Source organism: Mesorhizobium sp. P160187, assembly GCF_057766425.1.
Window position 1 is genome coordinate 284,086 of record NZ_JBYMDX010000005.1, and the last position, 57,166, is coordinate 341,251.

Sequence of the window (57,166 nt, forward strand, 5' to 3'; positions counted from 1 at the left end):
TGCTGGACAATGGCTATCTCACAGATGTCCGCACCGCTGCTGCCGGCGCCGTCGCGGCGAAGCATCTGTCGCGGCCGGATTCGTCCGTCGCCGCAATCTTCGGCGCCGGCGTGCAAGCCGGGCTGCAACTCGAAGCGCTCATGTTGGTGCGGCCGATCGCCGAGGCACGTATCTGGGCGCGCGATGCGGTCAAGGCGGAGACGGCCGCAGGCGCGCTGCGCGAAAAGCTCGGCATTCTCGTGCGCGCCGAGCCGGATGCAGCCAAAGCAACCATCGGCGCCGACATCATCGTCACCACCACGCCGTCGACCGAGCCGCTGATCAAGGCCGGCCTTGTCGTTGCCGGGCAGCACATCACCGCCATGGGCTCGGATGCCGAACACAAGAACGAGATCGCGCCGGCGATCCTGCGCATGGCCGATCTCTATGTCGCCGACAGCGCCAAGCAGACACGGCGTCTGGGAGAACTGCATCACGCCATCGCATCGGGCGTGATGGGAGCCGATGCCGCGGTCACCGAACTCGGCCAGATCATCGCCGGCGAACGGCACGGAAGGCGCTCACCCAGCGACATCACCATCGCCGACCTCACCGGCACCGGCGTGCAGGATACGGCGATCGCCACGCTCGCTCGCAACCGGGCGCGGGCGGCCAATGCCGGAACCATTTTTGAAAGCTGATGCTGGCCGCAAGGCCCAACAAACGAGGACCAAGAACAATGCAACCGAACCTGAAATTCTCGCGCGCCGAATTTGCGGATCGCCTCGCCAAGACGCGGAAAGCCATGGAGGGGAAAGGCGTCGATCTGCTTGTCATCAGCGACCCCTCCAACATGGCCTGGCTGACCGGCTATGATGGCTGGTCGTTCTATGTGCACCAAGCAGTGATTGTGCCCCCATCGGGCGAGCCGGTCTGGTACGGCCGCGGCCAGGATGCCAATGGCGCCAAGCGCACCGCCTATCTCGCGCATGACAACATCGTCGGCTATGCCGACCACTACGTGCAGTCGACCGAGCGCCACCCGATGGATTTTTTGGCCAGCGTGCTTAGTGATCGCGGCTGGGGCAAGCTGACCATCGGCGTCGAGATGGACAATTACTGGTTCTCGGCTGCCGCCTTCGCCGCGTTGCAGAAGCACCTGCCCAACGCCCGCTTCGTCGACGCGACAGCGCTGGTCAATTGGCAGCGCGCGGTGAAGAGCCCGACTGAAATCGACTATATGCGCAAGGCGGCTCGTATCGTCGAAGCCATGCACCAGCGCATCGTCGACAAGATCCAGGTCGGCATGCGCAAATGCGATCTGGTCGCCGAGATCTACGATGCCGGCACGCGCGGCGTCGACGGCATCGGCGGCGACTATCCGGCGATCGTGCCGCTGCTGCCGTCGGGCGCCGACGCCTCGGCGCCGCATCTCACCTGGGACGACCAGCCGATGAAGTCGGGCGAGGGCACCTTCTTCGAGATCGCCGGCTGCTACAACCGCTACCATTGCCCGCTGTCGCGCACCGTCTTTCTCGGCAAGCCGACACAGGAATTCCTGGATGCCGAGAAGGCGACACTGGAAGGCATGGAGGCGGGGCTGGCGGCGGCAAAGCCCGGCAATGCCTGTGAGGACATCGCCAACGCCTTTTTCGCCGTGTTGAAGAAATATGGCATCGTCAAGGACAACCGCACCGGCTATTCCATCGGTCTCTCCTATCCGCCGGATTGGGGCGAACGCACCATGAGCCTGCGCCCCGGCGACCGCACCGAACTCAAGCCTGGCATGACCTTCCATTTCATGACCGGTCTCTGGCTGGAGACCATGGGACTGGAAATCACCGAATCCATCCTGATCACCGAAACCGGTGTAGAGTGCCTCGCCAATGTACCGCGCAAACTGGTGGTGAAGAATTGAGCCCGATGCCTAGCCTTCGCCCATCCCCGATCGCCCCGACCGTCGATTTCGACAAGGACGGCGTGCAACATGGTTTCCTGCGCCTGCCCTACAGCCGCAACGACTCGGCGTGGGGCTCGGTGATGATCCCGATCTGCGTCATCCGCAACGGCAAGGGGCCGACTGCCCTGCTCACCGGCGGCAATCATGGCGACGAGTATGAGGGGCCGCTGGCGCTCTACGATCTTGCCCGCACGCTCGATCCCAAACAGGTCAGCGGCACGGTGATCATTGTGCCGGCGATGAACTATCCGGCCTTCCGCGCCGGCACGCGGACGTCGCCGATCGACAAGGGCAATATGAACCGCAGCTTTCCCGGCCGTCCCGACGGCACGGTGACCGAGAAGATCGCCGACTACTTTCAACGCGAACTGCTGCCGCGCGCCGACCTCGTCTTCGATTTCCACTCCGGCGGCAGGACGCTGGATTTCGTGCCCTTCTGTGCCGCGCACACGGTGCCCGACAAGGCACTGGAGCAGAAAGCCTTCGACGCGGTCGCCGCATTCGCGGCTCCGTTCTCCATGCGCATGATCGAGATCGACTCCGTCGGCATGTACGACACGGCGGCGGAGGAAATGGGCAAGGTCTTCGTCAGCACCGAGCTTGGCGGCGGCGGCACCTCGCGCGCACAGACGGTGCGGATTGCGCGGCGCGGCATCAGCAATGTGCTGCGTCATGCCGGCATTGTCGCCGGTGCAGTAGAGAAGAGCCCGACGCAGTGGCTCGACATGCCGTCGGGCGATTGCTTCTCCTTCGCCGAGGACGACGGCATGATCGAAACCATGGTCGATCTCGGCGAGCCTGTGAAAGAAGGCTCGGTGCTGGCGCGCATCCATTCCACCGGCCGCACCGGCATCGCTCCGCAGGAGATCAAGGCAAAAATGTCCGGCATTCTGGCGGCGCGGCATTTCCCCGGCCTGGTCAAAGCCGGTGACTGCGCCGCCGTCCTGGCCCTTGTGGTTTCATCGTGATTTCGCAGAGTACGCCGCGCGAATATCAGTCGGTCTGGATCCAGACCGACTTGGTCTCCAGATACTCGTGCAGATGCTCGATGCCGCCCTCGCGGCCATAACCCGACATCTTCATGCCGCCGAACGGCACCGCCGGGTCGATGGCATGGTACATGTTGACCCAGACCGAGCCGGCCTTGACCCGGCGCGCAAGCTTGTGCGCGGTGCCCAGATGCGTGGTGAAGATGCCGGCGGCCAGGCCATAGGGCGTCGCATTGGCACGCGCCACCGCTTCGTCGAGCGTGTCGAAGGGCATCGCCGACATGACCGGGCCGAAAATCTCCTCGCGCGCGATGGTCATCTGGTCCGACACGGCGCCGAAGACCGTCGGCGCAATGAAGTTGCCGCCATCGTAGAGCTCGCCGGTCAGCCGCGAGCCACCGGCGACCAGTTCGGCGCCTTCGTCGCTGCCGGCCCTGATATAGCCCTCCACCTTGGCTGCCTGCCTGGCATTGATGAGCGGTCCGATTTCCGTCTCTGCCTCGATGCCATGGCCGATTCGCAGTCTGCCGGCGAAATCGGCGAGCCGTCGGAGGAACTCGTCATGGATTTCGCGCGCCACGAACAGCCGCGAGCCGGCAATGCAGATCTGGCCCGAATGCACGAACACCGCCATCGCCGCGATCGGAACAGCCTTGTCGATGTCGGCGTCGCGGCAGACGATGATCGGCGACTTGCCGCCGAGCTCCAGCGAAACGCGCTTGAGGTTGGCCACGGCTGCCCGCGCGATGGCCTGGCCGGTCAGCGTCGATCCGGTGAAAACGATCTTGTTGACGTCTGGATGTTCGGCGAGCCGCGCACCGGCTTCGACCCCGGTGCCGGTGACGACGTTGACGACGCCGTCGGGCACGCCGGCTTCCTGCATCAGTTGCGCGATCAGCAGCGGCGTCAGCGACGCATCCTCGGACGGTTTCAGCACGATGGTGCAGCCTGTCGCCAGCGCCGGCGCGATCTTCCAGATCGAGGCGGCGGTCGGCGCATTCCAGGGAATGATCGCACCAACGACGCCCACCGGCTCGCGCCGGGTGAGGGTGACGATCTCGCCGGGAATCGAATTGTCGATCGCCTCGCCATGCAGCGCGGTGGCCATGCCGGCATAGAAGCGCAGCATGCCGATGACGCGGCGCCGGTTGGCGAGCGTGCGCGTGATCGGCAGCCCCATGTCGAGCGTGTCGGAAACGCTGAGCTCTTCCCAATGCGTCTCGAAGAGATCGGCGATCCTGAGCAGCACGCACTGCCGCTCGTAGGGTGAGAATTTGGACCATGGGCCTTCGAAGGCCGCGCGCGCGGCGGCCACCGCCGAGTCGATATCGGCAGCCCCGCCGCGCGGCACTGTCGCCAGCACCTCGCCTGTTGCCGGATTGAGTGCCTGCATGCCCTGGCCGGACCGCGCCGCGACCCACTTGCCGCCAATGAACATCGGTCGGAATTCGCCATGGTACAACGCCGTGGCCTTCGCCTTCGGGTCGAAGTTCAGCGTCATCTCTTCCTCCTCGCAATTCCTTGGCGACTATTACTCCCGCCGCCGACCTCAAACAAGGAAAGCTAAAGGGCGCTCGGACAATCAGATTGCGCGGACTTCCCGATCACGCCAGCCGCTAGAGCGTGATCCAGAAAAGTGGGAAACGGTTTTCGGAAAAGATCATGCTTCGACAAACGGCATCTAGAAAATCACCGGCATCTAGAAAAATCATCGCGAGTTGTCGGAGCGCGTCGCTGAAAGCTCAAGGAGGCAAGCCGATCATTGCCCACGGCGACCGCGATGCCGGCATTGCAGACGAGAGCGCAACAGGTAGTCGCCAGCCGCCACCCAGCGCTCACCCGTGGCCGGATCGATCGTGGCCGTTCCAGCCGGCTTCACCGTGACAGAGGTTTCGCGCGCCGCTTCGCTGCAATCGCTGTTGGATGACTGCACGCGGAAGCAAGATCGGTCGAGCGGCCTCGCGACTTGCAAACATTGACAGATTGAGCCGCAACCGACGGTGCCTGGCATTCGATCGAGCACGCCGGTCCGTCACTCCGGAAGGCCGGCCTTTCGGAAGCCATCGACGAAATGGTCGAGCGTGGCCGTGTCGCGGAACGGCTCCGTCTCGACCCAGTGGCTGGTGGTGAAATGTGGGTTCGCGACAAGGAACAGGTCGACCTCGGCGCGCGCCTCATCGATCCGGCCGAGTTGCGCAAGGCTTGCCGCAAGGAAACGGCGCGAGCTTGTCCGATACGTCTCGTCCCGGCGCGTCGTCTCGACGGCGGCTTCATAGTCGCGCGCCGCATATTGCGCCTGGCCGAGCGTCAGGTAGTACCAGCTTGCCGGAAACGGGTTCAGCCGGAACGCCTTGCCGATATAGTCGAGGCCGTCCTCGACGCGCCCGGCCAGGACCGCGATGTCGGACAATGTCGCCCAGGCATCGGCCTCGTTCGGGTCGAGTTCGAACGCCTTGGCAAATCCCACATCCGCTTCGTCGAATCTGCGCTCATAGGCAAGCAGGTTGGCAAGCACCCAGTGGCAGCCGGCATCGTTGGGATCGATCGCCACAGCCTTGCGCGCCAGTTCCAGGGCAAGGCCGCGGGCAGGCTCAATGGGCTCTCCCCAATGCACCCATCCCATCCAGTGGTTCATGGCAAGCCAGCGATAGGCTTCGGCATAGTCCGGATCGAGCGCAAGCGCGCGCGTCAGCAACAGATGCGCTTCGCGCGCCGTCTCCGGCGAGACGTCGATCAGGTTGCGGGCCCGCACGCACAGATCGTAGGCCTCGACATTTCGGGGCCGATTGCGCGGCAGCGGCGCGCGCAGCCGGCCAAGCAGCGCCTCGACGATCTTGGCCGTCACCTCGTCCTGAACGGCAAAGATATCTTCCAGGCCGCGATCGAAGCGGTCTGCCCATAATTGCTCGCCGCTCAGCGCGTCGACCAGCTGGGCGTTGATGCGCACGCGCCCGGCGGCGCGTCTGGCGCTGCCCTCCAAGAGATAGCGCACGCCAAGTTCCCTGGCGACCTCGCGCACATCCACCGCCTTGCCCTTGTAGGCAAAGGTCGAGTTGCGCGCGATGACGAACAGGCCGCCGATCCTCGACAGGTCGGTGATCAGGTCTTCGCTCAACCCGTCGGCAAAGGCTTCCTGCTCGGGGTCGTTGCTGAAATTGGCAAAGGGCAGCACGGCTATCGACGGTTTGGCGGGCAGCGGCAAAGCCTGTCGCTTCTCGTCGCCGAGCTGTTCGATGGCGCCGGCGAAGCGATAGCCGACGCGCGGAACGGTCGATATCCATTCTCCGCCGTTCGTGGCCGGACCCAGCAGCTTGCGCAATTGCGCAATCTGGACGGTGAGGTTGCCTTCCTCAACGGCGGTGCCTGGCCATGCCGCATCCATCAACTCGGCCTTGGCCACGATCTCGCCGGGCCGGGCGACGAGCGCCGCCAGCAGCTGCAGTCCGCGGTGGCCGGCGGCGACGGGAACTTGGTCCCGAAGGAGCGTTCCCGCACCCGGATCGAGCACGAACGGACCAAAGGCAAAGCGCGATCCCTGCATAACGCGCATCTATAGAGCAATTCCAGGAAAGGTGTGAAGGCGGTTTTCCCACGGGAAAGCGCGGAGCGCTTCACGGACGTATGGCGTCAAAACAAAGAGTTGAGCACCTCGTCGTTTCCATGAAACGGCGAGGTGCTCTAGCCAGTTTGGAACTTTTGAGAACTATTTGGCTGCGCTTAATTACGGCGCCGTCCGCATGCGGCAGAATTCAACCTCTTTCAAGCCGAGGGCTGTCGCTCCTCAAACCGAATGGAGGTTGCCATGAACGATACCCTTGCTTCTGCTCGTGCAGCCTTGCCGGAAAAGGCGGTGTCATCGGGCCGGCGTCCGACAGGCCCGCGGGGCATGATCGCGGCCTGGCGCGAGCGGATACGCTTTCGCTGGGACCTCAAGCAGATGGCGGAGGCCAATCCGCACCTGATCGACGATATCGGTCTGACCAGACACCAGGTCGAGGCCGAAATCGTCAAACGCTTCTGGCAAGTGTGAGCTGATGTCGCGGATAATACCCGCCCGCCTGTTTGGGCGTACCGCGGCGTTTTGCCGGCATTTGCACTTGCCGGAACGGTGCCGATCCTGGTTCGAAGCCGGCATGAGCGCCGAAGACGCGACGTCACCGCCAGAGAACCGCATCCCATGGGTCGCGATGGCCGGCATCATCGCGACCGTTACGGTGTTCGCCGTAGCACAGGGGCTGACCTATCCGCTGCTCAGCTTTATCCTGGAACGGCAAGGGACGACACCGGGCCTTATCGGCCTCTCGGCCGCGATGACGCCTCTGGGTTTCATTGTATCATCGCTCTTCACGCCGGCGCTGGTCCGGCGGGTGGGTGCGGCCCGCCTTGCGGTTGTGTGTTCGATCCTGGCAGCAACCGTCCTGATCGCGATTGCCTGGACGCAGGATGTATGGGCCTGGATGCCGTTGCGCTTCCTGCTCGGCTTCTTTGCCAATCCGCTTTACGTGATCAGTGAAACCTGGCTGGTCTCGATCACGCCCGCGGCACGCCGAGGCCGCATCATGGGCCTATACTCCTCCATCGTTTCCGCCGGCTTTGGCCTCGGCCCGCTGTCGCTAGGCTTGGTCGGCACGCAAGGATGGCCACCCTTCATCATCGGCAGCGCGGCCTTCCTTGTCTGCGGCCTGATCGTGCTTGCCGTCGCGCCACGCCTGCCCGACATGCCGCGTGAGGGCGAAGCGGTGTCGGTCGGCGGCTTCTTCGCGCTGGCGCCGCTGCTCTTGTTCGCAGTCTTCACGGCTGCCGCCTTCGAGCAAGTCCTGCTTTCGCTGTTCGCGGTCTATGGTGCCGCGCTCGGCAGCACTGAGCAGCGCATCGCTTCGCTCATCACCTGTTTTATCGCCGGCAATGCCGTGCTGCAGGTCGTGCTTGGGCGCGCCGCCGAACGGTTTGGCTCGAAGCCGATGATGCTGTTCTGTGTCCTGGCTTGCCTGGCCGGTTGCCTGCTGTTGCCATTGCTCTTCGCTACATGGCTTATCTGGCCGCTCTTCTTCGTTTGGGGCGGTGTCTCGTTCGGGATCTACACGCTGTCACTGATCCAGCTCGGCGAGCGTTTCACCGGTCAAGCCTTGATCGCCGGCAATGCCGCCTTTGCGTTCGTATGGGGCGTAGGCGGCATCGTCGGCTCCCCGGTGGCCGGGCTGGCGATGCAACTGACCGGACATCAGGGACTGCCATCGTCGCTTGGCATCCTGTGCTGCGTGCTGGTGGTGTTTCTGCTGGCGGAACTACGGCGGGTTGACCGCGTTCAGGCGTAAGGCGTGCCTGCCATTGCTGCCTTCGGGCCGATGCTGCCCTTGTCGACAAGAGCGAGAAAGGCCGAACCCGCCTCGTCGCCGTCCTGGGTTTCTGGAAGCGTCCGATCCGCCTCGATGAACGCCACGGCCGCCAGGCGGGTGTCGGGGTCTGCAGCATTACGCCCGGCGCCTTCGGATAGTGCCACCATTAGGACATCCCAGCTCGTCGCGTTTGCTCTCGCTCGCGCCGACGCCGGCCCAGTGTTTCCGGACCAGCAATGTCTTCAGCTGCCATATCTTCAAACCTCAATGTCAGGCGAAAACGCGGCCGCCGTAGAACTCGGCGGCCGCCAGTGGCGACGCTATATTCGCCCGAGAACAACCAGAATGATCACGATGATCAGCACCAGCCCGAGGCCACCGCCGCCATAGTAACCAGTGCCGTAAAACGGGCCGCCGCCGAGGCCGCTGAAGCCGCCGAGCAACGCGATGATCAGGATGATAATAAGAATGGTACCCAGGCCCATATGCCGTCTCCTTCGCTGCCGCGCCGTTCACGGCGCGGCTCGAAGAACTAAACTCCCAGCAAGCCTTCCTGTTCCCCGGCGATTTTCATCCGACGGCTAAGGAACGAAAGCCATCATCACGGCGTTTGCTGAGGTTCAGGCGCAAGCTGAGCGTGCCATCGCGCGCGCTGGGCGGCGCGTAGAATTCAGAATTTACGCGGGATCGCCCTTAAGGCGGCCGGCGGCTCGTCCACCTGAACGCGCGGCAGGCGTGAGGCCGGGCTTACGCTGGAAGGCGAGCTGAAACGTGTCGACATCTGAAAGCCGAATTGGTCGACGACGAGTTTTGGCCCCTCACCATTTCCAGTCGAGCCGAACCGGCAGCAGCTCACGTCGCCTTGCCGGCCAGCGCGCCTATGTCTTCCTCGGCAATATCGTCGAACGATGCGTAGTTCATGTTGTAGAGCCTGGCATAGAGGCCCTTGGCCGCCATCAGCTGCTCGTGGTTGCCGCTTTCGACGATCTCGCCGTTCTGCAGCACGATGATGCGGTCGGCGCCGCGTATGGTCGCCAGCCGATGGGCGATGACCAGGCCGGTGCGCCCCTCCAGCAGCGTGACCAGCGCCTTCTGGATCAGCATCTCGGTGTAGGAGTCGATGCTGGCCGTGGCTTCGTCGAGCACCAGGATCTTGGCATCCGCCACCAGGGCGCGTGCAAAGCTGATCAGCTGGCGCTGGCCGAGGGACAGATTGCCGCCGCGCTGTTCGAGCTCGGTGTCGTAGCCGTCAGGCAAATGCTCGATGAAGTCGTGCGCGCCAACGGCTTGCGCGGCGCGCACAACCTCTTCGCGGGTAGCCGATGTCTTGTGGTAGCGGATGTTCTCCAGCACCGTGCCGGAAAACAGGAACGGCTCCTGCAGCACCATCGCCACCTGATCGCCGAGCGAATCCTGCGTCACGTCGCGCACATCGTGGCCGCCGACCCGCACCTCGCCCGACCAGACATCATAGAAGCGGTGCACCAGCGCCATGCAGCTCGACTTGCCCGAACCGGTGGGGCCGACAAGCGCAACCGTCTCGCCCGGATTGACGCGGAAGGAGATGTTTTTCAGCACCGGCTGGTCCTGCCGGTAGCCGAAGGTGACGTTCCTGAACTCGACCGAACCGTCCATGTCGCGCGTCAGCGTCACCGCGCCCTGTCTGTCGCTGACATCGACCGGTACGTCCAGCACTTCGGAGATGCGTTGGCCCGACGCCATGGCGCGCTGCATGACCGAGTACTGCATGGTGAGCGAGCGGATCGGGTCGAAGAAGCGCTGGATATAGAACAGGAACGCCACCATGACGCCGATGTCGAGGCTGTGCGACAGCACCATCGAGCCGCCGACGACGATCACGGTTGCCATCGCAATGCCGGTCAGCGTGTCGACGATCGGCACCATCACCTGCGCATATTTGGCCGAGGTCAGGTGAGCCCTGAGATTGGCCAGCACCTTCTCGTCATAAAGGTCGAAATTGACGTGCTGGCGCTCCAGGCTCTGCACCGTGCGAACGCCATGGATGCCTTCGGCCAGCGCGCCATTGGCGATCGAGTTGGTCTCATGCGCGGCCATGAAGGCGACCTTGGCGCGCCCAGCCAGAACAGGCGCACGATGAACAACGCCGGCATGGTCGACAGCGTCAGCAGACCGAGCCGGAAATCGAGCCACAAAAGCACGCTGACGATGCCGAACAGCAGCACGATGTCGCCCACGGACATCACCGAGGTCTCGAGGAATTCCTGCATGGAATTGACGTCGCCCTGCAGGCGCGACATCAACCGTCCCACTTCGGTCTTGTCCATGAAGCTCAGCGACACACGCTGCAGATGGCTGAACATGGCGCGGCGCAAATCCGACAGCACATTCTCGGCCACCTTGCCGACGACACTTTCCTGGACATAGCTGGCGCCATAGTTGATCAGGATGATCAGAGCGAAGGCGCCGATCGCCCAGTTCATCACCGAGCGGTCGGCCTTGCCCGCGGCCATGCCGTGGTCGATGGCGTAACGGATGACCAGCGGGATCGCCAATTGCGTCAGCGTGAACACCAGCACGGCGGCAACCGAGATGAAGATCCGGCCCTGATACGGTTTCACGAAGCTCCAGATGCGGCGCACGATACGCGGATCGTAGACCTTGCCGAAGACCTCTTCCTCGTCGCGGTGCGAACCGACAACGGCCCTGGTGGGCCGCCGGCTGGTGTCTTCCTTCTGGTCGTCGTTCTGTGTCGACATCATGCGGCTCCCACCGCCACCGGCAAATCGTCGTCCGACCGCAGCTGCAGGTCGTAAAGCGCGCGGTAGCGTCCGCCGAGCGCCAGCAATTCCTGGTGCGTGCCGCGCTCGGCGATGCGGCCATTCTCGACGAACAGGATCTGGTCGGCATGCATCAGCGAGCTCAGCCGGTGCGAGATGATCAGCGTCACGCGGTCCTTGGCGAAACGCTTCATCGCGGTGCGGATTCGCTGCTCGGTGCCGGCGTCGACAGCCGCGGTGGAATCGTCGAAGACCAGCACCGAAGGCCGCAGCATCAGGGTGCGGGCGATGGTCAGGCGCTGCCGCTGGCCGCCGGAAAGCGATGACCCGCGCTCGCCCACGACCGTGGTGTAGCCGGCCGGAAGCCCGATGATGTAATTGTGCAGCTGGGCGTATTCAGCCGCCTGCCCGATGCGGGTCTCGCGCGCCCACGGATTGCCATAGGCGATGTTGTTTTCGATCGAGGTGGTGAACAGGAAGGCGTCCTGCTGCACGACGCCGACCGCCTTGCGCAGCGATTGCAGCGTGACCTCGCGTATATCCTGCCCGTCGATGGTGATCGCGCCTGACCTCACATCGTAGAAGCGCGGGATCAGATGCGCGATGGTCGACTTGCCGCTGCCCGGCGGGCCGACAATGCCGACGGTCTCGCCGGACCTGGCCTCGAAGGAAATGCCCGACAGCGCCGGCCGGCCGCCGGCGCCCGCGTAGCGGAAGCCGACATTGTCGAAGCGCAGCACGCCTTCGCTGACCACGAGATCCTTGGCATCGGGCGCATCCTCGATGTCAAGTTCGGCGTCGAGCAGCTCGAACAGCCTTGTGCCGCAGGTCGAGGCGCGGGCGAACGAGTTGACCATCAGCCCGAGCTGGCGCACCGGCATCTGCAGGATGGTCATGAAGGTGAGGAACTGCGCCAGCGTGCCGACGCTGATCTGGCCCGCGATCACCTTCTGGCCACCGAACCACAGCACCAGGCCCATGGCCGCCAGGAAGGAAAAATTCATGGCGCTGGTGTTGGAGACGCGGATGTCGACGCGCTGGTCGGCAAGCTCCAGCGCCGACTTCTTGGCGCGGTCGAATTTTTCCAGCTCATGCCGCTGCGCCGCAAAGGCGCGCACGACGCGGATTCCGCCGAGGTTCTCGTCCATCACCCGGCTCAGCACCGACAGCCGCTCCTGCAGCGTCAGCCAGGTGCTGCGCAGCCTGAGCTGTGTGACCGAGGAGCGCCAGGCGACGAACGGCACGAAACTCAGACTGAGCAGCCCGAGCTCGAGATCGGTGCTGATCAGGAGATAGGAGCCGACGCCGATCAGCACGCCGAGCAGCACCACGCGCAATATGCCGGTGGAAAAGAACATGCGCACGCCGTCGAGGTCGAGCAGGCCAAGCGTGATCAGGTCGCCGGTATGCACCCGGTCATGGAAGGAAAAGCTCAGCCGCTGGATCTTTTCGTAGAAAGCCAGGCGCAGCTCATAGCCGGTGCGGTGGCCGACGGCCTCGCCGTAATAATTCTGCGCCATCGTGAAGAGGCCGCGCAGGATGCTGACGACGAGCAAGGTGATCGCCGTCGTCCACAGCGCCTGCTCAGCCGCCGCGCCGCCGCCTCCAGCCATCACGCCTTGCGCCTGGTCGATGGCGTGGCCCAGCAGGCGCGGGATGAACAGCTGCAGCGTCGCGGCGATGAAAGTCGAGGCGATGGTGATCGCAACTTGCCAAGGATGGCGCAGCGTCATGCGCACGATGCGCAGCAGCGTGCTGAGGCCCTTGCCCCAGGACGCCTCCGCCACATGGGCAAACGATTTGCCGCGCTTCGCCGCGCCGCTGGTTGCGTCCCTTGCCAAGGAAATATCCAATCCGGTCCGGACATTAGCCCAGACGAATGAAAACAGACTCAGTTTCAGATACCGCGATGGTACGCCTCGATTTTGACCGTTCAAGGGCCAATGGCGGTATCGCACTGTGCCTGAAAGGGGCTGATCGTCCGCGACCGCTTAAGCCCGTGTCGGCGTTAGAGGCGGCAGGCTCGTCACTTTAGGCCGATTGAAAAGATGCGAGCATGTGGGTTGCGCCAACCGCCATCATGCGTGACCTCGGCCAATGTGATCGGCTGCGGGACCGAGCGCAGTGAGCAGCGCCTTGCCGCTTTCCAGCGTCGCATTCTCATGCGGCGCGCGCAGGTTGAGCCAGCGTTTGTCGCCGGAGCGCACCGCCAGCACGGCCTTCATTGCCGGGATCAGGCCTGCATCCTGGATCACCTTGCGGAACGCCCTGATCGCGGCGTCCGCTTCCGTGACGTCTTGGCCAGCGATCGTCGCGTCGTAGAGGGCGCGGATGGCCGCAGCGTTGAGATTGACGGTCGCGGAGATACAGCCCGCAGCACCACTGGCGAGCCCCTTGGTCAGTTGCGCCTCCGAGCTGGGGAACACCGCGACGTCGGGTGCGGCGGCAATCACCGCCGCCGTGTTGTTCCAGTCGCCGGCGCTATCCTTGTAGGCGACGACCGTCTCTGGAAACGCCGCGCTCAACCGGGCGGTCAGGGCAGGGCTTACCGGCACGCCGGAGTTCTGCGGGATGTGGTAGAGAATCATCTTCAGCGCCGGGTTGGCCACCCGTTCGATCAGCTCGCTGTAGTAGCGCGCCTGGCCTTCATCCCCGGCGGCCGTGTAGAAGAATGATGGCAGCACCATCACGCCGGCGCAGCCGAGGCCGACCGCGTGCTTCGAAAGTTCGACGGTTTCGGGGAGTGCGGTGACGCCGGTGCCGGGCATCATGCGCGCCGGCGAAATGCCGGCCTCGATCAGCCATTCCAGCGCCTGCATGCGCTCATTGAGCGAGAGCGACAGTGCCTCGCCCGTGGTGCCGAACGGCGACAGGAAATGCGCGCCCTGGCCCAGCACCCATTTGGCGTGTGAGATCCACAAGTCACGAGCAATCCGGCCGTCATTTTCGAACGGTGTCAGGATCGGGGCGATGGTTCCTTGCGGGCGGGTCATGTCGGTCCTTCCATCGGTGCTGGAAATCAGCTTGGCATAGAGCATACGTACGATGCGATCTGCCAGAGGCGATCTCTTGGGCCACCGCGCCGGCCGTGGGAAAACTTGCGGGTCATTGCCGCGAAATTCTGGCCCTTCGGTCTGCCGCAACCTGATGACGCCGGCGTCAATGGGTTGCAAATGGACCGGGGTTGCAAATGGACCAGGGTTGCAAGTGGACCAGCCAAGCCCGAAATGTCGAACAGAGACAGATCCGGAAACGGCATGCACCCACGATTGCTCAAGACCTTCCTCGCCGTGGCGCGGCACCGTAATATCACCCGTGCAGCGCGGGAGGTTCATCTGGCGCAGTCGAGCGTCAGCGACCAGATCCAGTCGCTGGAAAGCGAACTTGGCGTCGTCCTCTTCATCCGCTCGCGCCACGGCCTCGACCTGACGACGGCCGGCGACGCGCTGAAACCTTATGCGGAAGAGATTCTGCAACTGGCGGAGGAGGCGCGTATTGCGGTCGAGGCAACGACGGGAATGACCGCCGGAACGGTTACGGTCGGCGCGCTGGAGACGATTGCCACTGTCAAACTTCCGCAATGGCTGGCGGCCTTTCAAGGCGACCACCCGGAGATCGGTCTGCGGCTCAAAATCGCCGGCAGCGATGCCCTGCTGCGGCAGCTCGAAGAAGGCGAGATCGACGTCGCCTTCTGTTTCGACAAGGGCGGTCTGGATGAACGCCTGGCCAGGCGCACGATATCGGCCGAGCCGCTGGTCCTTGTCGCATCAGCTGAGCATGCGGCCGCATCGCGACAGAACGACCTAGCCGCGCTCGCCGCGATGCGTTTCGTGGTGACGGAAACCGGATGCGTCTACCGGCATCTGTTCGACACTGCCTTTGCCGAGATTGCAGCGCCAGAACTTGCCGCCGAAGTCGGCAGCATCGGCGCCATTGCGGGCCTGGTGGCGACTGGTGTCGGCATGGGCCTGGTGCCGCGGCTGGCCGTTGCCGACGCGCTCGATCGCGGCGAGATCGTCGAATTGCCGTGGCCGGGGTCGGCCCGCACGGCGTCGCTGGTCATGGTCTGGCGCCGCCGGCGGGTTCAGCCGCCGGCGCTGAAACTGCTGCTGGCGGCCGCGGCCAGGAATTTCGCTGCGCTCAGATCAGCCGATGACCGCCCTCGACATGCAGAACCGTCCCTGTCGTAAAACCGTTGCCCATCAGAAAGGCGATGGCATCGGCAATGTCGTCCGGCTGTCCGACGCGGCCGACTGGCAGGCGCCTGGCCATTGCATCGAGCGTCTCGTCCTTCTTGTCGCCGGCCACAAAACTCCAGATCGGCGTGTCGACCCAGCCCGGCGAGACGGCGTTGACACGGACCGGCGCCAGCTCGACCGCCAGCGCCCGCACCAACCCTTCCAGCGCAGCGTTGACAGCGGCAACGACCGAGCCGCGCGCCGCCGGCCGGTAGGCGGCGATGCCTGAGGTGAAGGTGATGGAGCCGTTGGCCGAAAGCTGCGGCGCGCCATGCTTGGCGAGCAGCAGCGGCCCGTAGAATTTGCTTTCGACGACCCGCTGCGCCGCCTTCAGGTCGACTGAAGGCAATAGCTCATAGGCGCCTTCGATATCGGCGGCGGTGCTGACGATATGGTCGAGCCGGCCAATTCGCTTGAACAGGTCAGCGACCTGATCCTCCCTGGCGATATCGGCCGCGACGGCGCTCAAAGCGGAAGGGTTCTGCAGCGCCTCGCCGGCACGCTTGAGCCTGGCTTCACTGCGGCTGACTATGATGACTTCGGCGCCTGAGTCCAGGCACCGCCTTGCCAACGCCAGCCCCATTCCGGAGCTGCCGCCAATGATAGCGATTTTCGATTTTGCGATGTCTGCCATGTTTCCGTTCCTGTCCTGAACCGCTCCGGCGAGAGTCGCAGACCGGCGGCAGGAGTGGAAACGGAAGAAAGCGATAGTGCCATCGGAGACTCCGATGGCACTATCGTCGATAGGAACCGACGCGGGCCACTCCGTCGAGTGGCCCACCTGTCAATAGAAGTGCGCTCAATAGCCGACCGTAAAGCGCTGCTTGATATGCGCCGGCTTTTCGATCTCGTCGGCCATGACGATGGCGTAGTCCTCGAAGGAAATGCTGCTGCCCTTGTCGGACGTCAGCAGCGTGTCCTTGCCGATGCGGTATTTGCCGGTCCGCTCGCCGGCGACGAACAGCGCCGAAGGCGACAGCAAGGTCCAGTCGAGATCGTCGACCGTCCGTAGCGTGTCGAGGAAGTCGGCGCCCTTCTGCGCCTCGGCCTTGTAGATATCAGGGAAGGTCGGCGTGTCGACCAGGCGCTTGCCGGGCGCAACCTCAAGGCTGCCGGCGCCGCCGACGACGAGGTAGCGTTTGACGCCGGAAGCACGCACGGCTGCGATAAGCGTATCGGGATCGCTGTCGAGGAAATGAACCGAGGAGATCACCGCGTCATGCCCCTTGATCAGGGCGGCAAGGCCATCCTTGTCGAAGACGTCGCCCTTCTTGGCAGTCACGCCCGGAAGTGCCGCGATCTTGTCTGGATGCCGGGCAATGGCGGTGACGCTGTGACCGCGATCGGAGAGTTCCTTAAGCAGGCGCGAGCCGACCTGGCCGGACGCGCCGATAAGTGCGATTTTCATGGGGATTTTCCTTTCGTCTGGGGAGAATTTCGTCTGGGGAGAATTTCTGGGCCTACGCCGCCTCGATGTGAGCGACGAGATTGTCGTAGCTGCCGAACAGCGCGTTGGCGCCGATCAGGCGCGGCGCCGTTTGGCCGATCACCGCGAGCGCGGGAACGCCATTGACATGCAGCCGCTGGAACAACATCCGCCCGCGGCTGACCAGGTCGTCATGCTTCGCCAGAAACGGCTGCGTCGGCGCTTTCAAAAGCTTTGCCGCGTCGCTCATGCCGGCGTCGGTCAGTACCGCGGCGACGCCGTCAACCGTCACAATATCGCGGCCGTCGACATAGCGGGCATGCTGGATCGCCTTCAGTGCCGCAAGTTCCTGGCGCCAGTCGTCCAGCCCGGCGGCGTTGATGCCCATGGTGGCAGCGGAAGAATCGAGCAAGGTGCCGCTGACATTGAGCACATTGTCGAGATAGGCCTGGCTGAAGCGCTGTCCGCTCAGCCGCGCGATGCGCTGGTCATTGTCCCAGGCGTGGGCGGCAAAACCAGCATCCAGCGGCCGCGCGCCGGCACCGGAGAAAAGCCCCACCGGCAGCAGTTGGAGCGCGGTCCCGCCGGCGGCCAGTCGATCCAGCATCGGCGTGGCGCCATAGCACCAACCGCAGAGCGGGTCGAAAAGACAGGTTAGGGTTGCATTGGTCATGGCGGCCTCATTCTGTTGCCCGATAGATGACAGCTGGACCGGTTGCGAAAAATAGCGATCAATCATACAATCTGTCTGATCAAATCATACAATGAGCTGCCTGTGACCGAACTCCTCAATCTCAACCGGCTCGTCTACTTCGCCACCGTGGTGGAGACCGGCTCGTTCACGGCCGCTGCCGACCGTCTCGATGTTGCCAAGGCTGTGGTCAGCCATCAGGTCGGCAAGCTCGAAGAAGAGCTCGGTGCAACGCTGCTGCGGCGCACGACGCGGCGCGTGACGGCGACCGAAGAGGGTCGTCTGTTCTATGACCGGACCGCGATCATCCTGCGCGAGGCGGAGGCAGCCTATGGCGACATTTCGCAGCGCGCGGCGCAACCGACGGGGACGCTGCGGCTGACGGCGCCGCTCGACTATGGCGAGAAGGTCGTGGCGCCGACCATCGCCGCCTATCTCAGAAAATACCCGAAAATGCGGGTCGAGACGATCTTCGACGATGCGGTCAGCAACCTGGTCGACGAGCAGATCGATCTTGGCATCCGCGTCGGCTGGCTTGCCGATTCCAGCAATCTGGCGCGGCGGCTGGGCAGCCTGCAGCAATTCGTCGTCGCCAGCCCGGAACTGGCCGCCAGGCTGCCTGGGGAAGCCAGCCCCAGGCGGGCGAAGTCGCTGCCCTGGGTCGGCAACGCCCAGTTGCGCGGGGTGGGCCAATGGCTGTTCTCGAGGGGCACGGAAACGGTGCTGGCCGAACTCAACCCTGTCGTCAGTTGCGACAAGACACCGGGCGTTCTGTCCTGCGTGCTGGCCGGCATCGGCCTCGGCATCTTTCCGGACTACAGTGTCGCCGACGACATTGCGCGGGGACGGCTGGTGCGGGTGTTCGCGGATTGGACCTTGCCGTCCGGGGGCATCCACGCCGTCTTCCCGCCGGCGCGCTTCAGGCCGGCCAAGGTGCGCGCCTTCGTCGACTTGCTGGTTGCGGCGGAAAGGCGGCGGGCGCGCAGTGCCGTTACAGGCTGATTTCGGCGCTGGCTATGGTAATCAGGGAACCTTTGTTCGGCCCACGCTTTTGGATATGCTGCGATTCCGAACCGTCAGAAGGGTATTGCCGATGACCATCAAGATCCTCGCGACCTCCGCCCTTGTTCTCGCGCTTGGCTGCAGCCTGTCTACCGCAGCGCTCGCCAAGGAGAAGAAGCACCGCCATCGCCAGCCGGAACCGGAGCAACGCTACGTTCCCGCCCATCGCGACCTCTTCTATGCCCTGTTCGGCGGCCCGCGCTACTATGATAAGATGCTGGTCACCACGGCTGCCGGCCCCTGCTCCTACGACAGGGTCGGGCCGGACGCGAATGCGCTGAACAAGGTCAACGATCACCATTGCGGGAAGTAGAACGGCCCCAAAAGCGGGGCTGTCCTGCGCCTGTCGCGGGTTCTACCGGATGCCGGCCACCGCGAACTCGATAGAGATAGCCGATGACCGTCGAAAAATGGTCTCCGTCCGAAAGGAAGGCCGCTCGCAGAGCCTATGACGCAGCGCTGAAGGTGGCGCTCGACAAGACGCTGGCTGAACTCAAGAGCAGGGCCCACGTTGCGGCAACGCCTTCCGAAATGTGGGACGTCGAAGACTTTCTGCGGCAGCAGCGACGGAAGATCGACCAGATGTTCGACTATCGCTATTCACAGCTAATACAGGTCTTCGCCAATCTCATCCGGCAAGGCTATCTCGAGGAGAATCTCTTTGTTGGCTTGTCGGAAGACAAGCGGCAAACGATCCGAAAATACGCCAGCTGGAATCGCGAAGGGTAGGGGTCCTCTTCGGGGACCCTGGCGCTGCGCGCCGCGCAGTTTGAGCTCAGCCGTGGCTTGCCTCTCTGGCATCGGCGGTCGCGCCTCTGTCCTTGTCGTCCTGCGCCATCGCCAGCGGCGCACCCGGTTCGCCTTCCCACAGGATCAGGCTGGCGGCGCCGATCAGCCCGGCGCGGTCGCCGAGTTCAGCCTGCACGATCGGCACGTCGCGATAGGCCGGCATCGCCCGCTGCTGGATGACCGCTCTGATCGACGGTGCCAGAAGGTCGAACCCGTTGGAAAGGCCGCCACCCATGACAATCAGATCGGGCGAATAGAGATGCAAGACATTGGTGAAGCCGATGCCCAGCCATTGTGCTTCCGCCTCGATCAGGTCGAGAGCGTTGGCGTCGCCGGCCTTGGCAGCCTCTACGACATGCCTGGCCGAGACGTCGCCGTCATTTGACAGCCGTCGTAAGAGCGAGCCGTCGCCCGGCGCGGTCAGTCGCGTGGCGCGGCGGCCGAGCGCGGTTCCGGAGGCAACGGCCTCGAAGCAGCCGATGGCGCCGCAAAAGCAGCGGTCGCCTTCACCGGTGATGGTCATGTGGCCGATCTCGGCCGCCAGTCCGCGCCTGCCGTGATAGATGTGGCCATCGGCGACGACGCCGCCGCCAATGCCGGTGGACACAGTCACGAACACCAGCGATCCGCTGCCACGTCCGGCGCCAAAACGCCATTCGCCGAGCGCCGCCGCATTGGCGTCGTTTTCCAGCCGCACCGGCAGCCCGAAATGCCGCCCCAGAATGTCGATCAGCGGCACGTCGTGCCAGCCGGCCAGCGTTGGCGGCGCAATGACGATCCCCGCCTTGGGGTCGAGTGGCCCCGGCGCACCGACGCCGATGCCGGCGACGTTTGCCTGCGGGTGTTCCTTAAGCAGCGTGCCTGCCAGAGCGACGATCTGGCCGATCACCGCCTCCGATCCCGCACCGGCAAGCGTCGGCGCTGAAGCATGAGCGACGATGCGGCCATCGCTTTCGACCAGCGCACCGCGCAGCGCCGTGCCGCCGAGATCGAAGGCCAGCGCAAGCTTGGTCATCAGGCGGCGACCTCCAGCCCGTGCAGCCAGGCCATGCGCCGGGCAAGGTCGGGATCGCCGAAGGCCAGCGAGCCCAGCACCACGGTCTGCGCACCTGCGGCGCGCAGTAAGGGCACGGTCTCGTGGCGGATGCCGCCATCGGCGGCGAGCACGATGTCGGCCTCGCGGCCGGCTTTGCGCATCAGCGCGCGCGCCTCGATCAGGCGCGGACACGCCTGCTCCGACAGGCTCTGGCCCTTGACGCCGATGGAAGTGCCGAGCAGCGTCACGAACGCCACTTCCGGCAGGAAGGGCGTGACGGCCGCGACCGGTGTTTCCAGCCGCAGCACCACGCCGGCCTCGGCCCCGAGTTCACGCGCCAGTTTCACGGCGCGCAGACCGGTCTCGCCGTTTTCGGCGTGCACGCTGATCAGGTCGGCGCCGGCCTCGATGAACTGGCGCGTCTGTTCCTCGACGATCTCGGCTTCGACCATCAAGTGGACATGGATAGGCTTTGCGGTGAGCTTGGCGATGTGCGCCACCAGGTCCGGGAAGAACAGGAAGCCAGGGGTGAAGCGGGCATCGGCGACGTCGATATGATGGACATCGGCATGGGTCTCGATGCGCTTCAAATCGTGCTCCATATTGGCGAGGTCGGCCGACCACAGCGAAAACTCGCCGATAACCCGGTTGCGCGGCAGAGCGGCAATTGCGGCGGGGCCGGACAGGGGCTTGTTCGTCGTCATCGTCTCAGGCTCCGTAGCCGCGCATTGTCTGGCGGTTGGTTTTGACGGCGCCGGCAGGGTCGGCGGCGGCCGTTTCGGACTCTTCCTCCAGCACCAGCCAGCCGTTGAAATTGGGTGCAGCACCAGCGATCTCGATCACTTTGGCCGTGTCGCAGACACCCTTGCCGAGCATCGCCCATGTGCCGCTGTTGTCGACATCCTTCAGATGCACATAGCGGATGCGATCGCGATAAGTGGTGAGCGTATCCGCCATGTCCTGGCCACCGCGCAAGATGTGGCCGGTGTCGGGCACCCAGCCCACCAGCGAGGCGTCGAGCAGCCCGAAGATGCGGTCGTAGTCGGCGCGGTCGAACAGCAGCGTGTTGTGATGCGAGCTTGGATGCACCGCGACCTGGACGCCGGCCTCGCGCCCGAGCTCGCCGGCTTTGTTGTAGACCTCGGCGGCGATGGCAAACTTGCCGTCGCGCGGCCCGTCGGAAACGATCGTGGCCGAGCCCATCGACACCAGCGCGCCGGGAAAGGCGGCGGCGAAGTCGATCCAGCGTTTGGCGGTCTCGAGGTCGGCGCCGATCTCATCCCTGAGCGTGAAACCGCTCTTCGAGCCGAAGGCGAAGGAGACGAGCGTCAGTCCGGATGATTTCAGCGCGGCCGCGAACTCCGCCGGCTTGCCGGCATAGCGGCCGATCATCGTGTCGGTGATCTCGATGCCGGCATAGCCGCCATCGGCGATCGCCTTGAGCAGATCGTCCGGGCCGCCGGCAAAACGGTCGCCGAGCATTTCCCAGGTAAAGGTCTGGCAGCCGACTTTCAGGTCTTTCACGGTCATCCTTTCATTCCTTGATCCACCTCCGTTGGAGGGACATCCTACTTGACCGACCCTGCGGTCATGCCGGCGAGGAAGAACCTCTGGGCAACCAGGTAGATGACCAGGAGCGGCAGCGAGCCGAGCACGCTCATCGCCATCATCTGGTTCCATTCGAAGGCGTGTTGCCCCATCAACAACTGGATGCCGATCGGGACGGTGCGCATGGACGTCGACTTCGTCAGTGTCAGCGCAAAGAGAAATTCGTTCCAGCACAACAGGAAGGTGTAGACCGACGTCGCCACGATACCAGGCAGTGAAATCGGGACGATCACCCGCCACAGTGCGGTCCAACTGGTGCCGCCGTCGACAGCCACCGCTTCATCGAGGTCGCGGGGCAAGGTGTTCAGATATCCCGTCATCAGCAGGATCGCATAGGGCAGCGTAAACACCAGATAGGTCAGGATCAGCGCGACATAGGTGTCGAAGATGCCATACGAGACGACAAGCCCGAAGAAGGGGATCAAAAGCGTGATCGGCGGGATCGTCTGCGTGCTGATGATGAGAGTGTTGAGGCTGCCCTTGCCGCGGAAATTGAAACGGCTGAACCCATAGGCCGCCAGCAAGGCGATCAGCACCGTCAGCACGGTCACTGCTCCGGCGACGAAGTAGCTGTTGAAGAAGAAGCGCAGCTTTACCGGGTCGCCCAGGATGGCCGCATACGCTTCCAGAGTGAAGGCCTTCGGCAGAACGGTTGGCGGCAGGGCAAAGATTTCGGTGTTCGACTTGAACGAGCTGCTCAGCATCCAGTAGATCGGGAAGGCCGCGAAAAAGAGCCCTGCGGCAAGCGCGACATGGAGCGCTGCGGTGATCAGCCTGTCTTTCGGCGTGTGCATTTTCCTCATGTGACTACCGAGCCTTTTGATAGCGGATGTAGAACAGCGTCAGGCCGAGAGAGATCAGCAGGATGACCACGGCGCTCGCCGAGGCCTGCGACAGGTTGTAGCTCGAAAACGCCAGCTTGTATGTGTAGGTGCTGAGGACCTCGGTCGAGTAGATCGGACCGCCACCCGTCGTTATCCAGATCAATGGAAAGACTTGCATGGTCCAGATGAAGTCGAGCAGCGAGATGCTGATGATGATCGGCATCAGCTGCGGAATGGTGATGAAGATCAGCTTCTGGTAGGCCTTCGCGCCGTCGATTTCGGCGGCCTCGTAGAAATCCTCGGGAATGCCCTGCAAGCCCGCGAGCAGGCTGACCATGAAAAGCGGGTAGCCCGCCCAGATATTGGCGAAGGTGACGGCGTGCAGCGCGGTCGCGGGCGAGGAAAACCACTCGACCTTGGAACCGATGATGCCCATCTGCATGAGAACACTGTTCACGACACCATTCGGCTCAAGCAGAAGGCGCCAGATCACCGCGATAATTACCGCGGTGAACAGCCAGGGCAGTATGTACAGCACGCGCAGAATGTTGCGCAGCGTCGGATTGATGCGGTCGCTGTTCAGCATGAGTGCGAAGAGCATGCCGATGGTCATATGGAAGACGACACTCATGCAGGTGAAGTAGAGCGTGTGCCACAGCGAGGCCCAGAACACCGGATCGGCAAAGATCGCCTGGTAGTGTTTCAGTCCGGCAAAGGACGGGTCGCGACGCAGCACCGCGCTGTTCTGGAACGAATAGCCAATCACCGTCACCATCGGCAGCAGCATCAGAAGGCCGATTATGAGGAGCGATGGTGACAGATAGAGATAGGGTGCGACCGCTCGTTTCAGTCGATGGTGGGAGCGCTTCTGCCCGGTCATGTGCGACCCCTGGGATGTGCCTTCAGGAGGAAGGTGCGCTTCAAAAACAGGTCCATCTCAAATTGCGATCCGTTGTTGACGGGGGGCCTGGCCGAGGCCGGGCCACCCGGTGGAAGATAGCAAACGGGCAATGGGCAGCTCAGAATTTCTCCACCCAGCCCTTTTGAGCGTTGGCTGCGGCTTGTTCCGGAGACTGCTCGCCGGCGAGCATCTTCTGGGCTTCCACATCGAACTTGGTCATCAGGTCTTCGGCCACCGGCAGCCCCGTGAACTCGTTGGCGAGATAGCCGGTCTTGAAGATTTCGAAAGCCTTGGCGAAAGCCTTGTCCGAGGTCACGAAATCGGGCTTGGCGTTGACGTTCCCCGGGAAGGCGTTTGCAAGCGACACGAGCTTGGCATTCACCTTTTCACTCATCAGATATTGGACGAGCTTCCAGGCTTCATCCTGATGTTTCGAGGCGGCGGAGATGCCGATGCCCCAGGAGGCATAGGGAAGGCCGCGCTTGCCGTTGTAGTCCGCCACGACCGGGACCGGGATGAGGTCGAAGTTCAGCTTGGGATTGCGTTTGCGGATGAGATTCACATGCGCGAGCGAGTCGATCATCATTCCGACCCGATCGTTGACGAATTCCTCGACCTTTTCCTGCTCGGTCTTGGTGGCAATGCCGGGCGAGATGACGCCGGCGTCGTTCAGCGATTTGACGAAGGTGAGCATATCGACGACCGGCTTGCCCTCGAGAGCCGGCTTGCCTTCAACCATCATCGATTGACCCGAGGCCCAGACCCACGACATCAGGTCGTTCTGGACACCGGACGGCGTTTGCAGCGACAGCGGCAGCACCCAGCCATACTGGTTCTTGTCGGCATGGGTCATCTTCTTGGCGGCTTCGAGAAACTCCGCGCGGGTCGACGGCAGCTTGGTCACGCCTGCCTGGGCGGCGAGGTCCAGATTGACGAAGACCGGATAGACGAACGAAGCCACGGGAAACATCACCGCCTTGCCGTCCACCTTGATGATATCCGCGACCTGGGTCTTGTCGAACCCGCTCGCATCCATCATCGGGTTCATGTCGGCCAGCGCACCCTGCGCGTTCAGATTGTTCACCCAGGCGCCGTCGAGACCGACGACGTCGCTGAGCGTTCCGGTTGCGGCGCCGACCGAGATCTGGTCTCGCGTGGTCGCATAGGGACCGCTGACCAGCGTCACCTTGATGCCGGGGTTTGCAGCCTCGAAGTCGTTCATGATTGCCCTGAGCGATCCCGCCGGCAATTCGGGCTCCCACCATTGGGTGAATTCCAGCGTCGTGTCCGCCATGGCGCCGGTTGCACCAAGCAACCATGCGGCCGCGGCTATTTTCAGCATCGCGGGTCGTATCCGAAACATCATTTTCTCCTCCTTCTTCAAGATCGGCCGCACAATGCGGACGGTCGTCTGTTCATTCAGAAGCCTTCTTGTATCTTCCGCAGGCACCTCGCTCCCGCCCGCGGTCTTCCGCAGATCTTCAGATCGCCAGATGCGTTTCGGGATCGAAGAAATGGAACTTGGCATCATCCACGGCCAACCGGATTTCCGAGCCGGAGCGGACGGCGCTGATCGGCTCGAACCTCGCCACCGCGTTCGATGCCAGGCCGAAATCGTCCACCGCATCCGGATCGCCGGAGTCCACCCGGACCGCGTCGATGTTCATGTGGACGATCTGTTCGGAGCCGAGTTCCTCGATCGAGGTCACCCTGGCCGGTATCGTCTGATACTTGCGACCGGATTCAAGGCTGCTGTCATAAAGATCCTCCGGTCTGATCCCGAACACGACCTTGCGCCCCGCATACGACCTCAAGGCCGGCCTGCGCACGAAGGCTGCATCCTGCAGCCGGACGGCGAAGTCGCGAAAAGCGAGCTCGCCGCCCTTCAGGGTCGCCTCGAAAAGGTTCATCGAAGGAGAGCCGATGAAGCCGGCAACGAAGGCGTTAACCGGCGATTCATAGAGCCTCTTGGGTGTGTCGACCTGCTGCAGCACACCGCCTTTCAGCACCGCGACCCTGTCGCCCATCGTCATCGCTTCGATCTGATCGTGGGTCACGTAAATGGTCGTGACGCCGAGCTGCTTTTGCAGGCTGGTGATTTCGGCGCGCATTTGCACACGCAGTTTCGCATCCAGATTGGAAAGCGGCTCGTCCATGAGAAAGGCGGCCGGCTCGCGCACCATGGCGCGGCCCATGGCAACCCGTTGACGCTGCCCGCCTGACAGGTTCGCGGGTTTGCTGTCCAGCAAAGACGTCAGCTGAAGAGTTTTGGCGATCTCGTCCACGCGCTTCTTGCGCTCGGCCTTCGGCTTGCCTGCCAGCCGCATCGAAAAGGCGATGTTTTCGGATACCGTCATATGCGGGTAGAGCGCGTAGCTCTGGAACACCATCGCGATGTCGCGGTCCTTGGGCGGCATGTCGACGACGTCGACCCCGCCGATCCGAAGGCTGCCGCTGGTGATGTCTTCCAACCCCGCGATCATTCGCAACGCCGTGGATTTGCCGCAGCCGGAAGGCCCGACGAGGATCAAGAACTCGCCGTCCTTGACCGACAGGTTCAACTGGTCGATTGCGCGAAAACTGTTCCCGTAGGTTTTGCAGATCTTCTCAAGAATGACTTCTGCCATATTCCTCCCTCCACAAGTATAAGCCCTGATTTTTATGATTCTCCTGGGCTTGTGTTCGCCTGCGAAATGTTTCGTCGGATCGTTTCAGGTCATGCTCCAGCATCCACATGCGCATTTTTCAGGTCGACTGCTGACGGCGCGTTCGCCGATGCCAGGAGTTGCGTGACCTGGTCCTCGGTCGGAAGCGCCTCGCGCCCGCCACGCCCCGTTATCGAAACGGCCGCCGCCGCGGCCGCGAATGCGATCCGGCCCGCGGTGTCGGCTCCGCGCGTCAACGCATGGGCATAGGCGCCATGAAAGCAGTCACCCGCGCCTGTGGAGTCGACGACCGCAACCCGGTGCGGGGGCAGGTGCCAGAGACCTGTCTCTTCACGGCCGCGATAGTACACACCCCTGCCTCCATCGGTCAGAACCACGGCGGATCGCGATGGCAACCACAAGGCATCGAGCATCTCGGCAGGCGATCGGCGCCCCGTGGCAGTGCGTGCAAAGCTAAGTGGAAGAATGAGATGGTCGCAGAGCGCGATCAGCCGCTCCGTGGCGGGGCCGCTGCTCCATTCGATATCGCCGAGGATCGCAAGGCCGAGATCGCGAGCCCGAGCCACGACATCCAGCGACCCGGTCGCATAGCTATCTACGATCAGGACGGTCGCGCGGCTGAGGATATCGTCCGGAAAGTCCGGAGCGGTGCCCAGCATCGCATCGTCGTCATACGCGATGAACCTTTCCCCGTCCGAGCCGACGGTGATCCGCGAGTGCACCGGGCGCGCGTCGGGATGGCGCGGCGCGAATGCGGTTTCAATACCGCTCGCCACGAGATCGAGCTGCACCGCGTCGTCCGCGGCACTGGCCAGCCATCCGACGAACCCGGCGGTTCCGCCGAGCCGCGCGACGGCGGCCAGCGCCGTCGCGACATTTCCCCCGAAGGCGCGGGTACTTTGCAGAACCTTACCCTTGCCCGCCGACAATGGCTGATCGACGTAGACTATGTCGTCGATCGCAATAGCGCCGAAGCCGAGGATCGAGGGGATGGTGGGCATCGTTCAGGCACCCGCCTTCGCCAGGGCGTCTTGCGCCGAAAGGCCGTCATGGATGACGCCGCGAAAGGCAAGCGCTGCCTTCTCCGGATCGCCGTGCCCCCAGAGATTGCGGCCGACCACGGCGCCGCGCGCGCCGGCACGGATGGCGTCCGCCGTCTGCTGAAGCGCGCCGAGCAGCGTATCGGTCTTTGGACCGCCCGCGATGACAACCGGCACCGGGCAGGTCCGGACGGTCTCCCGGAACGACTCGAAATCGCCGGTGTAGCCGATTTTGATCACGTCGACGCCGGACTCGTAACCGATGCGCGCCGCATAGGCGATCTCGTCGGGGGTGAAGACGATCTTTGCCCCGTCGGTGAAATCGCGAGGGTAGATATGCGCCACCACGGGCATGCCGTAGCGGGCCGCCGCATTCACCGAATCGGTCAGCCAGCGTATGTATTTGCCCTCCGTCGCGCCGCGCACCGGAATGGCCACGGCCAACGCATCGGCCCCCGCGCGCACCGCGTCCTCGGGCGTTGCGATCAACTCGCTGATACGATCGTCCGCAGTGAAGCAGCCCGCCTGAATCACCAGGGAAGCTTTGCCCGCATATTGCGGCCACAGATGGCGCGCGGTGCCAGGCTGGATGCTGACGTAGTCGGGTTTGCCCGCCATGACGCGTGCGAGCGCACCCGGCAGGTCGGCAAGGCCGCCTTTGCGCACGTCGCCATAGCCGACGAAGTGGTCGACCGCGCCGCCAAAAAGGTTCCCCGATGGATGCGAGAAGAGGCGCGCGAGGCGCACCTTGGTTCCTAGGCTCATGAATCCAAAATTCCCTGATCGGTTGATTTAAAAATGCTCGATCCAGTGTTTCCGAAAGAAAAAAGAAAAACAATCTTTCGAAAGCTTTCGAATCTGCATATTTCTCGGTAAGGTGAGCAAAGGCCAGGGCGATTGCCTGGCGCGGGAAGGCAAGGCAGGGCAATGTTGTCGGAGCAGAGACGCCAATCGATCCTGGGTGAGGTGCAACGCAGCGGACAGGTTCGCACCAAGGACCTGTCGGACGGGTTTGGCGTGTCGGAGGTCACGGTGCGCTCCGACCTCGAAATACTGGACCGCAAGGGACTGCTGACCAAGACCCGTGGAGGGGCGGTGACCCGGACCACCGATTCGACGACGGCCGCGTTCGCGCGGCGGATGCAAACGAACCTCGACGCAAAGAAGCGCATCGCCCGGGCGGCGCTCGACCTTTTCGAGCACAACCAGTCGGTCATCTTCGACGGTGGCTCGACCTTGATGCAGCTTGCCATGCAGTTACCGCCGCTCAGCAATGTCGTGGTCGCGGCCACGGCCATGAATATCGTGCAGCATCTTATGCATCGTCCCGGGCTCGACGTTCATATGATCGGCGGCCGGGTCTATCCCGACACGGTGAGCACGCTGATCACCGATGCCGATACGGCTCTCGGCGGCCTGGTAGCGCATCAGGTCTTTGTTGGAGCGCATGCGATAGACTCGTCACTGGATGTGGTCGACGTGAACGAAGACATGGCGCGAACGAAGCGAAACCTCGTTCGCATGGCCCGGCGCGTTGTCCTGCTCGCCGATTCGAGCAAATGGGGCGTCAGCGGGACGTCCAAGGCATTTTCGCTGTCGGCCGTCGATGTGGTGATCACCGACGATGGCCTGCCCGGTCCAATACGCAGCGAGCTTGATAGGATCGGGGCCAAGGTGATCTATGCCTGAACCCATCCCGGTCTCTGATGCGCGACGGAAAGCGCGCATGACCCACGGGCTTCGCAGCGGCCGTCGGCCGTTTTTCATGCCGGTCATGTTCTCCTCCTCACGCTGGCGGCCTCCCAGTGCACGCCAGAATTCTCATAAGCTCTATAAAAATTTTACGCGCGTCAACATTTAAAGTCCTGTATAGCGGATTGCGGGGGGTCGTGGGAACTGCAACGGTTGCGCAGCATGCCCTTGGCTTGGGAGGAAAGCTGGAAATGCACGGAAAATCAGAGACAAAGCTCGGCATCGGTGTCATCGGCTGCGGCAACATCTCGATGACCTATCTGCGCAATGCAGCGCTCTTCGGTGGTGTCGAGCTACGCGCCTGCGCCGACATTTCCGCTGACATGGCCGAGCTGCGCGCCAGGGAATACGGCATCCGCGCCCTCGGCGTTGACGCGCTGCTGGCCGACCCCGATATCGACCTCGTGCTGAACCTGACAATCCCGGCGGCGCATTTCGACATTTCGTTATCAGCGCTCTCGGCGGGCAAGCACGTCTTCACCGAAAAGCCGCTGGCAACCTCTGCCGCCGACGGCCGCCGGCTTGTCGCCGAGGCGGCCAAGCGCGGCCTGCTGATCGGCTCGGCGCCGGACACATTCCTGGGCGCCGCCGGCCGCCGCGCTCGCCGGCTGATGGATGACGGCGCCATCGGCAAGCCGGTGACCGGCACCGCCTTCATGATGGGACGCGGCATGGAACACTGGCATCCCAATCCGCAATTCTACTATCAGCCCGGTGGCGGCCCGGTCTTCGATATGGGTCCCTATTACCTGACCGTGCTGGTCAATCTGCTCGGGCCGGTCGAGCGCGTCATGGCGATGGCGACGCGCGGCCAGGAGGAGAGGCTGATCACGGCTGACGGGCCGTTCAAGAACACGACGTTCAAGGTCGGCACGCCGACCAACATAGTGTCGCTGCTCGAATTCCGTTCCGGCGCCACCGTCACCTTCGGCGCCTCCTGGGACGTGTTCAAACACTCCAACCATCCGATCGAACTGCACGGCACCGAAGGCTCGCTCAGGCTGCCCGATCCCGACACGTTCGGCGGCACGGTCTCGCTGTCGGAACGTGGCGCCGACTGGGCCGATTTCGCCAGCGAGAGCGAACTCTACGGCGCCCGCAACTGGCCCTATGCCGCGCCCGACCGTGCCAATTACCGCATGCTCGGCGTCGCCGATCTGGCGCGCGCGCTGGCCACTGGCAGAAAGCCGCGCGCCTCGGGCGAGCTGGCGCTGCACGTGCTGGAGATCATGGAGGCGATCCTGGCTTCCGGCGAAAGCCGCGGCTCGGTTGCCGCCAACGGCACGGTCGACCAGCCGCCGCTGCTTGGCGAAGACGAAGCGGCAACCCTGCTTGCCTGACGGGAGGTTCGTCCGTGACATTGCCACCGTCCCTGCCGACACTCGATCCGGAGGCCCGGCATGTGCTCGAGCTCGGCAGCCAGGCCGGCGCGCCGCCGTTCGAAACGGGAACGCCTGAACAGGCGCGCCGTGCCTACAATGAGGGCTTCCCAAACCTGCAAGGCGAACGTGAACCGGTCGCAGCACTCAGCGAGCGCATCATCGCCGGACCCGGCGATCCGCTGAGGCTCAGGATCTATCGCGGGCAGGGCGCGCCTTCGGCAGGCGCTCCGGCGCTGCTCTATCTCCATGGCGGCGGCTGGGTGATCGGCAATCTCGACTCGCATGACGAGATCTGCCGCTGGTTCGCCAACGAGGCAGGCGCTGTCGTCGGTTCCGTCGACTACCGGCTGGCGCCGGAACACAAATTCCCGGCGGCAATAGAGGATTGCCGAGCGGCACTTGCCTTCATGCAAAGCGCCGCGGACGAACTCGGCATCGACGCTGCCCGCATCGCGGTTGCCGGCGACAGCGCGGGCGGCAATCTCGCCACGGTGCTCGGCCTGCTCACGCGGGGGGACAAAAATCCGCCGGCAGCGCAGCTGCTGTTTTATCCCAACACCGATGCCGGGCAGACGACGGACAGCTATCGCCGCTTCGCCATAGGCTTTGGCCTGACCGCCTCGACCATGGCCTGGTTCCGCGACCACTATATCCGCAATGCCGCCGACATCGGCAACTGGCGTACCTCACCGCTGAAGGCGGAAAGCCTCGCCGGTGCGCCGCCCACCTTCATCGCCATCGCCGGTCACGACATCCTCGCCGACGAAGGCGAGGCCTATGCCAGGCGTCTGCAGCAGGCCGGCGTGCCGGTCGTACTGGAACACTGGCCCGGTCAGATCCACGGCTTCGTCTCGATGGGCCGTCACGGCCCGGCAGCGAGACAGGCGGTTGCCGCCGCCATTGCCGCGTGGCGAAGCTTCGATCCTGCCTTTGGAAAGGCTCAAGCGGACTGACGCATCACCAGGGCGGCGTCGAGGCTGACCTTCGGCGCGACGTTTGCCCTATCCTCGTTGAGCAAAGCGAGCAGTGTCTCGACGCTGCGCCCCGCCATGGCGGCAAAATCCTGCGCGATGGTGGTCAGTGCGGGGCAGGTGTAGCGGCTCAGCGGATGGTCGTCATGGGCGGCGATACGCAGGTCGCAATCGGCCTTGCGGCCGATCTTCAGCCCTTTCGCGAAGGCTGCCGCCATCACGCCGAAGGCCAGGCGGTCATTCGCACACAGTATGGTCTTGCCGGGCAGACCCCCGGTCTTGCCGGGCAGACCCCCGGTCTTGCCGGGCAGACCCCCGGTCTTGCCGGGCAGACCCCCGGTCTTGCCGGGCAGACCTCTGGTCTTGCCCGGCAGGCCGCTGGCCCCGAGCATCTGTTCCATCTGCTCGTAGCCGATGCGCTCGAAATCCCATGTGTAGTCTCGGGTGTTGCCGATAACCACCGGGTCCTGGCCAAGCTGATGCATGGCGTCGACATAGCTGCTCAGCCGCTCCGGCGAATTGTGATTGACATGCGGGATATCGAAATAGACCGGGGCGTCGCCGGAGCGGCAGAGATAGTCGACGATGGTCGAGACACTCTGGGCATTGTTGTTGCCGACAAAGGGCGTGCCGCCTTCGAGATAGGTATCGAAATAGACGACCGGCATTGTCTGGGTCAGCTTCTCCAGCGTGCGCCGGTCCGAGCGCAAGCCGAGCGGCGCGATCAGCGCGCCCGAAACTTTCAGCGACAGGATGGTACGTGTCGCCTCCATTTCGAGCTCGGTCGAGCCATGCGAGGAGATGACGATCGGCCAGTAGCCCTCGTCGCGCAGCCGAAGTTCGATGCGGCTGACCATTTCGGAATAGAAGGGGTCGGTGACCGTCGGTACGACAATGCCGATGGCGCGGGTGCGCTTGCGGTTGAGGTTGCGGGCAAACAGATTGGGCTGGTAGTCGGATGAGCGCAACGCCTCTTCGATGCGCTTGCGCGTTGCCGGCTTGACGCTGGTCGGATCGTCGAAATATTTCGACAGCGTCGGCCTGGAGACGCCGCAGGAGCGGGCGAAATCCTCCATCGTCTTGTGCGTCATCGGCATTCAATCCCTCGTCTGGCACGCGCCAGAACCTCGGTCATCCCTTGACGCTGCCCAGGGTCCTGCAGCCGGCGCGTCCGCCACGCAACGGCAGACGAAATTTACAGGAAACGTCAGTGGGTTCAACGCGCAATGACAGATTATACCGTGCGTAAATTTGTTCAATTGACGCGAAAATTGTCGCGCATCAAAGTCTCGGTCACAAAGAGCGCTGAAACAGTCCAGGCACCATGACACAACAGATCGATCGGCTTCTTTCCCAGCTTTATCGTCGGCTCGATGCCGCCGCGGTTGTGATCGGCGATGCTATCGATCCGCGCTACAGCGACGACCTCTCCGGCAAGGGCGGCGGCCAGCCCGAACTGGTCTTGCGTCCGCGCAACGCCGCCGACGTCGCCGAAATCCTGCGCCTATGCAGTGGTATCGGCCAGAAGCTGGTCGTCCATGGTGGCCGCACCGGGCTGGCAGGCGGCGCGCGCGTGCAGCCGGGCGAAGCGGTGCTGTCGCTGGAGCACATGACCGCGGTCGGAGCGCCCGACCGCGCCGCGGCAACCATCATCGCAGAGGCCGGCGCGCCGCTGCAAATGGTGCAGGAAGCGGCCGATGCAGCCGGCCTGATGTTCGGCGTCGATATCGGCGCGCGCGGCACGGCGACGGTCGGCGGCAACATCGCCACGAATGCCGGCGGCATTCGCGTGCTGCGCTACGGCATGTACCGCGCCCAGGTGCTGGGGCTGGAGGCCGTGCTTGCCGACGGCTCGATCCTGACTTCGTTGCGTGGCCTGGCCAAGGACAATTCGGGATACGATCTCAACCAGCTTTTCATTGGCAGCGAAGGCACGCTGGGCGTGGTTACTCGCGCCTGCCTGCGGCTGCATCCCAAGCCCGCCACCGAGGTTGCCGCCTTTTGCGCCCTTGGCTCGCTGGAGGCGGCCATTGCGCTGCTCGACCTGCTCAAGCAGCGGCTCGGGCCCTTGCTTTCGGCCTATGAGGTAAACTTCTCGCCGCTCTACGGCGCCATGATTGCCGGCATGGCCGCGCCGGCGCCGCTGCCTGTCGGCGCGCCCGTCTATGTGCTGGCCGAGATCCAGGGCAGCCAGGCCGAGCTGGACGGCGAGCGTTTCGCTTCGGTGCTGATGCAGGCGGTCGAGGACGGCATCGTCGACGACGTGGTCGTCTCGCAGTCGCCACGCGAATTCCGTGCGCTATGGGATGTGCGCGAAGAGGCTAACCGATTCCTGTTTGCGATCGAGGGCATGCTCGGCGTCGACATTAGCATCCCGTTGGCGGCCATGGCGGATTTCCTGCGCAACGCCGAAGCCGCGATCCACGCCGTCGACAGCAGCGCCGAGATCTACGTCTTCGGCCATCTCGGCGACGGCAATCTGCACTATCAGGTCGACACCACGGAACCGGCGGCCGCCTATGAGATCATCTATCGCGGCGTGGCGGCATGCGGTGGCGCCGTCTCGGCCGAGCACGGCATCGGCCTCGACAAGAAGAAATGGCTGAACCTCGTGCGCAGCGACGCCGAACTATCAGCCATGCGCCGGCTGAAGGTGGCGTTCGATCCGCACAACATTCTCAACCCAGGGCGGATTTTCGATATCATTTGATCGCCAGGAGGATCTAGCTTGCAACTGGCGAGAGCAGCGCGTGGAAGTCGACCGTTCTCATCTGCTCGACGCCGTCCAGAGTCATATTTCCCGCGACATAGACGATGATTGCCAGACCGAGCCAGCCGATCCAGCGATACCTGGCAAGCAGCGCCGCCACCAGCGTCGAGGCGACCGCCATCAGAACCACCGACAGGATGAGACCGAACACCAGCGCATTCATGTCGTGGGCGGCGGCGCCCGCCACGGCCAGCACATTGTCCAGCGACATCGAGACATCGGCGACGACGATCTGCAGGATCGCGGTGCGCAGCGCCTTGGCCGGCCGCGCCGTCGCAAGTGCTGCGGCTTCATTGTCGACGTCCTCGCCGTCGCCGGCCGAGCGCAACTCCTGGAACATGTTCCAGCACACCCAGAACAAAAGCATGCCGCCGACCAGCATGATCCCAGGAATTTCCAGCAGCTGCACCGCGATCACGGCAAAGACGATGCGGATCACCGCCGCCGCGGCAATGCCGGCGATGATCGCCTTCTGCCGCAACGCCTTGGCGAGGCCTGCGGCCGCCATGCCGATCACCACGACATTGTCGCCAGAGAGCACAAGGTTGATGGTGATGACTTCCAGATAGGCGGCGACAGTCGTCTGGTCGAAACTCATAAAGCGGTCTCCCCGGAAGGCTCCGGCTGGTTGCGGGCGCATCGGACCGATGTCTGCGCAAACGCGAAGACAGCTGATTTGAGTGCAGCCCGGTATTGAAACAAGACGCCAGCGCGGCCAATCGGTCCTCATCCACGGGAATTCATCGCCGGGTCGTGATTTCCGACCAGAAATGCCCGTCCCAGAATGCCCATCATGGAAGGAAGACAAAAGCGTTCCGCTTGCCTATCAATATTGCCGACCAAAGGAGAGACGAGCATGAGCAAGACGGCACTGATTTTCTGGGGCGGATGGGAAGGCCACACGCCGGCTCGCAGCGCCGCTGTCGTCAGCGAGATATTGACCGGGCATGGCTTCGAGGTGCGGACAGAAGAGGGCACATCGGCGCTTGCCGATCCGCAGCTCCCGGCCATCGATCTGATCGTGCCGGTGATCACCATGTCGACGATCGATAAACCGGAGCTGCAAAACCTCACCGCCGCCGTCAGCGGCGGGACCGGCCTTGCCGGCTTCCACGGCACCATGGGCGACAGTTTTCGCAACGAGCCGAACTATCAGTTCATGACCGGCGGCCAATGGGTCGCGCACCCCGGCGACATCATCGACTACCGTGTCGACATCATCAGCGACGATCCGATCGTCAGGGGTATCGAGGGTTTCGCCTACCATTCCGAGCAGTATTACATGCATGTCGACCCGAGCAACGAGGTGCTGGCGACGACGACGTTCAGCGGTGAGCATCTCGATTTCATCGACGGCGTCGTCATGCCCGTGGTCTGGAAGCGCCGCTACGGCAAGGGCCGCGTCTTCTTCAGCGCGCTCGGCCACACCGCGGATGAGTTTTCCGTGCCGCAAATGCGCACCATCTTCGAGCGTGGGGTGCTGTGGGCCAGCCGGTAACCGGGGCCTGTCCAAGCAAGCAACGGCGATATCACGCCTCCGCTACTCGCTAAGCCGCGGCTAACGCTCTATGCTGGCTGAGGTCACGGCGTTCGATCGCCGTCATCGCAACTGAAATGTGTTGTCACGGGGGGCATGCATGTTCGGGGTCGTCGGATTAGTAAGGCATGGAAAGTCGTCGCAGCGCTGGCGTCAGCCGGCTCTGGTGGTCGTGGTGTTCGGTCTGTTGCTGCTTACGCCGCAGGCGGCCAACGCGCAGCCGCACTGGACGCTCGATCCGGCGAATTCGACACTCACCTATCAATCGGTGAAGAAGAACACCATTGTCGAAACCAACAAGATCAGGAACCTCTCGGGCACGCTGACATCGGATGGCGCCGCCAAGGTCACCTTCGACCTCAACTCGGTCGACACCGGCATCGACCTTCGCAATGTCCGCATGCGGTTCCTGTTCTTCGAGACATTCAAATTCCCGACGGCGGAAGTGACGGCGAAAGTCGATCCCGCCGCTTTTGCTGATCTCGCCACCAAACGGCGCATGAGCGCGCATATCCCGTTTCGCCTGAGCCTGCACGGCGTCGACAAGGACCTTGAGGCCAATGTCGTGGTCACCATGATCACCGACAGCATGGTGTCGATCGCCTCGGAGGCGCCGGTCGCCGTGCATGTCGAGGATTTCGGCCTGTTGCCCAACATCGAAAAACTCCAGCAGGCGGCCAATGTCAGCAGCATCGTCCCGACGGCTTCGGTGTCGTTCGACTTCGTCTTCACCGCTGATGGCGCCAAGCCTGCGGCCACGCCTGCCGTCGCGGCCGCAGCCCCAGCCGATGCCGGGCCGGTCGCCACAGATGCAGGCAAGACGTCCTTCAGCGACGATGAATGCCTGAACAGGTTCGAGGTGCTGTCGCGCACCGGCGCCGTCTATTTTCGCCCAGCCAGCGCTCGGCTCGATGAAAAGAGCCGCCCACTGCTGGCCGAGGTGGTCGGCGTCGTCGGCAAATGTCCGAAACTGAAGGTCGAGGTTTCGGGCCATACCGATTCCGACGGCTCGCCGACGGCCAACAAGAACCTGTCGGAACGGCGCGCCAAGGCGGTCGCCGACGCGATCATCGCTGCGGGCATTCCATCGGCGCAGATCACGGCTTCCGGCTATGGCGAGGAAAAGCCGGTGGCGCCGAACGATACGCCGAAGAACAAGGCGCTGAACCGGCGGATCGAGTTCTCCGCCACGCCGCTCTCCAACTGAGCCGGTCCTTAACTGAGAAGGCCCGTCAACCGAAAAGGAACCCGGTGCGTTTGGACATCATTGCAAGTTGCGGCAACTTCATGCGCGGCATCGGCCTCGCCGTGCTGGCGCTTGCGTTGACCATGACCATTACCATGACCGCGGCCAGTGCCGAACGCCGCATCGCCCTGGTGCTCGGCAATTCCCATTACCGGAACGCGCCGGTGCTGCCCAATCCGGTGAACGATGCGCAGGCAATGTCCGATCGCCTGAAGGGGCTGGGCTTCGAAATCGTCTCCGGCCTCGATCTCACCAAGGCGCAGACGCAGGAAAAGATCGCGCAATTCGCGCGGCAGGTGCGTGGCGCCGATATCGCGCTGTTCTTCTATGCCGGTCATGGCCTGCAGGTCTCGGGCAGGAATTACCTGCTGCCTGTCGATGCGGCGCTGGAGGACGAGACCTCGCTCGACTTCGAAGCCGTGCAGGTGGATTTCATCCTGCGGCAGATGTCGCGCGAGACCAGCATCAGGCTGGTGTTCCTCGACGCCTGCCGCGACAACCCGCTCGCCGATGTGCTTGCCAAGGAGACTGGCGGCGACAGCACGGCAAGCAGCGGCCTTGCCGAAATACCGATCGAGAATGGCGGCGCCGGCACGCTGGTCGCCTTCGCTGCCAGTCCCAACCAGCTCGCCTATGACGGACCGGGCGAGCACTCGCCATTTTCGGCGGCGCTGCTTGCCCATATCGGCGAGGTCAACGTCTCGATCACCGAGGCGATGAACCGGGTTACGTCGGATGTGTTCAAGGCCACAGCCGGACGCCAGCGGCCCTGGATCAACGTTTCGCTGACCACCGATGTCGTGCTTCACAAGGTCGATCTCAAGGCGCCGCTGATCGTCGGCGATTCCGGCGCGGCTGCGCCCGAAGGCGATACGCAGGCGCGCACCGGCGCGGCCGCCAATCCGCCGGGTGCGGACGCCGGCGAGCAGGCGCTGGAACAGCTGCGTGAGGAAATTCCGAAGCTGGGCTCGGACGCGCCAGTCCTTTTCGACGTTCCGGTCAATTTCGGCGACCCGGCGATCGACGGCAAGAGCATCGCCCAACTCATCCAGGGCAAGCCGCACTTCAGTCCGGTCGAGGGCCTGGAAAAGTCCGTCTGGGACAACCAGTGCAGCAACTGTCATCAATGGACCGAGGAGCGGCTGTGCGACCAGGCCAAGACCTACGTCACCAATGATGTCTCGGTGTTGCGCCTGCAACACCCGCTGGGCACGCGCTTCAAGGTGGCACTCGGCAAATGGGCGCAAAACGGCTGCAAATGAGACCGCCAACAATGGGTTGGATCAGATTTCAATGAAATCTCATCACGATCCAGAGCAATCAGGCTCGGCGCAGCGCCTCGGTTTCGGCCAGATGGATGCCCATCTCGACAAAGGCGGTGAGCACGGAGAAACGGTCCGCCACCGCAACCCGCGCCAGTCCGGCCAGTATGCCGGCATTGACGGCATGCGCAGCCGGCAGCGGCCGCAGCCTCGACCCGTTGGTCTGCGGCGTCAGGCCATTGATGTGCCGTTGCGCCGCTAGCGCGATCCAGCCGGCAGGCGTGTGCTGCTGCGTCATCGCCGCCCCGGCGACAGCCTCCCGGCGGCTCGCATTGTTGGGGTCGCCGACCCAGTCCTGGATCAGGGCCAGCGTTGCGAGATCCTGCTCTTCGAGCAGCTCGGTCAGATGCCCAAGGCACTCATGGCCCCACCAGATTGCGGCCCGGTCAGGCAGGAGATAGGCGCAAAAGGTAATCGCTTCCTCGGGGATGCGCCCGGCCATCAGCCGGCGGCAGAACTCGAGCGAGGGCTGGTCGGTCGGAACGGCCGTCATGTCCCGGGCGACAGCCGTGTTCGCGGCGAAGAGATCGCGTGCGGTCTGGAATCGAAGCCCGTTGACCATCGCTGCTGTTATCCTCCCCCAGCCCTCACTCAACCCGCCTGCGAGGCGCGGGTCAAGTCTGTCGACCACCACATGTCCATGACGTTGTTCACAGACAAACGCCTCACGGTTTGGTATATTCCACAGCCGACCGTGATCTCGACAGATCACTGTCGAACAGGAAGAGTTGGCCCGGATCCATGGATCGGGCCTGAGTGAAAATCGGATGCTCGAAACGGGAGTAACCGTTATGCAGCGGCACATTTCAGTCTTGGCATTGGCGACCGTGCTTTTCTCGACTCACGTCTATGCCGACCCACTTCAGAGATCGGAAGACATTGTGAAGTTCTTTGCCGGCGCGATCGATCACGGCGCGGCACGCGGGATTTGTGTCGGCACCGAGGACGAGTGCAAGAGCAAGACCAGCCAGAAAGAAAAGCCCCCGGAGAAGACCGGCCTCGATATGCTGATCAATTTCAGCCTGGATTCGTCCGAGCTCGACGCCAAGGCGCGCAGCGAACTCGACGAATTCGCCAAGGCGCTGAAGGACGATCGGCTGAGCAAGCTGTCCTTCGTCGTCGAAGGCTATACCGACGCATCCGGCTCGGCGACCTACAATGAAGGCCTGTCGCAGCGCAGGGCGCAATCGGTCACCGCCTTCCTCGAATCCAACGGCATCGAATCCACCCGCATCAAGGCGGTCGGTCTCGGCGAGGCCAATCCACGCAATCCCGATCCCTACGATCCCGTCAACCGGCGGGTCGAGATGCGGATCAAGGCGCAGTAGCTTCGCCGGCTGCGTCTTCCGGCCGTCGTCAAACACAACGCCGCGCGTCCAACGGACACGCGGCGTTTTTATTGTTTGACATGATCGATCAGTTCTTGAGCACGCCGCCGACCGCTACGCCGGTGCCGAAGATCAGCGCCTTGGTCAGGAAATCATTATTGTCCCGCGGCGGCGGCTCATCCTCGCGCACGACCTCGCGGTTGCGCCTTTTCTGCACGAACTGCTGTTGCCGGCGCGGCTTCTGGGCGTACTGCTTCTTGCGTGGCTTTTCCGCCACCGGCTTCAGCGTGCGGGCCTTCTGCACCACCTGTTTTTTCGGCTTGTCCACGCCGGCCTGGTCGGCCTCATGCTTGGCACGCACGGCCTCCATCATCGGATCCGTCTGGATAACCAGGAACGCCAGTTGCTCGCGCGTCAGGAAAGTGGTCGGAGGCAGCCCGTTCCCCTCTTGCCAGTCGCCGATCGCTTGCCGGGTCTTGGCGCCGATATTGCCGTCAACGCGGCCAAGCTCGTTGCCCAGCGCCTCGACGCGCAATTGCAGGTCGATGCGGCCCTGGCGATCGAGACCGATCGCGTTCTCCGTCGCCTCGGTGCCCAGCACCTTCTTCATGTCGTCCGAAATGCCTACCGAGGTGCGCACGGCAGAACCCGAGTTCGCTTCTTCGGCAGCAAGCGCGGCGACGTCCCGTTCCTGGGCTTTCGGATCGTTCAGCGCATCGATGTTGAGCCGCGCCACCGTGGCGAAGCGGCCATTCGGGAACTGTTCGAGATAGGCTTCGTAGAATGGCGCGGTGTTGCGCTTCGAGGCCTCGTCCCAAAGCCGCTGCTCGACTTCCCACGAAGGCGGTTCGCTGGTGACGAGAGTGGGGGCGGGCGCTGTCGCGGCGTTCGCGTCGTCGGCGGCCGGTTTTGCCACCGGCACGGCTTCGGCGGCCGGTTTGCCAAGGAAAACCTCGCGGCCCAGCGATGCGTTGTGCCATGGCCGCTGGCGGCCTTGCGTGGTCTCGGCCACTTCGCCGCGCACCCGCGTCAGCGCACTCTGGATCTCGACGCCGGGTTCGGTCAGGTGCCGGGCGAGCGCGGTCGAGTAGGGGCTGTCGACGCCGTTGCCGTCAAAGGCGATGGCGCCCGGGTCGGTGGCATAGGCAATCAGGATGCCGCCGGTGCCGACGCCCTCTGATTTAGGGTCGATCGGCGCCAGGCCGGTGCCCAGCGCGGTGGAGCGGGTCTTCGGCATCGCGGCCGCCAGTGTGCGTGCCAGCGGATTGTCGCGGCAGGCATCGAGGATGATGACGCCGACCGCCGGGTCGGGTGGCAATGCGGCCATGAAGTCGTCGATCTGGACGGTGCGGGTCTTGAGATAGGCAGGTGACGTCAGTTCGGCGTCGACCGGGATCAAAAAGTTCTTGCCGTCGACCTGCATGCCGTGGCCGGCATAGAAAATGACGGCGAGGTCGGCATCGTAGGACTGCTCGGTGAATTTGCTGATCAGGCTGTGCATGCCGGCATTGTCCTGGTCGACGCCCTCGATCACCTCGAAGCCGGCATTGCGCAGCGTCGATGCGATGAGATGCGCGTCATTGGCCGGATTGGGCAATTCGACGGCATGGACGTATTTGCTGTTGCCGATGACCAGCGCGACGCGTTTGACGCCACCGGCATCCGGCGCCGCCGCCTGGACGGTGCCAAGCGCGGTCAGCATTAACAGAAAAAATCCGCTCAAAAGGACGGCAAACGCTTTCATGGGATCGGCCCTCCGCCCCAATGGGGCGCGTTATTGATGGCTGCGCATGCTAAATTTCACCAGCGACTGTATCGCTTCTGCCAAAATGGCTGTTGGGCGTATGTGATCCCAGCCACAGTTTTGGTTCACAAGGACCCAAAAACCTTCCCAAATATCCGCAAACATACCATTCGCCGGCCTCAGAACCAATCGGCTTGGCGAAAGCCGGGGCGAACTGCCAGCTCTAGCCCGGCTCAAGAGTATTTTGGATCGAGCCGACCAGTGCCGTTATCGCCTGCTTGTATTTTTCGAACTCCGGCGATGTCTGGCGGACTTCCGTCGTCGTCTGCTGGCCCGCATCGGTGGTGGCGGGCGTCGGCAATTTGCGGCCCATCTTCCGTTCCGCCCAGTCGACGACGTAGCTGGCGGTCTTGCCGGCAAGAAACGGGTTGGCCTGGATAACGGACGAGCCGAGCACGGCGCTCAACTGCGCCGATCCCGGCGACGCCAGCACCTGATGTGCGCCTTCCATGCCGAGGAAATGGCAGAGATAGAGCCGGCCGGCGGTAATCTGATGGCCGCGCGCCTTGAGATAGGCTTCGCCCTCGCGCGCCAGATTGCGCACCATCTCACGCGAGATGGTGGCGTCGTAGCGCAAAGCGAGCAGGTCTGCGGCCGACAGCGATCGCGCGAGTTCGGGACGATAGGTGTTCATCATCCGGATCCAGGTCTTGGATATGAACTGGCCGGCGCCTGTCGCCGAAGACAGCGGGTTCTTGGCCCGCGCGCTACCGCCCGATTCGACGTGGACGATACGGTCGGTCAGCGTTTCGACGGCGGGATCGCTGGAAGTGACGGCGATTGCAGCGGTCACTGTTCCGAGCGGATCGATCGCCTGACCGCTCTGGTAGAGTTCGAAATGCAAATGTGGCCCGGTCGACAGGCCGGTGGTGCCGATATAGCCGATGATGTCGCCGGCCTTCACCTTGGTGCCGACACCGCTGGCAATGGCGAATTTCGACATATGCGCGTAGCGCGTCTCGCGGCCGCCGCCATGGGCGATCTTGACCACATTGCCGTAGCCGCCGCCGTCGCCCTGGAAGATGATCTCGCCGTCGAAGGCTGCGGCGATCGGCGTCCCCACGGGTGCTGCCCAGTCGACGCCCTTGTGGATGCGAACAACGCCCAGGATCGGATGCTTGCGCGGCCCGAAGGTCGACGTCATGACACCGTTGACCGGCGTCACCATGCCGTTGGCCGCCGTCAGCGAGCGCACCTGGTCATCGCCCGAGACGCAGGAAAACTGGCCGTCGCTCTGCTGGAAAACGAAACAATCCAAGCTCTTTTGCGTGCCTTGGATACCGACATAGAGCACCCGTCCGTCGGTCTCGTTCTTGCCGCGCGGCGTCTGCGAATAGATCAGCACAAGACGCTGGTCCTCGCTGGCGAAAGCATCCAGATCCTGTCCCCGCGACAGATACATGATGGCTTCGCCAATGATGCCGCTCGGCACATTGTTGCGGGCCGCCGTCGAATAGATCGCGTCGAGCAGGCGGTATTGCCGTTTCTGCGTGCCTTCGGTCTCGGCGCCCGAATAATTGAACAGGTCCTCGCGCACCCACGGGTCGACGCCCGACACGAAGGCACCGGCCGCGTTGCGTGTCAGCGTGCCGACAAAGACGTTCCTGGCGTAGATCGAGACCTGCATCAGCGACATCGTCGTGGTCTCGCGCGTCGGCCTAAAGCCGCGCATCGCCACGACATAACCAGGCTGCAGGCCGTCCTTGTCGAACAGCGCCTTCAGCGCCTCGCCGGCAAGCTTTGCGTCGTCGGCGGAAAAATGCGCATCGAGCGCCACGCTGTCCAGGCTGCGGTCGTTGAGGATTTTCACGAAAATGTCCTCGGTCGCCTCGAAGCGCTGATATTCCGAGCTGACGTTGGCAATGCTGGTGTTGTTTTCGACCGCTGTCTTCTGAAAGGCGGGGAGTGCTGCTTCGCCCTCATCGATGGTCTCGCCCCAGCCGGCCTCGGGGTCATCGGCCGCCGCCGATGCACCCGGAGCAGCCTGCGGGTCAGGAGCTGGGCCGGAGGCCGCCGGAGCCCCGTCCGCGCCGGGCGATGGTTGAAGATCGTTCTGCAGGTCATTCTGCGGATCGTTGGGTTCGGCGGGTGGCGCGACCGCGGTCTTCCGCTGCGCCTGGAAGAAGGCGAAATCCTCCTGCGTCGAGGGGATCGTCGTCATGAATTTTTCGCTGGCGCTCAGCATCACGTCGGAGAGAACCATGATCTGAGGGGAGATGCCGGCCTGGTCGAGCTCCGTCGGGCGCGGCATCCCGCGGCTCTTGGCGGCGCCCGCCTCCGGCGCCAGTGTGATCCACATCGGGTCGCCGGCAAGGTCGATGATGGCCGGCACGTAGACCGATGCGTCGGCCGGCACGTCGTCCGAGTCTTCGACGGCATGCAGTTCCTCGTCCTCGTCGCGGAACGACCAGTAGTCGGCGGTAAGATAGAAGCCGGTGGCAATCGCGGCGAGGACGATTGTCGCCAGGCCAGCCGCCAGCCCGAGCCAGATCCTGCGCCTGCGTAGCGCGGCGCGCGCCTGCTTCTTTGCCTTGAAGCTGGTGTCGATGCTGTGCGTCACGGTGCGCTTCCGGTCAGGAAGAAGGTCCAGCGCACCTGTTCCTGCGTGTCGACTTCGAGAAACTTCGCCGCGATATGGCCGCGCTGCCAGCATTCATCGATGCCGCGGATCGAGAACCGCCGCCGCTCGATGCACATGTCGGTGGAGCCTGCCAGAATGGCGTGGCCGAAGACATCCGTCGCGTAGATGTAGATGTAGCGGTTGGTCAGCTCCTCGCGAATGACGTTGACGCATTGATTGGCGCCGATGGTCCACCAGCCATCGGTCTGGTCGGCATCGTCGACCTTCTGACCGACGGCAAGATTGACGACGTCGAGCGTCTGGTTGCAGACGGTGAATTCGGCGCGCGCATGCCCGGTGGAAAGAAGCGCCAGCAACAGCGTCGCGACCGCGCTCGCGGCGAGCTTCACGCGCACGTTCCGGGCAAGCAGGACGGGATCTCGGCGACGGCGTTGCATCGGCGTCGGTGCTAGCCGCCGAGGCGGAAGTATTTGGCGGTCGCCGAAAATGCCGAACTCCTGGCGCCGATCTCGTCGAGGATCCTGGGCAACAGCACCGAGGCCGGCGTCGGCGTTGTGAAGTCCGCCGCCTTTATGTCCTGCGGCCCGGTGATCACCATGATGATCTGCGGCAACGCCTTGCCTGCCGCCTTGTCGGCGGCGCCGAGCCCGATCGGGATCGAGAAGGTCGCCTTGTCGGCTTGTACGACAACATGATCGTCGAGGTTGAACGCGATGCCCCTGTGGTCGATCAGGAACACGCTCGACACCAGCCCGCCATGCGTCATCAGCGTGCCGTCGATCGGCGAGCCGTCCGGCACCGATGTCTGGTCGAGGACAAGCTGCGGCCTGTCGGCCGTGCTCGCGCCCATGAAACGCAGGAAGCCGGTGATCCCGCATTGCGGGGGCTGGATAAGGCGGACGCTGATATCCGGCTCGACATGGAACTTCGCCTGGAATTCCCCAAGCAACTGTTCGAAGGGTGGCACCGACGTGCCGAAGCCCTCGATCGCGACACCCTTGTCGGCGGCCGACGTCACCGTCGCAAAAAAACAATCACCACCATTGAAGGCGCGTACCCAGGTGACCCGCTCCGCGGCCGCATCGGCCGGTGGCGGCACCTCCGGCTTGGGCACGTTCATGGCAATGTCGGGCTCTGCCGGCTTGTCGGCCTGCTCACCGCTGGCGATATCGGGCTGGCTCGGCTTAGGCTCCGCGGTCGGTTCAGGCGCCTGCGTGTCCGGCTTGGGCGCCTGCGCGGTCGGTTCAGGCGCCTGCGCCTTGGGCTCGGGCGCTTGAGCGGTGGGTTCCGGCGTCGGTGCTGTGGGTTTGGGGGCCTCGGCCGTCGGTTCAGGTGTTTGCGTGGCTGGCGCTGTCGCCTTGGGCTCTACCGGCGGACTGACAGGCTCGGGGTTCTTCGCGGCATCGGACTGTGACGGGCCGGATGGCGGTTGCAGCGCGACGGTCTTGTCGGTTGGTGCGGCCGGCAGCGGGGCCGTGGCGCTCGACGCGACTGGCGGCGTCGGCTGCGGCTCGACCGGCGCTTTGGCCTGATCTTCAGCCGGAGTCTCCGCTGGTTGCGGCTTTGGCACCGTCTTCTCGACCGGCGCAGTGTCCGAAACGGGCTTGTCAGCGACGATCGGCTTTGTCAGTTCGGGTTGGAGCGGCTTGCCGGTGTCGGTGACGCGAGGCCGGTCTCCGAATCCCACGATACCCGATGCATAGAGCCCTCCAAGCGATACCACGGCCACCGCCGACAGCACCGCGATCGTCAGATTTCTGCCTGTAGTAGCACGCTTCGGTGGTGTGCTTGCTCGCTTGGGAGTTTCAGCAGCCGGTTTCGGGTGCGACAGGTGCGCCGGGCGCACGTGCGGCACGAAAGACGGCTCCGCCGTGCCGCTTGGCGGGGCCGAACCGAAGCCTTGGGCCGGCGAGTCCCCGACCTTCGAGACAGGCCCTGCGGTCTGCCCGGTTCGCGGCAGACCGGGCCGGGGCGCGAGCGATGCCGGCGGCAAGGTCGCGTCGCTGTCGTCGCGCGTCAACCGGGCGATTTCGGCCATGCTGGCCGGTCGATCATCCGGGTCAGGCTGCAGCATCGCTTCGACAATGTCCCTGAAATCGGCATCGATGCCGGAGAGATCAGGGACGGTCCGCCGTTTTTCGACGATCTCGTATTGCGAGCCGCCCATATCGATCGGCTTGCCGCGCAGCGCCGCCGCCAGCACCAGCCCCAGGCTGTAGATGTCGGACTGTTCGCTGACCTCGCCGCCATAGAGCCCGAGTTGCTCGGGGGAGACGTAATTGTATTTTCCGGCAAACTTGCCGCCGATCAGCGTCTCGCCACCGACCGCGGCCGATCGCGCAATGCCGAAATCGATGATCTTTGCCCGCTCGACCCGGCCGCCCGGCAGGATGATGTTGTCGGGCGACAGATCGCGGTGGATGGCGCCGGCCTGGTGCACGGCGCTCAGGCCCGAGGCTAGCCGGTGGCACAGTTTGCGCACATCCGGAGTCGCCATCGCCCCGCCGCGCATGACGTCGTACAGCGACTGGCCGTCGACGAATTCCATCGCCAGATAGGGCCGCCCGATGCCGGGATCTATGGTGAAGACGTGGTAGCGCACGACCGCGTCATGCGACAGATGGTTGAGGATCGAGGCTTCCTTGCGAAACAGCGACAGGATCGTCTGATCGCGGGCGAATTCCGGCAGCACGATCTTGATCGCGACATGATCGCCGGTCTGGATGTTGTGGCCGCGATAGACTTCGCCCATGCCGCCCGACGCGATGCGTTCGTCGAGCTCGTAGATGCCGCTGAGCTGCGTGCCGACGCTGGTATCCGCCATGTTGGGCAATAGCCGGGTCTTGTCGTCGGAGCTCATCGGTCGCGGCCTTCTGCTCGGGACAGGCCATTGCCTTTGTCTCTGATCTTGACCAGAACGATGGTGACGTTGTCCGTGCCGCCGCGCTCAAGCACCATGGAAAGCAGCTTTTCGCAGGCAGCCTGCGGCGCTGCCGAGAGCACTGCAGCCGCAATCTCCGCGTCACTGACATGCGCCGTCAGGCCGTCCGTGCTGAGGATGAAAATGTCGCCGGCAAGGGTCTCTCCCTGCTGGAAGTCGATGGCGATTTCGTCGTTGACGCCGATGGCACGGGTGATGACGTTGCGGCGCGGCCAGTTCTCCGCTTCGGCTGCGCTGATCGCGCCGCTGTCGAGCAGTTCCTGCACCTCGGTGTGGTCGCGCGAAATCTGCGAGATCGCGGCGTTGCGCACGAGATAGACGCGGCTGTCGCCCGACCACAGGCAGGCGAACCTGCCGTCCATGGCCAGCAGTGCGGCAACGGTGGAGCCGATGGTCACGCCGCGTGAGCGCGAAATCCGGCGAATCTCGGCATGCGCCCGGTTCAGCCGATCCTCAAAGCGGGCGCGCAGATCCGGCGCCGAACTGGCGATGCCGATCGTCGCCAGATGCTCGACAATGCTTGCCGAAGCGACTTCTCCGGCCTCGTGCCCGCCCATGCCGTCGGCCACCACCCAGAGGCCGATCCGCGGCTCGACCAGGAAGCTGTCCTCATTGTGGTCACGCACGCAGCCCTTGTGGCTCACGCCGTAGCTCTCAAAGGCGGCATCGTTCACTTGCCTACGCTCCGCAACGCCTTGGCCGACGTGCCTGGCCAGTCTGCCACAGCCCCATTCATTAGAGTATCGAAATCTAAGCCGCTGATGACGGACCGTGTGGTGCCGCCGCTGTCTCTGCGTCCTGCAATCGCTGGTCCTGCCATGCAATTCCCCATCAGAAAGCCTTCGGACAGCTGAACGCGGAAAGCGCCGGCAGCGTGAATGGGTTGCCGTCCTCCCCGGTCTTGATCGTGTAGGCGACATCCCGTCCGCCGATGACGAAATGCGCTTCGAGACTATCGCCATTGGCGGTGACCTGCCCCTTGTCCAGCAATCGTTTCAAAGCCCAGGGACCGTCGAACTTGATTGCGGACTCGCGGCCGGGCAGCTCCGGCGTCAGGCTGAGACTGGCCGAACCGGTCTTGCCCGGCCACGGAATCAGTCCCGGCGTGTTGCCGGCCTGGGTGGCCTGCAGCACCTGGCCGTCGATATTGAGCAGCGCCATGTCGGCATCGCCATGCAGCGACAGCGGCGTGAAGGTGATGTTGATCGACGGCACCGGCCCGCCGAGCGGAAAGAAAGCCGCGCGGATTTGTGCCGCGAGCTGAAAGTTCTTCAGCGTCGATTTCGCCAGATTGCGGCCGAACCTGGTGTCCTGCTTCCAGTCCCAGTCCTGGCCGCTCATGTCGACCAGCGACGCCAGGTTCTGCGCGAAGAACCGGTCGAGAACCCCGCCTGGAGAAAACAATCTGGCAAAATCCGCCATGGCGACATCGTCGGTACCGGCGGGGGCGAATGGAAAGCGCCCGGCAATCATCTCTTCGCACGGACGGCCGACGGTCTCCTCCAGCATCTCGTTGAGATGCGTGGTCGATGTTTCGGCGACGGTGCCCTCGAAATCGTCCGCCGCCGCGCTCACCATCCTGGCCAGCGCCTTCGGCAGCCGCGAGGCGTTGGCGCGTAGAGTCGATATCTGCAGCTGCAGATTGGCGTTGGCCTGGTCCGTCTGGGCGGGGACATCGGCGGCCAGCCGCACGCTCTGATAGATTTCGCGGAAATTCTGGGTCAGGGCGTCGAGCGGCCGCTGCCCCGGCGCCCCGGCCACCAAAGCCTGGAAAGACCGGAACTGGGCTTCGATGTTGGCGCCGGGATCCTGGTTCTGGGTGCTGACAAAGGCGGTCCCGGCCCTGCTCTGCGATTTGCGCGCCGCAATCTCGATGCCGATGCGGGCGAGGCCCTTGGCGCGCGCGGCGGTTTCCTGGTCGCTGTCTTGAGACGGCGCAGCCGGATTGCGCTCTTGCGTCAAAGCTGTTTCGCGCGCGATCGCCTCGAACAGCTGCATCAGCGGCGAACTCGGTGATCCCGCTGCGGACAGCGCCAGATATTGCGGTTTGTCGGCGGCCATTGCCTTGAACTTCAACCTGTCGAGCACCTCGTTCCACGCCGCCGCAAAGCCCTTGCCATAGCGATCGAGCAGCTCCGGGCCGAGCTTGAGCAATTCCTGGTCGAAACCGCCTTGCTCGCCGCTCGAGCCGATCACCCATTGATCGTCGACCAGCGCCTGCGCGCTCCTGGCAAGTTGCGCCAGATAGAAGTCGAAGCCGGCATGGGTGTAGAGACCGGGGACGCGAAGGCCGGCGAGATCGTTTCCGTCATTGCGCTCGAACAGCATCGGCGCCTCCGCGCCGGCTTGCGATGACACCGAAAAATCGTCCAGCGCCGCCGCATAGGTGGCCGACTGGATGAGCGCGGTGGCGCGATCGGCAAGGCTCATGCGGCCGAGCGAACGCTGGGCGGATTCGACCAGCGCGCGGTTGAGTTCGAACGAGGGATCCTGGTCGTTGTCGAGCGCCAGCATGGCGCGCAAATGCTTCTCCAATTGCGCCCGGCCGTCGCGATTGTGGGCGCCGGGATAGCGGTTCTGTTCCCAGTCCCGTTTCAGCCAGGTGACGACCAGCTCGTCATCCACTTTCGGCGCCTTGCCGCCCAGCATCAGGTAAATCTTCAGCGGCTCGTACAGCGCCATCGGATCGGCCATCCTGGCCTCGATCGTGCGTTCGAGCTGGAACAGCAGGCGCGAGCGGAACATCCGCTCCAGCCCCTGCCGGTAGGCGGTCTCGGAGGCCGAAAGGATACGCTCACGCTGGCTGAGGCCGAACGTCGCCGTGGCCGGGGTGGGCTGGTCTCTCGTATCGTAGCCGGCCGGCAGGCCGCGCAGCGCATCGAGCGCGCCGATGACGGTTTCAAGGTCGGCATTCGACACCGTCGTGCTGGCCAGCAGCGGCGCGGCTGTCGCGCGGTATTGGCCTGCCGCCTGGCCGGTCGCGGCGACCAGCGATTTGTTGGTCGTAAAGCTCAGGCCGAGAACGCCAAGCGCGGCGATCGCTATGGCCGCGATCGCTGTCAGGCCGGCGTAGCGGGCGATCGCAACGCGCCTGTCGGCCGCCCTGTCATAGGACACCCAGCCGGACTCGGCGAAAATGACGCGGCTCAACAGATCGTGCAGGAAGAAGCTTTTGCCGGTGCCGGAAAGATGCGCCTGGGCATTCCTGCCGAAACTGCGGCCTATGCTGCCCAGCAACTGGTCGATCGGCGTGCCTTCCTGAGTGCCGGAAGAAAAATACAGGCCGCGCAGGGGGGCGTTCAGCTGCTTGCGCGTCGGCTCGAAAACGCCCTCGAGGAAATGCACGATCCGGCCTTTCAGCGCGCCGAGCTGCGCGGCGAAGCCGAAAATGGCGATGCGCGCGACCGGATCGGTCTCCGCCTGCAGCCGCTCGCTCATCTCTTCGGTCAGGCGCTTCACCAGCGCGTCGAATTCGGCTGGCGCTTCCGCGACCATGTTCAGGCCGCGCTCGGCGGTCTGGAAGGTCGCGCCCCACACCTTGCGCCGGCGTGCTTCGTCGAAACCGCCGAAATATTCCATGAATCCGGAGACCAGGTCGGCCTTGGTGAACAGCACGTAGACGGGAAAGCGGACCTTCAGGACCTCGTGGATTTCCTGCAGGCGGCTGCGGATCTCGGCGACACGGGCCGCCTGCTCTCCGTCCGCCATCAGATCGGCAAGGCTGATCGCCAGGATGACGCCATTGATCGGCTGACGCGTCCGGTGCCGCTTGAGCAGCGACAGGAACGCCAGCCAGCTTTTGCTGTCGGTCCGTGCATGGGAATCCTGCGTCGTGTAGCGCCCGGCCGTGTCGATCAGCACCGCCTCGTCGGTGAACCACCAGTCGCAATTGCGCGTACCGCCGACACCCGCCACCGGCTGCGCCTGGCCCGACCCGGCAAGCGGAAAGTTCAGGCCGGAATTGACCAGCGCGGTGGTCTTGCCGGCGCCCGGCGGGCCGATGACGATGTACCAGGGGACGTCGTAGAGGAAGTTGCGCTTGCCGCTCGACTGCCTGAGCGTCGCGACTGCTTCGTTCATGCGAGCTTCCAGCACCTTTGCATCGCTGCCGTCATCCTCGGCGCTGGCCATGGCGGCCTCCAGCGCCTTCTGCGCCTTGCGCCTGCGCCAGAACCGGATTGCATAGATGATCGCCACCGTTCCGACGACGATGCCGATGATCGCTGCCCGCAGCCAGATGGGATCCAACGGCCGGGCGCCGGCAAAGCGGATTAACGGGCCGGCGTACCAGACCGCGGCGGCAAAGCCGGCGAGCGCGAGCGCGCTGAAGATGCGCAGCAGCCAGCCGGTCACAGCATCTCCTCCCGCGGGATCATTACATCGACACGGCGGTTTTTGGCGCGGCCCTCCGGCGTTGCATTGTCGGCGATGGGCTCGTCCTCGCCCTTGCCCTCGACCTTTGTCCGCGACGGATCGCTGAAATGCGCTGCGATCATCTTTTCCACCGACTGGGCACGTGCGACGGAGAGGTCGAAATTCGATTTGAAGGCGCTGGTCTTCTTCGGTTTGACGTTGTCGGTGTGGCCGACGATCCGGATCGGCCCGCGCTCCGCGTCGAGAGCCGCCGCGATGCTGGCGGCCACCGGCTCGAACTCCGGCTTGACCTCGGCTCGTCCCGACTGGAACAGCAGGGCGTTGCTGATTTCCACGATGATGAAATCACCCTTAGTGCCGACGCTGACGCCGCGGCCTTCGATCTCCTTGGCCAAGGCAGTGCGGATGCGATCGACCTGCGCAATCGTCGTTGGCGCTGCGACGACTTTCACCTCCTCGGTCAGCGGCACGAAACCGGTGCGCTCGATGGTGACCGGCGTCGCCGGATTGAGCGCCAGCAACTCGCCGGCAACAGCCTCGCCATCATTGGTGATGAGCACGCGCAGCGTGAAAAAGGCTGCGGTCAAAACTGCCGCGGTTGCAGCGGCTATGGCCCAGAGCGGAACCCGCCTGGAGCCTTGCGCCGATGTGACCGACAAGCCTTGCCAGCGCGGCGAGATGTCGTCGTCACCGAGGACGCGGAAATAGGCTGATGTCTCGTAGACGTCGCGGCGGACCCGTTCGAGGCTCTCGCGCGGCTGGCCGCGATACTGGCCTTCGAAGCCAAGCGACAGGCAGACATGCATCAGCTCGATGAGATTGCGATGAGGTTCCGGCGTCGCCAGCACCGTGTTCAGCGCCTGGAAAAAACCGGCGCCGGTGGGTTTGACCTGGAAGAAGCGCTGCAGCATGGCGTGCTGCGCCCACGCATCCCGGCTGGAACCGGGCAGATTGGCGACGATATCGTCGGCGGTTTCGCAAAGCACATAGCTGGCGATGCGCGCATCCTCTTCCGAGGTATCGGTCCTGGCGATCTTGCGGTCGAAATCCTCGATCAGGCCGGCGACATGCTGCGCCAGCGGCTCGGCCGGTCTTTCGACAGCCATCAGCCGCAGATGCCCAAGCAGTATCAGCAAGGGCGCCGCGGCAGCGACGATCGGGTTGGCCGCGCCATAATCGACGGCATCGCTGGCGCCGAGCAGCGCATCCCATGGCGTTTTCCCCGCCGTCCCGGCTGAGCCGTGAACGGGCGGACCGGCCGGCGCGTTGGCGAAGGGCGTTCCCTGATAGATCACCGTCCCCGTGACGTCGGACGGCGGCTGGCGGCCGGCGTTGGGATCGAAAACCGTGGGTTCCGGGACGCTGGCAGGGGCGATCACCGTACTGCCGGGGGCCGGCGCATCGCGGGCGAGAACCGTCTTTTGCTTGCGGCCGGGATTGGGGCGGCTGGGGCGGATGACGGTTTTGCCGGTCGGATCGAAAGGATCATCCTTCGAGCTCATCGCCGATCCCTGCCTCTACGCCCGCGCGCCGCGACGCACAGCGCCATGTCCGCGCAAACGCGGACCGCAGGACGCTATCTCGCCGTGACATGACATGTGCCGCAGACCCCCGAGGTCGACCAACCGTACCCGCGTGCTCAATCGTCGTATGTGATCGTAGTCTCAGAAGGTTGCGATGGAAACCCGGCGCAATTTTGGTGGCCGGCCCGTGCTCGGGTCGCCTTCACGGTGTCTTCAGCGGTGCGCGGGCTTAGCCCTTGCCGGTCTTCTGTTTGGCGGCCTTGGCATAGGCTTCACTGAAATAGGTGAGGAATATGTCCAGCATGCCGTTCTCGTGCGCTTCCTCCTTGGCCCGCCAGGTCGCGACCAGTGCGTCCCAGGCGCGCGTCTTCTTCGAGGCAAAGGAGGATGGCGGCAGTTTTTTCGCAATCGCCTCGGGCGACAGATCGTCAAGCAACCGCGACAGCGCCGCCTGCATGGCGGCGAAGGTTGCGAATTCATGCGTCTTGAGGTCGTGGAAAGCGTCTTCGATGCTGTGCCGGGCATCGAGATAGCCGGATCTACGCCGCGCGAACATGATGTCGAGGATTTCGTCGGTCCCGGGCACGAACTTCAGCGGATTGTTGTCGGCGGAATTGATCATGGTGCGGTCGCTGGTCTTGGCCAGGACTTTCGCGGCGGCGCGCGCCTTCAACAGCAACACCAGCTCGTCGACGACGATGCGCAGCACCGCGCCGATCTCGCCGGCTACCTCCTGCGGTTGGCGCAGCAAAAGCACCTCTGGCGGAATGCCGGCGCCGGCGGCAATCGCGCGCAGGATCTCGTCGGCTTGCTGCGGCCGGCTGGAGACCGAAGCGGGTGGCGCGGTCGGTGACCGTGGCGATGCGACATGGTCTGGAAAGGATCCGGCAACGGGCATCTGCCGTTGCGTCGAACCATGGCCACCGAAGGCTGGGTTCCCGTCATCGATCGACACCGAGACGATATAGCGGCCGATCCGGAGCCGGTCACCTTGCGCCAACCGATGCGGGCCGGTCAGGCGCTGGCTCGACCCGTTGACGAATGTGCCGTTGCGCGAGACGTCGTGGAGAAAAAAAGCGCCGCCTTCGTAGCGGATTTCGCAATGCCGGCCGGAGATGAACTTGTCCGGATCGGGCAAGGTCCAGGCACAGTTCTCCCGCCCTATCTCGAAGCCGCGGTCGCGCGATGCGTAGCCGGGCGGCAGCCCGGCAGGCAGGACATCGACATTGCTGATCTGCAGACTGATGAACATGCGCTATGGACCGTCGACCGCTGCCGTTTCCATTGATCCGATGTGCCACAGTCTAGCAGCTTGCGGGCACAGCGGGAGAGCGGCGTTTCACACTGGCGAAAGCGGCGCAAACAGCAACGGCCTGCCGCTTGTCCTCTTTGGTCTGCCATAGAACATGTGGTAGGCTCAACATGGCTTGGGTGGCAAGTTGCGAAATATCCCTGAACGTGAGGTCGTTAACACAAGAAGGGCTTCGAACCTGCCACACTAGCGCTCAGGAGGGGCACGACCCATGCCGAGTGAACAACGCGCCGCGCTTGTGCAGACGCCGGTCGGCGCCGAGCTGTTGACCTTTACGCATCTCGTCGGCCGCGACGAGATCAGCCGCTGCCTTGCCTACACCGTTGGATTTGTTTCGACCAATGCCGATATCGACCCGCTGAAGATGCTGGGCGGCGCCGTTTCGATCGAAGGCGAGGCCGACCCCAAGCGCTGGTTCAGCGGCCTCATCGCCGAGTTTCGCCTTACCCGCATCGAAGATCGGCTGGCTCACTACGAGGCGGTCGTCAGGCCGTGGCTGTGGTTCCTCGGCAATACCACCGACTGCCGCATTTTCCAGGACAAGACTGCCGTCGAGATCGTGGAGGAGATCTTCTCCAAATATGGCGGCATCGCCAAGTTCGAGAAGCGCTTGCAGGGCTCCTATCCGCCGCGCGAATATTGCGTGCAGTACGACGAGAGCGACCTCGATTTCGTGCAGCGGCTGCTCGAGCATGAAGGCATAATGTACTTCTTCGAGCATGCCGAGGGTGAGCACACGCTGATCCTGGCCGACGCCATGAGCAAGCTGAAGCCAGCGCCGGGTTATGAGACGGTGCTATATCAGTTCGAAGGGCAGGGCTCGCGCCGCGACGTCGAATACATCACCGACTGGATTCCAGGCAGCGCGGTGCGCCCCGGCGCCTATGCCCACACCGACTATGACTTCGAAAAACCCGCCGCCGATTTGATGGCGAAGTCGGCGCAGCCCTTCGGCCACAAGCAGGCCGCCGGCGAGAATTATCGCCACCCCGGCGCGCATCTGGCAGTCGGGCGCGGCGACAGCCTGGCGGCGATCAGGCGCGAAGAAATCCAGGCGCCACACCTGCGCATTGCCGCCGTCGGCACGGTGCGCGGCCTGTTTTCCGGCTGCACCTTCAAGCTCGACGGCTTTCCGCGCGACGACCAGAACAAGGAGTATCTGGTGATCAGCGCCGAGTACCGGCTGTTCGATCCGGGCTATCGCGCCGGCGTCGACACCGATGGCGAGAATTTCAAGGTGGTGCTCGGTGTGGCGCCGACCTCAGTTGCTTATCGGCCGCCGCGCATCACGCCAAGGCCGATCATGCGCGGCCCGCAGACGGCGACCGTGGTCGGTCCGTCCGGCGAGGAGATCTTCACCGACAAATATGCCAGGGTGAAGGTGCAGTTCCACTGGGACCGCCTCGGCAAGAAGGACCAGAAGAGCTCCTGCTTCGTGCGGGTGTCGCAGACCTGGGCCGGCAGCGGCTGGGGCTTCATCCAGATCCCGCGCATCGGCCAGGAAGTCATCGTCGATTTCATCGAAGGCAATCCGGACCTGCCGATCATCACCGGCCGGGTCTACAACGCCTCGCAGATGCCGCCCTACGGACTGCCTGGCAACGCCACGCAGTCCGGCTGGAAGTCCAACTCGTCGAAGGGCGGTGGCGGCTACAACGAACTGATGTTCGAGGACAAGGCCGGCTCGGAGCTGGTCAACTTCCAGGCGCAGAAGGACCACCACCTTCTGATCAAGAATGATCGCCAGAAGCTGGTCCAGCACGACCAGTCCGATCGCATCGACCACGACGCCAAGCACTCCGTCGGCCACAACCTCGACGAGGACGTCGGCAACAACAAGACGGTCAAGGTCGGTGTCGACCAGACCACCAATATCGGGTCGAACGACACCGAGACGGTGGGCAAGAACCGCTCACTGACGGTGGGGGTCGATGAGACGATCAACATCGGCTCGAACTCGACCGAGACGGTCGGCGCCAACCACACCCAGACCGTCGCGATTGTGCAGACGGTGACCGTTGGCGCAGCACGCGTCGATAGCGTTGGTGCATCCGAGACCCGGACCGTGGGCGGTCCGCAGGCGAACACGATCGGTGCGACGCGGTCGGTCACTGTGGGCGCGGCGCAGAGCCACGATATCGGCGCGGCTGATAGCTGGAACATCGCGGCGGCGCAAAGCGTCAATGTTGGCGCCGATCAGAGTTTCACCATCGGCGGGGCACAGTCGTCGCAGATCGGCAAGGGCAGGTCGGCAAAAATCGCTGCGGACGACGCAACCGATGTCGGCGGCGGGCACGCGCTCAAGGTCGGCAAAGGCAGCGGAATCCAGATAGCCGAAGACAGTGTGATCAAGGTCGGCAAGAATCTGATGATCGAGGCGGCCGACTCGATCACGCTCAAATGCGGTTCGGCCTCGATCACGATGAAAAAGGATGGCACCATTGTCGCTGATGGGAAGGATATTACCCTCAAGGGCAGCGGCAAGATCACCGTCAAGGCCGACGGCGAGGTGATCGTCAAGGGCAGCACGATCAACAACAATTGAGGGCATCATCATGGAAGTGCTGGAGCGTATCGACGGCGTCGTGATCGGCCTGCTGATCGGCTTCCAAGGCGGGGCGCCGCTGGTTGTCTTCGTCGGCAATCCGCGCGAGACCGCGATAGCGGCGCGCAGCCTGACGGAGCTGGACGTTTCGGCCGTCGGATCCGAACTGGCTTTGCTCTTCGAGGGCGGCGACCCGGCGCGGCCGCTGGTGGTCGGGCGCATCGTCGATCCTGCGCCCCGCGGCAGGAGCCTCGAAGTCGTCCGCGACGGCGAACGTGTCGTCATCAACGGCGATGAGCGCATTGAACTGCGCTGCGGCCTGGCATCGATCATTCTGGAGAAGAATGGACGCGTGACCATTCGTGGCACCCAGTTGACCAGCCAGGCCAGTGGCACCAACCGCATCCGCGGCGGGGCCGTGCATCTTAACTGAGGCATTGCCGATGCACAGCATCGCGACCATTGCGGCGATCG

49 protein-coding genes and 1 pseudogene (2 of these 50 running past the window's edge) are annotated in these 57,166 nt (G+C 63.9%); 20 read left to right on the forward strand and 30 right to left on the reverse strand.

Translation table 11 applies throughout. The annotated features are described in order from the left end of the window. The 3 genes in view from AC3CCE_RS26120 to doeB are tightly spaced (at most 38 nt apart) and all read left to right on the forward strand, a layout consistent with a single transcriptional unit that may run on beyond the window. Window positions 1–680, forward strand: the 3' portion of a protein-coding gene (locus AC3CCE_RS26120; RefSeq protein ID WP_352625507.1) for a cyclodeaminase. 313 nt of this gene lie to the left of the window's left edge; 680 of the gene's 993 nt are visible here — the last part of the coding sequence; its start codon lies beyond the left edge, outside the window; its stop codon occupies window positions 678–680. Between the two features lie 38 nt (window positions 681–718). After that, window positions 719–1,897 carry an ectoine hydrolase DoeA gene (gene doeA / locus AC3CCE_RS26125; protein WP_352625509.1) on the forward strand — a complete coding sequence of 393 codons (1,179 nt, stop codon included), beginning with the start codon at window positions 719–721 and terminating at the stop codon, window positions 1,895–1,897. 5 nt (window positions 1,898–1,902) lie between these two features. Continuing rightward, window positions 1,903–2,907: a N(2)-acetyl-L-2,4-diaminobutanoate deacetylase DoeB gene (gene doeB / locus AC3CCE_RS26130; RefSeq protein ID WP_352625511.1), complete on the forward strand. Its 1,005-nt coding sequence runs from the start codon at window positions 1,903–1,905 to the stop codon at window positions 2,905–2,907. Between the two features lie 25 nt (window positions 2,908–2,932). Here doeB and AC3CCE_RS26135 read toward each other — a convergent pair whose 3' ends face one another. After that, window positions 2,933–4,429 carry an aldehyde dehydrogenase family protein gene (locus AC3CCE_RS26135; protein ID WP_352511477.1) on the reverse strand — a complete coding sequence of 499 codons (1,497 nt, stop codon included), beginning with the start codon at window positions 4,427–4,429 and terminating at the stop codon, window positions 2,933–2,935. A gap of 531 nt (window positions 4,430–4,960) precedes the next feature. After that, window positions 4,961–6,478 carry a winged helix-turn-helix domain-containing tetratricopeptide repeat protein gene (locus AC3CCE_RS26140; protein WP_352625513.1) on the reverse strand — a complete coding sequence of 506 codons (1,518 nt, stop codon included), beginning with the start codon at window positions 6,476–6,478 and terminating at the stop codon, window positions 4,961–4,963. 252 nt (window positions 6,479–6,730) lie between these two features. Here AC3CCE_RS26140 and AC3CCE_RS26145 point away from each other — a divergent pair, with 252 nt between their 5' ends. Beyond that, the gene (locus AC3CCE_RS26145; RefSeq protein ID WP_050588972.1) at window positions 6,731–6,958 is read left to right on the forward strand and encodes a DUF1127 domain-containing protein; all 228 of its coding nucleotides are present in this window, start codon (window positions 6,731–6,733) and stop codon (window positions 6,956–6,958) included. Between the two features lie 103 nt (window positions 6,959–7,061). Beyond that, a complete protein-coding gene (locus tag AC3CCE_RS26150) occupies window positions 7,062–8,243 on the forward strand; it encodes an MFS transporter (protein WP_023695245.1) in 1,182 nt (393 codons plus the stop codon). Here the strand turns inward: AC3CCE_RS26150 and AC3CCE_RS26155 are convergent. From AC3CCE_RS26155 to AC3CCE_RS26175, 5 genes and pseudogenes are all read right to left on the reverse strand, one after another. Beyond that, a complete protein-coding gene (locus AC3CCE_RS26155; RefSeq protein WP_023695246.1) occupies window positions 8,234–8,431 on the reverse strand; it encodes a hypothetical protein in 198 nt (65 codons plus the stop codon). The two genes, AC3CCE_RS26150 and AC3CCE_RS26155, sit on opposite strands and share 10 nt — an antisense overlap. Window positions 8,432–8,584: 153 nt before the next feature. Next, the gene (locus AC3CCE_RS26160) at window positions 8,585–8,749 is read right to left on the reverse strand and encodes a DUF3309 family protein (RefSeq protein ID WP_023667887.1); all 165 of its coding nucleotides are present in this window, start codon (window positions 8,747–8,749) and stop codon (window positions 8,585–8,587) included. Between the two features lie 367 nt (window positions 8,750–9,116). Beyond that, window positions 9,117–11,002 (reverse strand): annotated as a pseudogene (locus AC3CCE_RS26165) (ABC transporter ATP-binding protein). Continuing rightward, a complete protein-coding gene (locus AC3CCE_RS26170) occupies window positions 11,002–12,864 on the reverse strand; it encodes an ABC transporter ATP-binding protein (protein WP_023804411.1) in 1,863 nt (620 codons plus the stop codon). The pseudogene AC3CCE_RS26165 and the gene AC3CCE_RS26170 overlap by 1 nt, the downstream one beginning before the upstream one ends. A 237-nt stretch (window positions 12,865–13,101) precedes the next feature. Beyond that, window positions 13,102–14,016 carry a dihydrodipicolinate synthase family protein gene (locus AC3CCE_RS26175; protein ID WP_023804410.1) on the reverse strand — a complete coding sequence of 305 codons (915 nt, stop codon included), beginning with the start codon at window positions 14,014–14,016 and terminating at the stop codon, window positions 13,102–13,104. A gap of 264 nt (window positions 14,017–14,280) precedes the next feature. Between AC3CCE_RS26175 and AC3CCE_RS26180 the strand changes: the two genes are divergently transcribed. Continuing rightward, window positions 14,281–15,213: a LysR family transcriptional regulator gene (locus AC3CCE_RS26180; protein ID WP_023751826.1), complete on the forward strand. Its 933-nt coding sequence runs from the start codon at window positions 14,281–14,283 to the stop codon at window positions 15,211–15,213. Here AC3CCE_RS26180 and AC3CCE_RS26185 read toward each other — a convergent pair. The 3 genes from AC3CCE_RS26185 to AC3CCE_RS26195 all read right to left on the reverse strand — a co-directional run bounded on the left by AC3CCE_RS26185 (window position 15,164) and on the right by AC3CCE_RS26195 (window position 17,360). Continuing rightward, window positions 15,164–15,895 carry an SDR family oxidoreductase gene (locus AC3CCE_RS26185; protein WP_023753996.1) on the reverse strand — a complete coding sequence of 244 codons (732 nt, stop codon included), beginning with the start codon at window positions 15,893–15,895 and terminating at the stop codon, window positions 15,164–15,166. The two genes, AC3CCE_RS26180 and AC3CCE_RS26185, sit on opposite strands and share 50 nt — an antisense overlap. Before the next feature lie 165 nt (window positions 15,896–16,060). Continuing rightward, the gene (locus AC3CCE_RS26190) at window positions 16,061–16,669 is read right to left on the reverse strand and encodes an NAD(P)-dependent oxidoreductase (RefSeq protein WP_023692222.1); all 609 of its coding nucleotides are present in this window, start codon (window positions 16,667–16,669) and stop codon (window positions 16,061–16,063) included. Window positions 16,670–16,721: 52 nt separating this feature from the next. Continuing rightward, a complete protein-coding gene (locus AC3CCE_RS26195; RefSeq protein WP_031201125.1) occupies window positions 16,722–17,360 on the reverse strand; it encodes a DsbA family protein in 639 nt (212 codons plus the stop codon). 102 nt (window positions 17,361–17,462) lie between these two features. On the opposite strand from AC3CCE_RS26195, the gene AC3CCE_RS26200 reads away from it, so the two are divergent. The 3 genes from AC3CCE_RS26200 to AC3CCE_RS26210 all read left to right on the forward strand — a co-directional run bounded on the left by AC3CCE_RS26200 (window position 17,463) and on the right by AC3CCE_RS26210 (window position 19,169). After that, entirely contained in the window at window positions 17,463–18,380 is a 918-nt protein-coding gene (locus AC3CCE_RS26200) for a LysR family transcriptional regulator (protein ID WP_023686987.1), read from the forward strand. Window positions 18,381–18,471: 91 nt separating this feature from the next. Next, a complete protein-coding gene (locus AC3CCE_RS26205; RefSeq protein WP_023686988.1) occupies window positions 18,472–18,753 on the forward strand; it encodes a hypothetical protein in 282 nt (93 codons plus the stop codon). Window positions 18,754–18,836: 83 nt separating this feature from the next. Next, complete coding sequence (locus AC3CCE_RS26210) at window positions 18,837–19,169, forward strand: hypothetical protein (RefSeq protein WP_023695254.1); 333 nt, start codon at window positions 18,837–18,839, stop codon at window positions 19,167–19,169. A gap of 46 nt (window positions 19,170–19,215) precedes the next feature. Here AC3CCE_RS26210 and AC3CCE_RS26215 read toward each other — a convergent pair whose 3' ends face one another. The 9 genes from AC3CCE_RS26215 to AC3CCE_RS26255 form a co-directional block, all read right to left on the reverse strand. Beyond that, window positions 19,216–20,244, reverse strand: a complete 1,029-nt coding sequence (locus AC3CCE_RS26215; RefSeq protein ID WP_352625518.1) for an ROK family protein — start codon at window positions 20,242–20,244, stop codon at window positions 19,216–19,218. Further along, on the reverse strand, window positions 20,244–20,969 hold the full coding sequence (locus AC3CCE_RS26220; RefSeq protein ID WP_352625520.1) for a ribulose-phosphate 3-epimerase: 726 nt from the start codon (window positions 20,967–20,969) through the stop codon (window positions 20,244–20,246). The genes AC3CCE_RS26215 and AC3CCE_RS26220 overlap by 1 nt, the downstream gene beginning before the upstream one ends. Window positions 20,970–20,973: 4 nt before the next feature. Beyond that, the gene (locus tag AC3CCE_RS26225) at window positions 20,974–21,795 is read right to left on the reverse strand and encodes a sugar phosphate isomerase/epimerase family protein (RefSeq protein WP_352625522.1); all 822 of its coding nucleotides are present in this window, start codon (window positions 21,793–21,795) and stop codon (window positions 20,974–20,976) included. A 38-nt stretch (window positions 21,796–21,833) separates the two neighbouring features. Then, window positions 21,834–22,676 carry a carbohydrate ABC transporter permease gene (locus AC3CCE_RS26230; protein ID WP_023686993.1) on the reverse strand — a complete coding sequence of 281 codons (843 nt, stop codon included), beginning with the start codon at window positions 22,674–22,676 and terminating at the stop codon, window positions 21,834–21,836. 4 nt (window positions 22,677–22,680) lie between these two features. Then, window positions 22,681–23,577 carry a carbohydrate ABC transporter permease gene (locus AC3CCE_RS26235; RefSeq protein ID WP_352625524.1) on the reverse strand — a complete coding sequence of 299 codons (897 nt, stop codon included), beginning with the start codon at window positions 23,575–23,577 and terminating at the stop codon, window positions 22,681–22,683. A 139-nt stretch (window positions 23,578–23,716) separates the two neighbouring features. Beyond that, entirely contained in the window at window positions 23,717–24,964 is a 1,248-nt protein-coding gene (locus AC3CCE_RS26240; protein WP_023820943.1) for an ABC transporter substrate-binding protein, read from the reverse strand. 115 nt (window positions 24,965–25,079) lie between these two features. After that, on the reverse strand, window positions 25,080–26,225 hold the full coding sequence (locus AC3CCE_RS26245) for an ABC transporter ATP-binding protein (RefSeq protein WP_023686996.1): 1,146 nt from the start codon (window positions 26,223–26,225) through the stop codon (window positions 25,080–25,082). A gap of 89 nt (window positions 26,226–26,314) precedes the next feature. After that, on the reverse strand, window positions 26,315–27,265 hold the full coding sequence (locus tag AC3CCE_RS26250) for a PfkB family carbohydrate kinase (protein WP_023699783.1): 951 nt from the start codon (window positions 27,263–27,265) through the stop codon (window positions 26,315–26,317). A gap of 3 nt (window positions 27,266–27,268) precedes the next feature. Next, window positions 27,269–28,069, reverse strand: a complete 801-nt coding sequence (locus AC3CCE_RS26255) for a beta/alpha barrel domain-containing protein (protein ID WP_023692211.1) — start codon at window positions 28,067–28,069, stop codon at window positions 27,269–27,271. 162 nt (window positions 28,070–28,231) lie between these two features. Here AC3CCE_RS26255 and AC3CCE_RS26260 point away from each other — a divergent pair, with 162 nt between their 5' ends. The 3 genes from AC3CCE_RS26260 to AC3CCE_RS26270 all read left to right on the forward strand — a co-directional run bounded on the left by AC3CCE_RS26260 (window position 28,232) and on the right by AC3CCE_RS26270 (window position 31,391). Beyond that, window positions 28,232–28,993 carry a DeoR/GlpR family DNA-binding transcription regulator gene (locus AC3CCE_RS26260; RefSeq protein WP_352625527.1) on the forward strand — a complete coding sequence of 254 codons (762 nt, stop codon included), beginning with the start codon at window positions 28,232–28,234 and terminating at the stop codon, window positions 28,991–28,993. A 254-nt stretch (window positions 28,994–29,247) separates the two neighbouring features. Then, a complete protein-coding gene (locus AC3CCE_RS26265; protein WP_352625529.1) occupies window positions 29,248–30,396 on the forward strand; it encodes a Gfo/Idh/MocA family protein in 1,149 nt (382 codons plus the stop codon). 14 nt (window positions 30,397–30,410) lie between these two features. After that, window positions 30,411–31,391, forward strand: a complete 981-nt coding sequence (locus tag AC3CCE_RS26270) for an alpha/beta hydrolase (protein ID WP_245260221.1) — start codon at window positions 30,411–30,413, stop codon at window positions 31,389–31,391. Here the strand turns inward: AC3CCE_RS26270 and AC3CCE_RS26275 are convergent. Continuing rightward, complete coding sequence (locus AC3CCE_RS26275; RefSeq protein WP_488377223.1) at window positions 31,379–32,506, reverse strand: LacI family DNA-binding transcriptional regulator; 1,128 nt, start codon at window positions 32,504–32,506, stop codon at window positions 31,379–31,381. The two genes, AC3CCE_RS26270 and AC3CCE_RS26275, sit on opposite strands and share 13 nt — an antisense overlap. 227 nt (window positions 32,507–32,733) lie before the next feature. On the opposite strand from AC3CCE_RS26275, the gene AC3CCE_RS26280 reads away from it, so the two are divergent. After that, on the forward strand, window positions 32,734–34,119 hold the full coding sequence (locus AC3CCE_RS26280) for an FAD-binding oxidoreductase (RefSeq protein WP_023695265.1): 1,386 nt from the start codon (window positions 32,734–32,736) through the stop codon (window positions 34,117–34,119). 13 nt (window positions 34,120–34,132) lie between these two features. Here AC3CCE_RS26280 and AC3CCE_RS26285 read toward each other — a convergent pair whose 3' ends face one another. Next, the gene (locus AC3CCE_RS26285) at window positions 34,133–34,777 is read right to left on the reverse strand and encodes a YjbE family putative metal transport protein (RefSeq protein WP_023695266.1); all 645 of its coding nucleotides are present in this window, start codon (window positions 34,775–34,777) and stop codon (window positions 34,133–34,135) included. Window positions 34,778–35,035: 258 nt separating this feature from the next. Between AC3CCE_RS26285 and AC3CCE_RS26290 the strand changes: the two genes are divergently transcribed. The 3 genes from AC3CCE_RS26290 to AC3CCE_RS26300 all read left to right on the forward strand — a co-directional run bounded on the left by AC3CCE_RS26290 (window position 35,036) and on the right by AC3CCE_RS26300 (window position 38,224). Continuing rightward, the gene (locus tag AC3CCE_RS26290) at window positions 35,036–35,677 is read left to right on the forward strand and encodes a ThuA domain-containing protein (RefSeq protein WP_023827992.1); all 642 of its coding nucleotides are present in this window, start codon (window positions 35,036–35,038) and stop codon (window positions 35,675–35,677) included. Window positions 35,678–35,816: 139 nt separating this feature from the next. Continuing rightward, entirely contained in the window at window positions 35,817–36,923 is a 1,107-nt protein-coding gene (locus tag AC3CCE_RS26295) for an OmpA family protein (protein ID WP_352625533.1), read from the forward strand. Between the two features lie 44 nt (window positions 36,924–36,967). Further along, window positions 36,968–38,224: a caspase family protein gene (locus AC3CCE_RS26300; RefSeq protein ID WP_488377224.1), complete on the forward strand. Its 1,257-nt coding sequence runs from the start codon at window positions 36,968–36,970 to the stop codon at window positions 38,222–38,224. Between the two features lie 58 nt (window positions 38,225–38,282). On the opposite strand, the gene AC3CCE_RS26305 is transcribed toward AC3CCE_RS26300, so the two are convergent. Continuing rightward, window positions 38,283–38,915: a DUF6931 family protein gene (locus AC3CCE_RS26305; RefSeq protein WP_352625537.1), complete on the reverse strand. Its 633-nt coding sequence runs from the start codon at window positions 38,913–38,915 to the stop codon at window positions 38,283–38,285. A gap of 160 nt (window positions 38,916–39,075) precedes the next feature. Here AC3CCE_RS26305 and AC3CCE_RS26310 point away from each other — a divergent pair, with 160 nt between their 5' ends. Next, complete coding sequence (locus AC3CCE_RS26310; protein ID WP_023709975.1) at window positions 39,076–39,612, forward strand: OmpA family protein; 537 nt, start codon at window positions 39,076–39,078, stop codon at window positions 39,610–39,612. An 88-nt stretch (window positions 39,613–39,700) separates the two neighbouring features. On the opposite strand, the gene AC3CCE_RS26315 is transcribed toward AC3CCE_RS26310, so the two are convergent. The 8 genes from AC3CCE_RS26315 to tagH all read right to left on the reverse strand — a co-directional run bounded on the left by AC3CCE_RS26315 (window position 39,701) and on the right by tagH (window position 54,087). Beyond that, entirely contained in the window at window positions 39,701–41,314 is a 1,614-nt protein-coding gene (locus tag AC3CCE_RS26315) for a caspase family protein (protein ID WP_352625539.1), read from the reverse strand. 265 nt (window positions 41,315–41,579) lie between these two features. Further along, on the reverse strand, window positions 41,580–43,976 hold the full coding sequence (locus tag AC3CCE_RS26320; RefSeq protein WP_352625541.1) for a M23 family metallopeptidase: 2,397 nt from the start codon (window positions 43,974–43,976) through the stop codon (window positions 41,580–41,582). Then, on the reverse strand, window positions 43,973–44,434 hold the full coding sequence (locus AC3CCE_RS26325) for a DUF1036 domain-containing protein (RefSeq protein WP_050485828.1): 462 nt from the start codon (window positions 44,432–44,434) through the stop codon (window positions 43,973–43,975). The genes AC3CCE_RS26320 and AC3CCE_RS26325 overlap by 4 nt, the downstream gene beginning before the upstream one ends. An 11-nt stretch (window positions 44,435–44,445) precedes the next feature. Continuing rightward, window positions 44,446–46,857, reverse strand: a complete 2,412-nt coding sequence (locus AC3CCE_RS26330) for a serine/threonine-protein kinase (protein WP_023692197.1) — start codon at window positions 46,855–46,857, stop codon at window positions 44,446–44,448. Further along, window positions 46,854–47,612, reverse strand: a complete 759-nt coding sequence (locus AC3CCE_RS26335; RefSeq protein WP_023692196.1) for a PP2C family protein-serine/threonine phosphatase — start codon at window positions 47,610–47,612, stop codon at window positions 46,854–46,856. Before AC3CCE_RS26335 ends, AC3CCE_RS26330 begins: the two co-directional genes overlap by 4 nt. Window positions 47,613–47,769: 157 nt before the next feature. Beyond that, window positions 47,770–51,291 carry a type VI secretion system membrane subunit TssM gene (gene tssM, locus AC3CCE_RS26340; RefSeq protein ID WP_352625543.1) on the reverse strand — a complete coding sequence of 1,174 codons (3,522 nt, stop codon included), beginning with the start codon at window positions 51,289–51,291 and terminating at the stop codon, window positions 47,770–47,772. Further along, a complete protein-coding gene (gene tssL, locus AC3CCE_RS26345; protein ID WP_352625545.1) occupies window positions 51,288–52,814 on the reverse strand; it encodes a type VI secretion system protein TssL, long form in 1,527 nt (508 codons plus the stop codon). Before tssL ends, tssM begins: the two co-directional genes overlap by 4 nt. Window positions 52,815–53,064: 250 nt before the next feature. Further along, window positions 53,065–54,087, reverse strand: coding sequence for a type VI secretion system-associated FHA domain protein TagH (tagH, locus tag AC3CCE_RS26350; RefSeq protein WP_023827995.1), 1,023 nt, complete (start codon window positions 54,085–54,087; stop codon window positions 53,065–53,067). A 271-nt stretch (window positions 54,088–54,358) separates the two neighbouring features. Between tagH and AC3CCE_RS26355 the strand changes: the two genes are divergently transcribed. The 3 genes in view from AC3CCE_RS26355 to AC3CCE_RS26365 are tightly spaced (at most 10 nt apart) and all read left to right on the forward strand, a layout consistent with a single transcriptional unit that may run on beyond the window. After that, window positions 54,359–56,692, forward strand: coding sequence for a type VI secretion system Vgr family protein (locus AC3CCE_RS26355; RefSeq protein ID WP_352625547.1), 2,334 nt, complete (start codon window positions 54,359–54,361; stop codon window positions 56,690–56,692). A 7-nt stretch (window positions 56,693–56,699) separates the two neighbouring features. Then, window positions 56,700–57,125 carry a DUF6484 domain-containing protein gene (locus tag AC3CCE_RS26360; RefSeq protein ID WP_023682625.1) on the forward strand — a complete coding sequence of 142 codons (426 nt, stop codon included), beginning with the start codon at window positions 56,700–56,702 and terminating at the stop codon, window positions 57,123–57,125. A gap of 10 nt (window positions 57,126–57,135) precedes the next feature. Then, window positions 57,136–57,166 carry the 5' portion of a hypothetical protein gene (locus AC3CCE_RS26365; RefSeq protein ID WP_023704807.1) on the forward strand. 1,133 nt of this gene lie beyond the right edge of the window, so 31 of the gene's 1,164 nt are visible here — the first part of the coding sequence; its start codon is at window positions 57,136–57,138; its stop codon lies off the right edge, out of view.

Excerpts from the sequence above, each read along its gene's own strand:
- doeA (WP_352625509.1), top strand. The coding sequence starts at position 719 with ATGCAACCGAACCTGAAATTCTCGCGCGCCGAATTTGCGGATCGCCTC.
- doeB (WP_352625511.1), top strand. The coding sequence starts at position 1,903 with ATGCCTAGCCTTCGCCCATCCCCGATCGCCCCGACCGTCGATTTCGAC.
- AC3CCE_RS26135 (WP_352511477.1), bottom strand. The coding sequence starts at position 4,429 with ATGACGCTGAACTTCGACCCGAAGGCGAAGGCCACGGCGTTGTACCAT.
- AC3CCE_RS26140 (WP_352625513.1), bottom strand. The coding sequence starts at position 6,478 with ATGCGCGTTATGCAGGGATCGCGCTTTGCCTTTGGTCCGTTCGTGCTC.
- AC3CCE_RS26145 (WP_050588972.1), top strand. The coding sequence starts at position 6,731 with ATGAACGATACCCTTGCTTCTGCTCGTGCAGCCTTGCCGGAAAAGGCG.
- AC3CCE_RS26150 (WP_023695245.1), top strand. The coding sequence starts at position 7,062 with ATGAGCGCCGAAGACGCGACGTCACCGCCAGAGAACCGCATCCCATGG.
- AC3CCE_RS26155 (WP_023695246.1), bottom strand. The coding sequence starts at position 8,431 with ATGGTGGCACTATCCGAAGGCGCCGGGCGTAATGCTGCAGACCCCGAC.
- AC3CCE_RS26160 (WP_023667887.1), bottom strand. The coding sequence starts at position 8,749 with ATGGGCCTGGGTACCATTCTTATTATCATCCTGATCATCGCGTTGCTC.
- AC3CCE_RS26175 (WP_023804410.1), bottom strand. The coding sequence starts at position 14,016 with ATGACCCGCCCGCAAGGAACCATCGCCCCGATCCTGACACCGTTCGAA.
- AC3CCE_RS26180 (WP_023751826.1), top strand. The coding sequence starts at position 14,281 with ATGCACCCACGATTGCTCAAGACCTTCCTCGCCGTGGCGCGGCACCGT.
- AC3CCE_RS26185 (WP_023753996.1), bottom strand. The coding sequence starts at position 15,895 with ATGGCAGACATCGCAAAATCGAAAATCGCTATCATTGGCGGCAGCTCC.
- AC3CCE_RS26190 (WP_023692222.1), bottom strand. The coding sequence starts at position 16,669 with ATGAAAATCGCACTTATCGGCGCGTCCGGCCAGGTCGGCTCGCGCCTG.
- AC3CCE_RS26195 (WP_031201125.1), bottom strand. The coding sequence starts at position 17,360 with ATGACCAATGCAACCCTAACCTGTCTTTTCGACCCGCTCTGCGGTTGG.
- AC3CCE_RS26205 (WP_023686988.1), top strand. The coding sequence starts at position 18,472 with ATGACCATCAAGATCCTCGCGACCTCCGCCCTTGTTCTCGCGCTTGGC.
- AC3CCE_RS26210 (WP_023695254.1), top strand. The coding sequence starts at position 18,837 with ATGACCGTCGAAAAATGGTCTCCGTCCGAAAGGAAGGCCGCTCGCAGA.
- AC3CCE_RS26215 (WP_352625518.1), bottom strand. The coding sequence starts at position 20,244 with ATGACCAAGCTTGCGCTGGCCTTCGATCTCGGCGGCACGGCGCTGCGC.
- AC3CCE_RS26220 (WP_352625520.1), bottom strand. The coding sequence starts at position 20,969 with ATGACGACGAACAAGCCCCTGTCCGGCCCCGCCGCAATTGCCGCTCTG.
- AC3CCE_RS26225 (WP_352625522.1), bottom strand. The coding sequence starts at position 21,795 with ATGACCGTGAAAGACCTGAAAGTCGGCTGCCAGACCTTTACCTGGGAA.
- AC3CCE_RS26230 (WP_023686993.1), bottom strand. The coding sequence starts at position 22,676 with ATGAGGAAAATGCACACGCCGAAAGACAGGCTGATCACCGCAGCGCTC.
- AC3CCE_RS26235 (WP_352625524.1), bottom strand. The coding sequence starts at position 23,577 with ATGACCGGGCAGAAGCGCTCCCACCATCGACTGAAACGAGCGGTCGCA.
- AC3CCE_RS26240 (WP_023820943.1), bottom strand. The coding sequence starts at position 24,964 with ATGATGTTTCGGATACGACCCGCGATGCTGAAAATAGCCGCGGCCGCA.
- AC3CCE_RS26245 (WP_023686996.1), bottom strand. The coding sequence starts at position 26,225 with ATGGCAGAAGTCATTCTTGAGAAGATCTGCAAAACCTACGGGAACAGT.
- AC3CCE_RS26250 (WP_023699783.1), bottom strand. The coding sequence starts at position 27,265 with ATGCCCACCATCCCCTCGATCCTCGGCTTCGGCGCTATTGCGATCGAC.
- AC3CCE_RS26255 (WP_023692211.1), bottom strand. The coding sequence starts at position 28,069 with ATGAGCCTAGGAACCAAGGTGCGCCTCGCGCGCCTCTTCTCGCATCCA.
- AC3CCE_RS26260 (WP_352625527.1), top strand. The coding sequence starts at position 28,232 with ATGTTGTCGGAGCAGAGACGCCAATCGATCCTGGGTGAGGTGCAACGC.
- AC3CCE_RS26265 (WP_352625529.1), top strand. The coding sequence starts at position 29,248 with ATGCACGGAAAATCAGAGACAAAGCTCGGCATCGGTGTCATCGGCTGC.
- AC3CCE_RS26275 (WP_488377223.1), bottom strand. The coding sequence starts at position 32,506 with ATGCCGATGACGCACAAGACGATGGAGGATTTCGCCCGCTCCTGCGGC.
- AC3CCE_RS26280 (WP_023695265.1), top strand. The coding sequence starts at position 32,734 with ATGACACAACAGATCGATCGGCTTCTTTCCCAGCTTTATCGTCGGCTC.
- AC3CCE_RS26285 (WP_023695266.1), bottom strand. The coding sequence starts at position 34,777 with ATGAGTTTCGACCAGACGACTGTCGCCGCCTATCTGGAAGTCATCACC.
- AC3CCE_RS26290 (WP_023827992.1), top strand. The coding sequence starts at position 35,036 with ATGAGCAAGACGGCACTGATTTTCTGGGGCGGATGGGAAGGCCACACG.
- AC3CCE_RS26295 (WP_352625533.1), top strand. The coding sequence starts at position 35,817 with ATGTTCGGGGTCGTCGGATTAGTAAGGCATGGAAAGTCGTCGCAGCGC.
- AC3CCE_RS26310 (WP_023709975.1), top strand. The coding sequence starts at position 39,076 with ATGCAGCGGCACATTTCAGTCTTGGCATTGGCGACCGTGCTTTTCTCG.
- AC3CCE_RS26315 (WP_352625539.1), bottom strand. The coding sequence starts at position 41,314 with ATGCTGACCGCGCTTGGCACCGTCCAGGCGGCGGCGCCGGATGCCGGT.
- AC3CCE_RS26325 (WP_050485828.1), bottom strand. The coding sequence starts at position 44,434 with ATGCAACGCCGTCGCCGAGATCCCGTCCTGCTTGCCCGGAACGTGCGC.
- AC3CCE_RS26330 (WP_023692197.1), bottom strand. The coding sequence starts at position 46,857 with ATGAGCTCCGACGACAAGACCCGGCTATTGCCCAACATGGCGGATACC.
- tssL (WP_352625545.1), bottom strand. The coding sequence starts at position 52,814 with ATGAGCTCGAAGGATGATCCTTTCGATCCGACCGGCAAAACCGTCATC.
- tagH (WP_023827995.1), bottom strand. The coding sequence starts at position 54,087 with ATGTTCATCAGTCTGCAGATCAGCAATGTCGATGTCCTGCCTGCCGGG.
- AC3CCE_RS26355 (WP_352625547.1), top strand. The coding sequence starts at position 54,359 with ATGCCGAGTGAACAACGCGCCGCGCTTGTGCAGACGCCGGTCGGCGCC.